General features: G+C 41.9%; 47 protein-coding genes and 2 tRNA genes (2 of these 49 cut by a window edge). 23 read left to right on the top strand and 26 right to left on the bottom strand.

What is annotated here, in order from left to right; all coding sequences use genetic code 11:
• Nucleotides 1–92, top strand: the 3' portion of a protein-coding gene (locus tag AC1DO4_RS16150) for a menaquinone biosynthesis family protein (protein WP_477417592.1). Its footprint begins 757 nt before the window's first position; the window shows 92 of its 849 coding nt (coding positions 758–849); its start codon lies off the left edge, out of view; its stop codon occupies nt 90–92.
• Between the two features lie 64 nt (nt 93–156).
• Here the strand turns inward: AC1DO4_RS16150 and AC1DO4_RS16145 are convergent, their stop codons facing one another.
• The 5 genes from AC1DO4_RS16145 to AC1DO4_RS16125 form a co-directional block, all read right to left on the bottom strand.
• Nucleotides 157–855 carry a fatty acid desaturase gene (locus tag AC1DO4_RS16145; RefSeq protein ID WP_477417590.1) on the bottom strand — a complete coding sequence of 233 codons (699 nt, stop codon included), beginning with the start codon at nt 853–855 and terminating at the stop codon, nt 157–159.
• Between the two features lie 30 nt (nt 856–885).
• On the bottom strand, nt 886–1,737 hold the full coding sequence (locus AC1DO4_RS16140; RefSeq protein WP_477417588.1) for a 4-hydroxy-3-methylbut-2-enyl diphosphate reductase: 852 nt from the start codon (nt 1,735–1,737) through the stop codon (nt 886–888).
• A gap of 106 nt (nt 1,738–1,843) precedes the next feature.
• On the bottom strand, nt 1,844–2,515 hold the full coding sequence (locus AC1DO4_RS16135) for a carotenoid biosynthesis protein (RefSeq protein ID WP_477417586.1): 672 nt from the start codon (nt 2,513–2,515) through the stop codon (nt 1,844–1,846).
• Complete coding sequence (locus AC1DO4_RS16130; RefSeq protein ID WP_477417584.1) at nt 2,494–3,582, bottom strand: glycosyltransferase family 2 protein; 1,089 nt, start codon at nt 3,580–3,582, stop codon at nt 2,494–2,496. The genes AC1DO4_RS16135 and AC1DO4_RS16130 overlap by 22 nt, the downstream gene beginning before the upstream one ends.
• A 1-nt stretch (nt 3,583) precedes the next feature.
• Nucleotides 3,584–4,204: a 1-acyl-sn-glycerol-3-phosphate acyltransferase gene (locus AC1DO4_RS16125; RefSeq protein ID WP_477417582.1), complete on the bottom strand. Its 621-nt coding sequence runs from the start codon at nt 4,202–4,204 to the stop codon at nt 3,584–3,586.
• A gap of 94 nt (nt 4,205–4,298) precedes the next feature.
• Here AC1DO4_RS16125 and AC1DO4_RS16120 point away from each other — a divergent pair, with 94 nt between their 5' ends.
• The 4 genes from AC1DO4_RS16120 (at nt 4,299) to AC1DO4_RS16105 (ending at nt 7,298) form a co-directional block, all read left to right on the top strand.
• Nucleotides 4,299–4,937 carry an O-methyltransferase gene (locus tag AC1DO4_RS16120; RefSeq protein ID WP_477417580.1) on the top strand — a complete coding sequence of 213 codons (639 nt, stop codon included), beginning with the start codon at nt 4,299–4,301 and terminating at the stop codon, nt 4,935–4,937.
• A gap of 3 nt (nt 4,938–4,940) precedes the next feature.
• Nucleotides 4,941–5,477 carry a glycoside hydrolase family 73 protein gene (locus AC1DO4_RS16115; protein WP_477417578.1) on the top strand — a complete coding sequence of 179 codons (537 nt, stop codon included), beginning with the start codon at nt 4,941–4,943 and terminating at the stop codon, nt 5,475–5,477.
• Between the two features lie 48 nt (nt 5,478–5,525).
• Nucleotides 5,526–6,362, top strand: coding sequence for a glucosaminidase domain-containing protein (locus AC1DO4_RS16110; RefSeq protein WP_477417575.1), 837 nt, complete (start codon nt 5,526–5,528; stop codon nt 6,360–6,362).
• Nucleotides 6,363–6,503: 141 nt separating this feature from the next.
• Nucleotides 6,504–7,298 carry a hypothetical protein gene (locus AC1DO4_RS16105; RefSeq protein ID WP_477417573.1) on the top strand — a complete coding sequence of 265 codons (795 nt, stop codon included), beginning with the start codon at nt 6,504–6,506 and terminating at the stop codon, nt 7,296–7,298.
• A gap of 72 nt (nt 7,299–7,370) precedes the next feature.
• Here the strand turns inward: AC1DO4_RS16105 and AC1DO4_RS16100 are convergent, their stop codons facing one another.
• The 4 genes from AC1DO4_RS16100 to AC1DO4_RS16085 all read right to left on the bottom strand — a co-directional run bounded on the left by AC1DO4_RS16100 (nt 7,371) and on the right by AC1DO4_RS16085 (nt 9,658).
• Nucleotides 7,371–7,793, bottom strand: a complete 423-nt coding sequence (locus AC1DO4_RS16100; RefSeq protein ID WP_477408260.1) for a helix-turn-helix domain-containing protein — start codon at nt 7,791–7,793, stop codon at nt 7,371–7,373.
• A gap of 424 nt (nt 7,794–8,217) precedes the next feature.
• Nucleotides 8,218–8,290: transfer RNA gene (locus tag AC1DO4_RS16095), tRNA-Met, on the bottom strand.
• A gap of 544 nt (nt 8,291–8,834) precedes the next feature.
• Nucleotides 8,835–9,494 (bottom strand): C40 family peptidase, encoded by a 660-nt coding sequence (locus AC1DO4_RS16090; RefSeq protein WP_477417571.1) that lies wholly within the window; start codon nt 9,492–9,494, stop codon nt 8,835–8,837.
• A 91-nt stretch (nt 9,495–9,585) separates the two neighbouring features.
• Nucleotides 9,586–9,658, bottom strand: a tRNA-Met gene (locus AC1DO4_RS16085).
• 143 nt (nt 9,659–9,801) lie between these two features.
• On the opposite strand from AC1DO4_RS16085, the gene era reads away from it, so the two are divergent.
• Entirely contained in the window at nt 9,802–10,677 is an 876-nt protein-coding gene (gene era, locus AC1DO4_RS16080; protein ID WP_477417569.1) for a GTPase Era, read from the top strand.
• Nucleotides 10,678–10,826: 149 nt separating this feature from the next.
• Complete coding sequence (der, locus tag AC1DO4_RS16075; protein ID WP_477417567.1) at nt 10,827–12,128, top strand: ribosome biogenesis GTPase Der; 1,302 nt, start codon at nt 10,827–10,829, stop codon at nt 12,126–12,128.
• A gap of 179 nt (nt 12,129–12,307) precedes the next feature.
• On the opposite strand, the gene AC1DO4_RS16070 is transcribed toward der, so the two are convergent.
• Complete coding sequence (locus AC1DO4_RS16070) at nt 12,308–13,891, bottom strand: S41 family peptidase (protein WP_477417565.1); 1,584 nt, start codon at nt 13,889–13,891, stop codon at nt 12,308–12,310.
• 101 nt (nt 13,892–13,992) lie between these two features.
• Here AC1DO4_RS16070 and murQ point away from each other — a divergent pair, with 101 nt between their 5' ends.
• Both murQ and AC1DO4_RS16060 read left to right on the top strand, forming a co-directional pair.
• Nucleotides 13,993–14,802 (top strand): N-acetylmuramic acid 6-phosphate etherase, encoded by an 810-nt coding sequence (gene murQ / locus AC1DO4_RS16065; RefSeq protein ID WP_477417563.1) that lies wholly within the window; start codon nt 13,993–13,995, stop codon nt 14,800–14,802.
• A gap of 98 nt (nt 14,803–14,900) precedes the next feature.
• Nucleotides 14,901–15,467, top strand: a complete 567-nt coding sequence (locus AC1DO4_RS16060; RefSeq protein WP_477402190.1) for a hypothetical protein — start codon at nt 14,901–14,903, stop codon at nt 15,465–15,467.
• A gap of 103 nt (nt 15,468–15,570) precedes the next feature.
• Here AC1DO4_RS16060 and AC1DO4_RS16055 read toward each other — a convergent pair whose 3' ends face one another.
• Entirely contained in the window at nt 15,571–16,866 is a 1,296-nt protein-coding gene (locus tag AC1DO4_RS16055; protein ID WP_477417561.1) for a D-alanyl-D-alanine carboxypeptidase/D-alanyl-D-alanine-endopeptidase, read from the bottom strand.
• A 140-nt stretch (nt 16,867–17,006) separates the two neighbouring features.
• Here AC1DO4_RS16055 and AC1DO4_RS16050 point away from each other — a divergent pair, with 140 nt between their 5' ends.
• Together AC1DO4_RS16050 and AC1DO4_RS16045 are read left to right on the top strand one after the other, a co-directional pair.
• Nucleotides 17,007–18,203: an aspartyl protease family protein gene (locus AC1DO4_RS16050; protein WP_477417559.1), complete on the top strand. Its 1,197-nt coding sequence runs from the start codon at nt 17,007–17,009 to the stop codon at nt 18,201–18,203.
• Between the two features lie 85 nt (nt 18,204–18,288).
• On the top strand, nt 18,289–20,934 hold the full coding sequence (locus AC1DO4_RS16045) for a zinc-dependent metalloprotease (RefSeq protein WP_477417557.1): 2,646 nt from the start codon (nt 18,289–18,291) through the stop codon (nt 20,932–20,934).
• Between the two features lie 138 nt (nt 20,935–21,072).
• Here the strand turns inward: AC1DO4_RS16045 and AC1DO4_RS16040 are convergent, their stop codons facing one another.
• The gene (locus AC1DO4_RS16040) at nt 21,073–21,345 is read right to left on the bottom strand and encodes a hypothetical protein (RefSeq protein ID WP_477417555.1); all 273 of its coding nucleotides are present in this window, start codon (nt 21,343–21,345) and stop codon (nt 21,073–21,075) included.
• Between the two features lie 204 nt (nt 21,346–21,549).
• On the opposite strand from AC1DO4_RS16040, the gene AC1DO4_RS16035 reads away from it, so the two are divergent.
• Both AC1DO4_RS16035 and AC1DO4_RS16030 read left to right on the top strand, forming a co-directional pair.
• On the top strand, nt 21,550–22,401 hold the full coding sequence (locus AC1DO4_RS16035) for a hypothetical protein (protein WP_477417553.1): 852 nt from the start codon (nt 21,550–21,552) through the stop codon (nt 22,399–22,401).
• Nucleotides 22,402–22,613: 212 nt separating this feature from the next.
• The gene (locus AC1DO4_RS16030) at nt 22,614–25,562 is read left to right on the top strand and encodes an outer membrane beta-barrel protein (protein WP_477417551.1); all 2,949 of its coding nucleotides are present in this window, start codon (nt 22,614–22,616) and stop codon (nt 25,560–25,562) included.
• 64 nt (nt 25,563–25,626) lie between these two features.
• On the opposite strand, the gene AC1DO4_RS16025 is transcribed toward AC1DO4_RS16030, so the two are convergent.
• Complete coding sequence (locus AC1DO4_RS16025) at nt 25,627–26,001, bottom strand: response regulator (RefSeq protein ID WP_477417549.1); 375 nt, start codon at nt 25,999–26,001, stop codon at nt 25,627–25,629.
• Between the two features lie 240 nt (nt 26,002–26,241).
• On the opposite strand from AC1DO4_RS16025, the gene AC1DO4_RS16020 reads away from it, so the two are divergent.
• Nucleotides 26,242–27,651, top strand: coding sequence for a glycoside hydrolase family 30 protein (locus tag AC1DO4_RS16020; protein ID WP_477417547.1), 1,410 nt, complete (start codon nt 26,242–26,244; stop codon nt 27,649–27,651).
• A 36-nt stretch (nt 27,652–27,687) separates the two neighbouring features.
• Complete coding sequence (locus tag AC1DO4_RS16015) at nt 27,688–29,463, top strand: cellulase family glycosylhydrolase (protein ID WP_477417545.1); 1,776 nt, start codon at nt 27,688–27,690, stop codon at nt 29,461–29,463.
• A 1,142-nt stretch (nt 29,464–30,605) separates the two neighbouring features.
• Here the strand turns inward: AC1DO4_RS16015 and AC1DO4_RS16010 are convergent.
• The 5 genes from AC1DO4_RS16010 to AC1DO4_RS15990 form a co-directional block, all read right to left on the bottom strand.
• Entirely contained in the window at nt 30,606–32,144 is a 1,539-nt protein-coding gene (locus tag AC1DO4_RS16010; protein ID WP_477417543.1) for a YifB family Mg chelatase-like AAA ATPase, read from the bottom strand.
• A gap of 122 nt (nt 32,145–32,266) precedes the next feature.
• Nucleotides 32,267–32,917 (bottom strand): hypothetical protein, encoded by a 651-nt coding sequence (locus tag AC1DO4_RS16005; protein ID WP_477417541.1) that lies wholly within the window; start codon nt 32,915–32,917, stop codon nt 32,267–32,269.
• A 166-nt stretch (nt 32,918–33,083) separates the two neighbouring features.
• On the bottom strand, nt 33,084–33,476 hold the full coding sequence (locus AC1DO4_RS16000) for a hypothetical protein (RefSeq protein WP_477417539.1): 393 nt from the start codon (nt 33,474–33,476) through the stop codon (nt 33,084–33,086).
• A 250-nt stretch (nt 33,477–33,726) separates the two neighbouring features.
• Nucleotides 33,727–35,352, bottom strand: coding sequence for a carboxylesterase/lipase family protein (locus tag AC1DO4_RS15995; RefSeq protein WP_477417536.1), 1,626 nt, complete (start codon nt 35,350–35,352; stop codon nt 33,727–33,729).
• A 189-nt stretch (nt 35,353–35,541) separates the two neighbouring features.
• Nucleotides 35,542–37,122: a M1 family metallopeptidase gene (locus AC1DO4_RS15990; RefSeq protein WP_477417534.1), complete on the bottom strand. Its 1,581-nt coding sequence runs from the start codon at nt 37,120–37,122 to the stop codon at nt 35,542–35,544.
• A 141-nt stretch (nt 37,123–37,263) separates the two neighbouring features.
• Between AC1DO4_RS15990 and AC1DO4_RS15985 the strand changes: the two genes are divergently transcribed.
• A complete protein-coding gene (locus tag AC1DO4_RS15985) occupies nt 37,264–37,431 on the top strand; it encodes a hypothetical protein (protein ID WP_477417532.1) in 168 nt (55 codons plus the stop codon).
• Nucleotides 37,418–37,735: a type II toxin-antitoxin system VapC family toxin gene (locus tag AC1DO4_RS15980; protein ID WP_477417530.1), complete on the top strand. Its 318-nt coding sequence runs from the start codon at nt 37,418–37,420 to the stop codon at nt 37,733–37,735. Before AC1DO4_RS15985 ends, AC1DO4_RS15980 begins: the two co-directional genes overlap by 14 nt.
• 39 nt (nt 37,736–37,774) lie before the next feature.
• Here the strand turns inward: AC1DO4_RS15980 and AC1DO4_RS15975 are convergent, their stop codons facing one another.
• The 4 genes from AC1DO4_RS15975 to AC1DO4_RS15960 form a co-directional block, all read right to left on the bottom strand.
• Entirely contained in the window at nt 37,775–38,674 is a 900-nt protein-coding gene (locus AC1DO4_RS15975; RefSeq protein ID WP_477417528.1) for a hypothetical protein, read from the bottom strand.
• 111 nt (nt 38,675–38,785) lie between these two features.
• Nucleotides 38,786–39,559 carry a hypothetical protein gene (locus tag AC1DO4_RS15970; RefSeq protein WP_477417526.1) on the bottom strand — a complete coding sequence of 258 codons (774 nt, stop codon included), beginning with the start codon at nt 39,557–39,559 and terminating at the stop codon, nt 38,786–38,788.
• Nucleotides 39,560–39,867: 308 nt separating this feature from the next.
• Complete coding sequence (gene ffh, locus AC1DO4_RS15965; protein ID WP_477417524.1) at nt 39,868–41,196, bottom strand: signal recognition particle protein; 1,329 nt, start codon at nt 41,194–41,196, stop codon at nt 39,868–39,870.
• A gap of 280 nt (nt 41,197–41,476) precedes the next feature.
• The gene (locus AC1DO4_RS15960; protein ID WP_477417522.1) at nt 41,477–42,499 is read right to left on the bottom strand and encodes a DUF3078 domain-containing protein; all 1,023 of its coding nucleotides are present in this window, start codon (nt 42,497–42,499) and stop codon (nt 41,477–41,479) included.
• Between the two features lie 374 nt (nt 42,500–42,873).
• Between AC1DO4_RS15960 and AC1DO4_RS15955 the strand changes: the two genes are divergently transcribed.
• From AC1DO4_RS15955 to AC1DO4_RS15945, 3 genes are all read left to right on the top strand, one after another.
• Nucleotides 42,874–43,110 (top strand): hypothetical protein, encoded by a 237-nt coding sequence (locus AC1DO4_RS15955; protein ID WP_477417520.1) that lies wholly within the window; start codon nt 42,874–42,876, stop codon nt 43,108–43,110.
• A gap of 113 nt (nt 43,111–43,223) precedes the next feature.
• Nucleotides 43,224–44,114, top strand: coding sequence for a helix-turn-helix domain-containing protein (locus AC1DO4_RS15950; RefSeq protein WP_477417518.1), 891 nt, complete (start codon nt 43,224–43,226; stop codon nt 44,112–44,114).
• Nucleotides 44,115–44,410: 296 nt separating this feature from the next.
• Complete coding sequence (locus AC1DO4_RS15945) at nt 44,411–45,736, top strand: sensor histidine kinase (RefSeq protein WP_477417515.1); 1,326 nt, start codon at nt 44,411–44,413, stop codon at nt 45,734–45,736.
• A gap of 15 nt (nt 45,737–45,751) precedes the next feature.
• Here the strand turns inward: AC1DO4_RS15945 and AC1DO4_RS15940 are convergent, their stop codons facing one another.
• Genes AC1DO4_RS15940 through AC1DO4_RS15925 form a run of 4 tightly spaced genes read right to left on the bottom strand, consistent with a single transcriptional unit; the run spans nt 45,752 to nt 53,997 of the window.
• Nucleotides 45,752–47,428, bottom strand: coding sequence for a C45 family autoproteolytic acyltransferase/hydolase (locus tag AC1DO4_RS15940; protein ID WP_477417513.1), 1,677 nt, complete (start codon nt 47,426–47,428; stop codon nt 45,752–45,754).
• On the bottom strand, nt 47,421–48,929 hold the full coding sequence (locus AC1DO4_RS15935; RefSeq protein WP_477417511.1) for a phytoene desaturase family protein: 1,509 nt from the start codon (nt 48,927–48,929) through the stop codon (nt 47,421–47,423). Before AC1DO4_RS15935 ends, AC1DO4_RS15940 begins: the two co-directional genes overlap by 8 nt.
• 4 nt (nt 48,930–48,933) lie before the next feature.
• Nucleotides 48,934–52,794 carry a 1-acyl-sn-glycerol-3-phosphate acyltransferase gene (locus AC1DO4_RS15930; RefSeq protein ID WP_477417509.1) on the bottom strand — a complete coding sequence of 1,287 codons (3,861 nt, stop codon included), beginning with the start codon at nt 52,792–52,794 and terminating at the stop codon, nt 48,934–48,936.
• 12 nt (nt 52,795–52,806) lie between these two features.
• The gene (locus tag AC1DO4_RS15925; protein WP_477417507.1) at nt 52,807–53,997 is read right to left on the bottom strand and encodes a DUF2062 domain-containing protein; all 1,191 of its coding nucleotides are present in this window, start codon (nt 53,995–53,997) and stop codon (nt 52,807–52,809) included.
• Nucleotides 53,998–54,340: 343 nt separating this feature from the next.
• Between AC1DO4_RS15925 and flxA the strand changes: the two genes are divergently transcribed.
• The 3 genes from flxA to AC1DO4_RS15910 all read left to right on the top strand — a co-directional run.
• Complete coding sequence (gene flxA, locus AC1DO4_RS15920; protein WP_477417505.1) at nt 54,341–55,909, top strand: flexirubin biosynthesis tyrosine ammonia-lyase FlxA; 1,569 nt, start codon at nt 54,341–54,343, stop codon at nt 55,907–55,909.
• Nucleotides 55,910–55,954: 45 nt separating this feature from the next.
• Nucleotides 55,955–56,683, top strand: coding sequence for a flexirubin biosynthesis SDR family reductase FlxB (flxB, locus tag AC1DO4_RS15915; protein WP_477417503.1), 729 nt, complete (start codon nt 55,955–55,957; stop codon nt 56,681–56,683).
• 102 nt (nt 56,684–56,785) lie between these two features.
• On the top strand, nt 56,786–57,671 hold the 5' portion of the coding sequence (locus tag AC1DO4_RS15910) for a beta-ketoacyl-[acyl-carrier-protein] synthase family protein (RefSeq protein ID WP_477417501.1). Its footprint extends 332 nt past the window's final position; 886 of the gene's 1,218 nt are visible here — the first part of the coding sequence; the start codon lies at nt 56,786–56,788; its stop codon lies off the right edge, out of view.

The following is a 57,671-nucleotide window of genomic DNA, read 5'->3' as shown; positions in this document are numbered from 1 at the left end:
AAGATGGAAGAAAAGCAATTAAGCTGCTTTTTGATACTGCCCTTAAAAACAACTTTATACCGGCAATAAAGGAAAATTTGTTTCTAAGTTAAGCTAAGGGAATACTCTCAAGCCTGCAATGGGTAAGGTCAAAACAAAGTGGGCATCTGCAAAACACTATAATTGACCGTTCTTTGTTTTTTGAATACGATTTTTCCATAACATCCACCATGGGGTAGCGGGCGAATCGTGGTGTTCATAGTGATATCCAAAAAAGTAGCAGCTAAAAAAAGCCAATACATGATTCTTAGCCTGGCTGCGGGCAAAATATTTATTATCATGTTCACCTTTGTGTGGCTGGTAAGTGCCAAAGTAAAACAACTGTAAGGTGCTCAACAGCGAGGGAACTACCCAAAAAAGCAACAGGTTGGCCTGCGGAATCCACATTTTTAAAATATTGAACAATACAGCCATCACCACAATTTGCCATATAGATAAGTAATTGCGGATGAATGTTACATACCAGCTCCAGAAACCGCCGTTATGATAATCCGGATCCTGCGCTGTATGGACGTGGCTATGGTGTAGATGATGTTTTGCGTAAAGCTGCGGATACCAGAAAGATGCATATAGAAAAGTGCATAGGTAACCAGTAAAGTTATTAATACCGCGATAGGGCGATATAGTGCCATGCATAGCATCGTGCGCGGTAATGAATAGCCCGGTATACAAATGCATTTGTACCAAAATAAATAGGTAAACCAGCGGATTTGTAAAGCTGAAATGCCACTGCATTAACAGGATGATGGATGCGGCCCAACAACCTATAACGACTATGGCAATCAGTAAACCAATATGTGAGGGGCTTTTTTGCATGTGATTGATGTAACAGCAAAAAGCGTGCTGTTAAAAATTTTCAATGGCGGCTTTTACCTGCTGCATCAGCCACATAGGAGTTGATGTGGCGCCGGCTATACCAACCGTGTCATTTGGCGAAAACATGGATAGTTCCAGTTCACCGGTTGACGAAATGAAATAGGTGTTGGGGTTATGTTTGCGACAAACCTCAAACAATACTTTTCCGTTTGATGATTTTTTGCCTGATACAAAAACGATCTTGTCAAAGCGTGTAGCAAATTTTGGCAAATCCTTATCCCTGTTTGATACCTGGCGACAGATGGTATCATTAGCCTTCAAATCATATCCCCTTGAAATCAACTCATCTTTTACGCTATAGAACTTTTCCATACTCTTGGTGGTTTGGCTGTAAAGCGTAATGTTGTGGGGCAGCTCCATATTATCCAGCTCGGCAATATCCTGGAAAACCAGGGCTTCGTTATTGGTTTGCCCTTCAAGGCCTATTACCTCGGCGTGGCCGTGCTTACCAAATATGAGGATTTTTTCATTTGAGTCGTAGGATGTTTTTATACGGTTTTGCAGCTTTAAAACTACAGGGCATGAGGCATCAATGAGGGTAATATTGTTTTCTAAAGCGGTACGGTAAGTATCGGGGGCTTCGCCATGGGCGCGAATAAGCACCTTTTCGTTATGCAAATCCTTTAGCTCAGCATGATCAATTATCCGTAGCCCCTGAGCTTTTAAGCGGTCAACTTCCTCATCATTATGTACAATATCGCCCAGGCAATACAGGTAGCCATCTTCGGCCAGTATTTCCTCGGCCATATCAATGGCGTAAACTACCCCAAAGCAAAAGCCCGAATCCTGATCGATAGTAACCTGTAAGTTGTACGCTCCCATTATGTTGCAAATATAACCTTGATTTAATGATTTTGTTGTATTTGTTGATTTTTTGACAGGATTTAAGGAATTAACAAAGTCTGTAACTGGTCTTTGAATAATACATTTAAATCAATCCTAATATCATGAAAAACACAAACTGAATTATAAGCAATACCATAGCGGCTTTGTTTTGCGGTTTAAACCGGAACCTTTCAAAGATGAACAGCATTCCAGTACTTAATAAAAACCAACAGAAATAATTTTTTAGCGGAATACTATTTCCAGTCCAATGCCAGTAGTCAAAGTGAATGGCGACAGGCTCTATAACCAGATCAAGGAGAACGAGTACCAGGGCTCCGGTTATAATCCGGAAGAAAACATTCCTGATACGGCTTCTTTGCATGAGCACACCCGCAGCGTAAATAAGTAGAAACCAATTTATCCCAATCATCAGGGGAATATTAAATAGTTTAATTCCAAGAGTTTCACCATAGCTATAATTGCCAAATAACAGACCGGTGTGTACACCAATAAGCTCGGCCGAAAAACTTATTGTAAAAACAAGCAACACAAATAATAAGAATTTTGCGCTTGGTTGATTATGGCTGTAAACAATTACAACAGCCATCAGCATTAAATGCCAGGGGACCAATTTTAAGAAAAGTATTGTTAAAGACGGGATGATAAAACCGATCAATCCCACTACATGAAACAACACAATAATAATAACGGCAACACGCTCTGTTTTTGTGCTGCCTGTTGATAACTGATTGTTCAAATCCTGCGCCCCTTCCATACGGTTGTTTTGGTGAGGTGCTTCTGGATAGATAGCACTGCAATAAGCAGCATATTAAATATTTGCAGCGGATGCAGTACTACATTGTATAGCGCATTTTGCCCCGACTCCAATGAGATCATAATGCGGGTTAGGATAATAAGACCACACATAAATAGTATCAATGGAAAATTCAGCGTCATGATAAGTATCATCGGGAAAATGATAACCAGCATTAAATAAATTAAAAAACCGATAACACTGTAATTAAACGCCGCCAAAAAATTCTTGCTGAAACCATTAATTGCTTCATTATAGTTTTTGTACATGCGGCAGCTTATCATACCGTTGGCCAGCAAAGCTTCGCCATTGTACGCTTTGGTTTTTATTAACCTCATAATTTCCACGTCCTCAACCACTTTGTCTTTTACTACTCTATGCCATTGTTCCTCATGGTAAATCATCGCATCAAACAACATAAATTGCCCGCTGGCCGCCGCTATTGATGGGTTTTTCACCAGGGAAATCAATCGAACTGGCAGCAGGTTTAACAATACAAAATGCATCAGGGGTACTACCAGCTTTTCGCCCATGGTCACCATTTCCTGGTTGGTAAAAAGACTTAACAGGCCCAGCTTGTTCAGGTGCATCCGGTGTATGGCGCTATTGATGAGGCCTGGTTTTATCTGCTCGTCGGCATCTAAAAAAAGCAAATAGTTACCGCCTGCCTGTTGGGCCAGTTGGTGACAGGCGTAATTTTTACCTATCCAGCCTGCGGGCAGCCCGCCGCCCTTAATTACATTAAACTTTGGGTGTGTTTTATTGAACACAGAGCAAACCGCAAAAGTATCATCAGTTGATCCATCATCCAGTATGATAACCTCATAATTTTGATAGTCTTGTTGATGGATGGATTTGAGCAGGGTTAAAATATTATCAGCTTCATTTCGTACGGGGATCAGAATAGAAACCATATCGCTGTATTGCTTGCCTACGCGGCGCAATTTAGGATCGGATATAAAATTGAACAGCGTTACCGAGAAACGCAGAACGATAAAAAAAAGGGTGATTAATATAATTACGGTCACTTTATATATCAAATTCGGTTTGAAGCAGTTTTGTGCTGCTGTAATGTTGCTGGTAAGCCACTTTTAGCTCGGTTATGTTTGTATACTTTTCGATGTTGCTTTTTAAGTAAACGGTTGCAGTGGGCTTTTTATGCTTAAAATACTGAATAAATGTTGAAGCAAACACCAACTGGAAGTTTATCTGCGCTTTTTGCATTATTCTGAACACCCCTTTATCAAAACGAACATCATCAACATAATTTGAAAATAACTTACCCTGTGGAAAAATCAACACCAAATTTTGTGGATCGTTCAATAATTCTGCCGCATAGTTAAGTGACTCGATGACGTCCCTGGATCTTTTGGTAATAGAAAAAGCCCCGACAAATTTCAAATAATGGAGCATATGTACGGTTTCCTTTTCTACCATTACATGATATTTTTTTTTCAGAAGTTTATCATTTATGCAGTACAAGATCAAACCATCCCAAAAACTAAAATGGTTTGCTACAAGCAATATCGCCCGTTTATTATCTGTTTCGATGATATCACAAAGTACTTCATGAAAATGTTTGCCAACAACCCACTTTATATAATAATGGATAAGCCGGTTAAAAAAAACATTTTTTTTATTGTAGATCATGAAGTGGAAAGGTAATAAATGTAGATAACAACATCAATTAATGTGGCATATTGGTCCCTTTTTTCATTAAAAACAAAATTCCTATCTTTGCGGCATGGATATTCTCCCTATTGCTTTACAGGCATATTTAGATGACCATTGCGACCCGGAGCCGGAAGCTTTGCAGCAACTGAACCGCGAAACGCATTTAAAAGTGCTAAGGCCGCACATGTTATCGGGTCATTACCAGGGCAGGTTGCTTAGTTTCTTGAGCAAAATGGTAGCACCAAAATGCATCCTTGAGGTAGGTACCTATACCGGTTACTCGGCAATTTGCCTGGCCGAAGGATTGGTTGAGGGCGGCATTCTGCATACCATTGAGGTGAACCGCGAAATGGAGGATATCATCAATTCACACTTTAAACTAACAAATGTTGAAAATAAAATAAAGCTGCATTTTGGGGAGGCAGAGGCCATTATTTCTGATTTGTATGCAGATGTTTTCGATTTGGTGTTTATTGATGCTGATAAAAAGAATAATTTTACCTACTTTCAATTGGTTTTTGACAAAGTCAGATCCGGAGGATTAATAATAATTGATAATGTTTTGTGGAAAGGAAAAGTATACGGGCCTGAAAAAGATACCGATACCGAAAATATTCGCAAACTAAATGACCACATAGCTGTTGACACCAGGATAGAAAAACTGATCCTGCCTGTACGCGATGGACTATTGGTTATCAGAAAAAAATAAATTATGAAGAAAATCTTACTGATTACAACCCTGTTGATCTCAACACTTGCCGCTTCAGCGCAAAAGAACACTTCACAATCTTACATCCAGAAGTTTAAAGACGATGCCATTCGCATCATGCATGAAACGGGGATTCCAGCAAGTATAGTTTTAGGTGTGGCCATGCATGAATCGGGCTGTGGCAACAGTACAATTGCGCAAAACCTTAATAACCAGTTTGGAGTAAAAGGCGGAGGCAGTGTAGTTTTTATTAAACACAACAAAAAAATCCGGTCGGCATATAAAAAATACGATTCGGTTTTAGATTCCTTCCAGGATTTTGCACGAATCATGACCGAGCGTAAGCAGTTTAGCCACCTGGCTGATGCACTTAGCCATTATGACTATGCGGGCTGGGCACATGGTATTCAGCGCAGCGGTTACGCCAGCAGCCGCAAATGGGCTTCCCAGGTTTTAGGCATCATCAAAAAATATGATCTTCATGATCTGGACGAAAACCCGAGTGATCAGCCTAAAGAATTAGCAGAAACTAAACAATAAAATCTTATTTTGGCGAATTAATAATTGCCTCAAATAAGGTTTAACTGTATGCAAAGAATAAGTTTTGTGCTCCTGATAGCTATTGTATGTTTTAGCTCCTGTTCCGCGCGTAAAAAAACAACCATATCAAACCGGGATGTTCGCCGGAACAACAGCAATATCCAAAAGGCAAACAGCGCATCTATTGCCAATTACAAATCACTCTCTTCGTTAGATTATATTGACAGGTTTAAAGCAATTGCTATACAGGAAATGAACCAGTATGGCATACCTGCGAGTATAACTTTGGCACAGGGCCTGTTTGAATCCGGTGCTGGTAACAGCGAACTGGCCCGTTTTGCCAACAACCATTTCGGCATTAAGTGTACAAGCGATTGGAGGGGCAAAAGCTATTACAAAGATGATGATAATGCCAACGACTGTTTCAGGGTATATGATAACCCCGAGGATTCCTTTCGTGATCATTCTACTTTTTTAAAACGGAAGAATTATGCTAAACTTTTCGAGTTAGATAAAAACGATTATGAAGGCTGGGCCAGGGGATTAAAGGCGGCTGGGTATGCTACCAACCCCAAATACCCGCAATTACTTATCAACCTGATAATAAAATACAATCTTGATCAGTATGATCGTGCGGAAGGTGAAGTAGCCAAGATAAAACGCGAAGACCGGGTGTTATCCCAAATCAATGATAGCATTGGCAGGTCCAATGCTGATACGCTCACCAAAACCAGGCCCGACGATAAGATCTATACCGTAAAACAGGGCGATACACTATATAATATTTCTAAACGTTTTGGAATAACTGTTGATGATCTAAAAGAGCTGAACAGTATCCCCGATAATAATATTCATATCGGACAAAAACTGGTAGTTGTGAAATAGAGTCAGGAGGAAGAGTCGGGAAAATCAGAAAAAGCACGTCATTGCTTCGAGCCTTATAATGAAACAATAGAAAGTAGAAGATCCTTACTCATTGCTCCAAAATCTTTACTCTTCCAAAAAAGTTAATTGTTGTTAAATAAGATGGCTAAACACAGCCGAACGTTTATTTTTGGCGCCACAATGAAAGTATGGTTGTTTTTGATTTTAAGCACATTATGCATGCCGGTTTTTGCACAGCAAAAGCAGGTGGAAGGTATTGTGTTTGATAAAGAAAGTAAAGACCGTATTGCCAAAGTAAACGTACAAAACGCCACAACAGGCAAATCGGTTTATAATACGCTTAAAGGCGAATTTGCAATTGATGCCCAGCCGGGTGATGTCCTGATATTTACTAAGGCCGATCACTATAGCGACACTATAAAAGTGCAGAGTAGTAACGCACTTGCCGTTTATATGAAACGATCGGCCATTATGCTGAAAGAGGTGTACATCCGCGACTCGGTACTTACACCTGAAAAACAGTTTGAGGTCACCAAACGGGATTACACCAAAATTTATGGATCAGAATACAGCCAGAGTTTACTCTCGATATCACCCGGTCTGGGGGCAGGCATAGGCATAGACGCACTGTACAATGCTTTTAGCCGCAGCGGGCGCAATGCCGAAAAGCTACGCGAAACAATTGAAAAAGATTTCCATCAAAGAGAGATAGATTTTAGGTTTAACCGTGTATTTGTTGCCAGTGTAACCCACCTTAAAGACCAACAGCTTACCGACTTTATGCAGCGCTACCGCCCTGGCTACTTCCTGGTAAAAACAGCTACCGATTACGAATTTATTACCACTATTAAATCCAACCTGCGACGGTTTTTACGCTCCTCGAAAACATCGTATACTTTAGCACCATTGGTTACACCAAAGGTGGGGGCGAATTAGAAAGTCTATTAATTTATTTAATCAAGAACCATTGTGAGTGTTATCTATTCAGGTTTGGTTTTTCTGAAGAAATTACCGCATTTCTTTATCATTCAGTTTTCCATAATCTTTAAGTATAATGTTATTATACTTTTCGAGCAAACTGATATATTTTTCCATCCAATAGTGTACCGCGTTTGAATCCTCTTCATCCAAAATTAAACTTTGTTTGATAGCTTTTTCCTCAAACGCTTGTTTCATTTTATCAAATCCCGGAATATCCTTAGAAAAATCATACCCGGTAACGTTCCCGATTTTGTATATAATTTCAAGGTCAAGATTTTTCATTCCGAACCAGTTGTAAACTGTACGGCGGCTGACGTTTAAATTTTTGGCAATTTCTGAAATACACATGCATTCCCGATGAAGCACTTTTTCCAAAATAAGTCCAAGGTCAGGTTGGCCCAGGGTTAAATTTTCGTTACCAATATCATTATCAATTGAAGAAATATTCATGGCATTAATTCCCTTTAGTACAACACAAATAGTTATATAATTATAGGAAGTTAATTATTTAAGCGAAGGTGGCTTGCTTTACCGGGATTGAAACCATTTTGCCCGGGTAATGCAAATTTCACCTTGGTAATACAAATTTAATTTATCTAATATAATAAAACTTTACCTAACATAACAAATTATGCAATAATTGAGCCAATTGTAAATGGGCGGATAAACGCTAAAAAGATGCTGATTAAAAATGAGGCAAATTTGCGGCATATCCTGGATTGGCAGATCTCCGGAACCCTTGTGCTTAACTGGTGTTTTTTATTCCTTATATATCAGTCAACAAAGGAGAGGTTTATAGGGGGATTTATTGCCTGATGGAAAATAAAAAACCCTTGCAATTATCTGAATCTCAGAAAATACAAGGGCTAACGTGTAGCGGGAGCAGGACTCGAACCTACGACCTTCGGGTTATGAGCCCGACGAGCTACCAACTGCTCCATCCCGCACTGTTTGTTGGGCTGCAAATGTATGATAAGTTTTGGCATTACAGTGTAAAATAATCGAAAATCTACTTTCCACGGGGATCTTATTTAATCAGTGGCAATATACCTTACCTGGAACTCCCCAGCACAGCTAAAGATGATTATACCTATGGCAAATATGGTTCCAAAGGATTCTTTCCGGGGTTGAATGGGGCTTTTTAGCTCGCAAATTTTTGATGCTTTTTCATGCACCGTTGATGCACCTTTGATATCCTTACGGGACATCTTCCGGCACCCCGCCTCACACTTTCAAATACCTTTCCGGATATCTTCTTTCAAATTGCAATTCATTGATAACTTGGTCAAAAAACATCAGATCCTGCGGGTTGCATATAATGCCCCAACATTAAGCACGCCACGCTGCCGGAATTCAGTGATTTGAGAAATTAATATTCTGCAAAGTCCGGCGTGTATGAACATTTGTATGTTCTGAAATAAGAAAGGCATTTGCTTTTTATCGTAAATGCTTATTATCAAGCAGCGGAGGAGCGGGATCGAACTGCCGACCTCAGGGTTTTGAACCCGACGAGCGATCAATCGCTCCATCTATACCCTGCGAATCATCTTTCGAATCAATAAAACTACCGTTATTGCCTGTAAATAATCGGATCGTTTTCATATATCTGCCCATATAATAATCATCTAACGGTGTTTCTGTAACCCCATTTGCCTTGCCCGATGTAGAATGTATAAACATTATTGGTTCTCCGGGTAATGATACAATTATACCAATATGCCCGGCCCTTCTTCTGCTTTTTGTCCCGGTAAACAATATCAGGTCTCCCGGCTTCGCTTCGTTCAGGCCTACCAGGCTGTTAACACCCGCAAAATCCGAAGAACTCCTGGGGATGGTTATTCCAAAATGACGAAATACGTAATTAACAAACCCCGAGCAATCAAACCCTTTTTCGGGATTTGTGGAGCCAAACCGATATCTTATACCTTTGAGCGATTTAGCAAAAGTTATTAATTCATCTGGTGTTGTGCATTCTGTAGAAATCGCCGTATCTATGTTTACTGATCTGTAATGTACACGGGAGTGCTTATGCGTTTTAAGAACTTTACCCGTTTTATGATGCTTAGCGGCGATCATTAAATCGGCTTTCTCCGGTTTAAAAAATGATAGCAAAGCCAAAAAAAGGATCTGAAAGCCAACATGAAGATGCATGTGGTAATAATAGGAAGAAAATTTCGGCTCTTGTTATTCAAAAGCAAAAAAGCCTCAAATCTTTCGACTTAAGGCTTTTTATTTACTCAGGTAGCGGGAGCAGGACTCGAACCTACGACCTTCGGGTTATGAGCCCGACGAGCTACCAACTGCTCCATCCCGCACTATTTTGTTGTTTGTTGCTTTTCGGCATAACCTCGAAAAGCTCTTTCCAATTGTCAAAATGCAATTTGCASTCCGTTTTAATTGGACTGCAAAGATATAATTCGTTTCTTTGCAGTCCAAATATATTTTTAATTATTTTTATATGAGTCACCAGGCAGGTTTTGTAAGTATAATTGGTAAGCCCAATGCAGGGAAATCAACCCTTATGAACGCCCTCGTTGGCGAAAAAATGTCAATCATCACCCCCAAAGCGCAAACCACAAGGCACCGTATTTTGGGAATTGTTAATGATGAGAACTACCAGATTGTGTTTTCTGATACACCCGGAGTAATCAAACCGCATTATGCGCTGCACGAAAGTATGATGCACCAGGTAGATGGCTCCATTGTTGATGCCGACCTGATTTTGCTGGTTACCGATATTTACGAGGAGTACGACGAAACCGATGTGTTAAAAAAACTGGAAGGGTCACTGGCCCCCGTTGCCGTACTGATCAACAAGATTGACCAAAGCGACGAGGAAACCGTAAAAAAGAAAGTGGAGTTTTGGCAGGAGAAATTAAACCCTAAAGCCATTTTCGCCATATCGGCATTATTGGGCCACAATATTAAAGCCATTATGGATTTTGTGATAGGTAACTTGCCCGAGCACCCGGCCTATTATGAAAAAGATCAGCTGACGGACAGGAACGACCGCTTCTTTGCATCAGAAATGATTCGCGCCCAGTTACTTAAACAATATAAAAAGGAAATTCCTTACAGCGCCGAGGTAATTGTAACCGCTTTTGTTGAAGGCGAAAAGCTGCACCGCATCAGTGCCGAAATTATTGTGGAGCGCGATTCGCAAAAAAACATCATCATTGGCCAGGGTGGCAGCATGCTTAAAATAGTAGGCACCTACGCCCGCCGCGATATGGAAGAATTTTTCCAGAAGAAAGTTTTCCTGGAGATGTTTGTAAAAGTGATCCCGGATTGGCGCAGCAAAAAAAATTACCTTAAAAAATTCGGATACGAATAAATAGATATGAGAATTGAGATGTGAGATTTGAGAAAAATCTGGCATCCGGTTAGCAAAAGAATTAATTTTGATGTAATTTTTAAGATTAGGCAGTAAGAAAAGCTTCTGTCTCATATCTCAAATCTCACATCTCAAATCTAAACAAAAGCATGAGTAACATAGTAGCCATAGTTGGCCGCCCTAACGTAGGCAAATCAACTTTATATAACCGCTTAACCGAAACACGTAAAGCCATTGTCGACGATTTTAGCGGCGTAACCCGCGACAGGCACTACGGTGTATCTGAGTGGACCAATCACCAGTTTACCGTAATTGATACCGGGGGCTATGTAGCCAACTCTGTTGATGTTTTTGAGGCCGCCATTCGCGAGCAGGTTGAAATTGCCATTGAAGAAGCCTCTGTTATCCTGTTTATGGTTGATGTTACCACCGGCATTACCGATCTTGATGATGAAATTGCCACACTGCTGCGCCGCAGTAAGAAGCCCGTTTTTGTGGTAGTTAATAAATTAGATAACAACGCGCTGTTGGCTGATGCCACCGAATTTTATAGCTTAGGCCTGGGCGAGATCTATAGCATCTCATCCATGACCGGCTCTGGCACGGGCGAATTGCTTGACGAAGTTGTTAAGGAATTTGATGATGAAGTACTGGAAGAAAACACCCGCCCAAAATACGCCATTGTAGGCAGGCCGAATGTGGGTAAATCATCTATCATCAACTCGCTTATTGGTAAAGAACGTAACATTGTTACCCCAATAGCCGGTACCACCCGCGATTCTATCCATATCCACTATAACCAGTACGGTCATGATTTTATGCTGATTGACACGGCCGGGATGCGTAAAAAAACCAAGGTTAAAGAAAATATCGAGTTTTACTCGGTAATGCGCACCATTAAGGCCCTTGAAGAGGCCGACGTTATTATCCTGATGATAGATGCAGTTGAAGGTATCGAATCGCAGGATATCAACATCTTCCACCTGGCCGAAAAGAATAAGAAAGGCATCATGGTGGTAGTTAACAAATGGGATTTGATTGAAAAGAACAACAAAACTGTTAAGGTTTTTGAAGAGATGATCCGCGAGAAGATTGCACCGTTTACCGATGTACCTATCGTATTTACTTCTGTTACCGAAAAACAACGTGTGCTAAAAGTAATCGACGTGGCCAACCAGGTTTACCAGAACCGCGCCCGTAAAATAGCTACTTCAAAACTAAACGAGGTGATGCTCCCTATTATCGAAAACTATCCGCCGCCATCCATCAAAGGCAAATACGTAAAAATAAAATACATCACCCAAATTGCAGGCACATCGCCCATGTTTGCGTTCTTCTGTAATTTACCGCAATATGTAAAGGAACCTTACTATCGCTTTATTGAGAATAAGCTTAGAGAAAATTTTGATTTCAGCGGCGCGCCTATACAAGTTTGGTTCAGGCAGAAATAAAACTGCAGATGTGCAGATTTTAAATGTGCAGATATGCAGATGGTTTTTTGATTGGTTCTGAAGCGTTTTCTGAAATGGAATCCATTAACATGTCATATAGATTGGAAAGGAAGGTTTTGTACGCTTTATACATTGCTTTTTCATCTGCACACTTGCACATCTGAAATCTGCACATTTAACTATTGCTCCAGCGCTTTTTTAAACGCCACATCGTTATTGTTCATCACTTCCTGGAAAGCGTTATCGCCCCATTTAAACCTTACCGCGCTGGCTTTTAAAATGCTTTTGATGTAATTTTTTGATAGCAGCAACTCGCGCGAATCCATTTCCTTTAAGGTTTGAGAAGCGTATAGGATAAAGTTATGGAACTCATCATCGCTTACCAGGTAACGTTTAATAAAGTCGTCGCCGGTTGTGTATTTATCCAGTGTTGGCAGCATCCTGTCTATCACGTAGGCCGAAAACAACTGCTGTTCGCTTAGGTTTTGCAATACCTGGGTGTTTTGTGTTGTATCGGCAGATACAAAAATATCGGGCATAATGCCGCCGCCGCTGTAAACTTTACGGCCACCTGTGGTATGGTATGATGATCCTTTAAAAACGGTATCGTTCCGGTTACTTTGTTCAGAAAACAACTCGCCTTTTCGCATACGCTGAGCAAGCTCGTTGCGGTAACTAGCTAACCCCCCTTTGTATGATTTTTGTATTGACCGGCCGGATGGAGTATAGTAACGCGCTACGGTTAAGTTAACAGCCGAGCCATCGCCGAACGGGAATTGCTGTTGTACCAGCCCCTTACCAAACGATCTGCGACCAACAATAGTTGCCCTGTCCAGGTCCTGCAATGCGCCGGCCAGTATCTCACTTGCCGATGCCGAGTATTCATCTATCAATACAGTAACCTTACCCTGCTGAAAAGCACCCGAATCTGTAGCAAAATAATCTGTGCGCGGTTCATGGATGCCTTTGGTGTATACTATCAGTTTGCCTTTGCCCAAAAATTCGTCGGCCAATGATGTGGCCGCACTTAAATAGCCTCCACCATTACCGCGCAGGTCAAGCACCAGTTTGCTCATGCCATCAGCCTTGAGCTTTTTAAGCGCAGAGCGGAAATCAATATCGGTAGTGGCGGCAAACTTGCTGATTTTGATATAGCCTGTATTTGCGTTGGCCATATAAGCGGCGTTTATACTGCTGATATCAACCCGGCCACGCTTCATAATATAGGGCCTGGTACCTTTGCCGTTTGTATTGGCTACATCCATAACTAGGGTAGCATTCTTTTCGCCCCTGAAAGCGTCATTAACCCTATCGGCAGTAAGTTTAGTGCCCGAGAATTTTTTATGGTCAACATTAATAACTTTGCTGCCCACTAATAAGCCTGCTTTGGCCGCAGGGCCGCCGGCATAAACCTGCGTAATTATCAGCGTATCGCGCAGCAGCTGGTATTCAATACCAATACCGTTAAAACCTCCTTCTAAACGCTCGTTGATACTTTGCGCCTGCTGCGGTGGCAGGTAAAGCGAATGAGGATCCAGGTTTTGCAGCAGCTCATTAATAGATGCTCCTTCAATGCTGTCAACGTTTACGCTATCAACATAGTTCTGGCCAACCAGGTTTAAAACCTGCGAAAGCTTATCACTCCCGGAAAATGAAAAACCAAGGCCACGGTCGACATTATTCCTACTGATCCACAATCCAATAGTAACACCCATCAACAACAGAATCAGCGTCCTGAAAATTATCCCCGCAGTCTTTTTCATATTCAACAAACAAAGTTAATCAATGCTTAACCAATAATTTTTATCAGCAGCCTTTCATTTGATGTTTTTTACCGAATTTTGTTATAAATTATTTGATATTAATGGAAACCATCACCGAAAGGGAGTCGAATTATAACAACCTGGAGCTGCAATCAGTAAGGGAAATCCTTGAAAACATCAATAAGGAAGATCAAACTGTACCGCAGGCGGTTGCCAAATCATTGCCGCAAATTGAGAAACTGGCAACTGTAACAGCAGCGCGAATGAAAGAAGGTGGCCGTTTATTTTACATAGGTGCAGGCACCAGCGGCCGCTTAGGTGTGGTTGATGCTTCGGAGTGCCCACCTACGTTTGGCGTTCCGTTTGATATGGTAGTGGGGATTATTGCTGGCGGGGACTATGCCATACGTAAAGCGGTTGAATTTGCCGAAGATAATACGGAACAGGCATGGAAAGACCTTTTGGAATTTAATATAAACGATAAGGATGTTTTAGTTGGTATAGCGGCATCGGGCACTACGCCTTATGTAATTGGCGGGCTAAAAATGGCCCGGCAACATCATATTGTTACCGGTTGTATAGTTTGCAATAGCGGCAGCCCGGTGGCAGCAGCTGCTCAATATCCGGTTGAGGTAGTTACGGGTCCGGAGTTTTTAACAGGATCAACCAGGATGAAAGCTGGCACCGCTCAAAAGCTGGTTTTAAATATGCTGAGTACCAGTGTAATGATACAGCTGGGCCGCGTGAAGGGAAATAAAATGGTTGATATGCAGTTAAGCAACGATAAGCTTATTAACAGGGGCACACACATGGTTATGGACGAAACAGGGCTTAATGAAGAAGAGGCTGCTGTTTTACTAAAAAAATACGGAAGCGTGAGAAGTGCGGTTGAGCACTATAACAATGATTAATTACTTTGCCGATGCGCAGATTTCAGATATGCAAATGATTTTGACTTGCATATTCCGCAATCTGCACATCTGCATATTTGAAATCTGAAATTGGAAAAATGCACGAGATAGAACCATATTATCGCTGGAGAGATGATTACATCGCATCAGAAGATGAGTATTCGCCTTTTTATGCTACAGAATATAGCGAGTTTGAATTTGATAAACAGGTGTACAATTACCTGCTCCATCCGCAATGGGATTCCTTTGGCTCCAACACGCTTTATATGAAAGTGCTTTTTGCCGACTATGAAAAGGGTTATACCATTATAGAATTTATTGGCGAATGGAACGATGCCATCAATAACGACATCATGATGCTTAAGCGCGAGATACTGGAGCTGATGATAGACAATGGCATCAATCGTTTTATCCTGATAGGCGAAAATATATTGAACTTCCATTCCTCTGATGATTGTTATTACGAAGAGTGGTTCCAGGATGTTGAAGATGGCTGGATAGCCGGCATCAATTTCCGTGAACATGTTATTGACGAGTTTAAACGGAACAATATCGATTACTACATCAACTTTGGCGGTCAGCTTGATGACCTCGGCTGGCGCAGCTTAAAACCTATACAGGTATTTAAAAAGGTGGAAGAACAGATGGTGAAGAGACTGAATTAGAACAGCCCCACGCAACCCTCCCCGGTACACGGCAGCCCGGTAGAACGGGCTAAAATAAACCAAAAAAGTTTCCCGTACCGGGGGATATTTAGAGGGGCTCTCTTCAATACGCATCATGTATCCATGTCATCATCCTTACCATTTCATTTCTGACCTCTTTTGTTGGCCGGGTAAAATTGTTGTTCATGAAGGAGAAAGCCAGCCGCTTTCCTCCCCGGGTTACCAGGTAACCACTTTGGTTATGATTATTGGATAGCGAACCTGTTTTAGCCCAAACAAATGCCTTTCCGTTATCTGTTTTATAGGCGTTTTTGATTGTCCCGGTTAATCCTCCTGCGGGCATCAGGCTATGCAAAAGCGAATCGTTTTTTACTTCATCATCAATTTTACAAAGCAGCTTTACAATGCTTCGTGGAGTAAACAGGTTATAACGCGAAAGACCCGATCCATCAACCCATTGCGGTACGTCAGGCAGATCTTTTAAGAAATTGGCCTTAGCATAATTAATAACAGAGTCTTTATTCAGTGTATTAAATTTTACCGATGAGCAAACCAGCAGCAATTGTTCGGCAATAAAATTATCGCTGGGCTGCAGCATGCGGCGGTATACCGAATCGGCATTGGTATTATAAATAGTTTTTGCATTATTACTTATGGGCAACCGCGCCAAGTAAACCGGCTTTTTCAAAGTATCCTCCAATAAAGCTTTAGTCAGCATATCACTTGTTTTCCACGGAACCTGTTGCTCAAATTTTGCAGGGACAGCCGTCTCGGGATAAACAAAATTATTACTTAAAAAGTCTCTCTTTACTTTAAAACCTGCTGGGTGGTAATCCGCATCGCGGTTCAGATACCTTTTAAAATAGTTGGGTTTCACCTGCATATTTCCGTCAGTATCGGTATACAACAGGGCTTCATTATCTTCAATTGGCAATGCCGTAATTTCTGCCTGGTTCTCATCATTATAATCATCCCACGCCCATCCCGGGCCCCAAAAATCACCGGTGTAGCCGATTGTTGAAAAGTATAGTTTTTTATTGCTGTTTTGTAAAAACTTCAGCCCGTTAATTCCTTTCAGGGCGCTGTGCAGGAATGACGGATCTCCAGTTCCCCAAAACACCAGCGAATCATTGCGCACTTCGTATTTAAGTGCCGGGATCGAATCGCCCAGCATTTTAAGGCAGGTATAAAAAGTAAACAATTTAGCATTTGATGCCGGGGTAAAATATTTGTCGGAATTTAGCTCAAACACCATCTTTTTTTTGTCCAGGTCGTATAAAGCAAAACCTGTAAAATGATCATTGGAGATCTGCGAATGCGCAAACTGCTTTTTAATGCTCTGTTTATTTATTGAACGGCTTTGAATACTGCAACTCCCCAATAATAAAACGGAAATCATTAGCAGAAATGTAAATGTTGTGCTCCGCATAAATATTTATCTATTTAACCAATTAATGTTGTAAATTTAATATTACCAATTATACCAAATTGTTACTTAAGCTATTTCATAAATTAAAGCATTTTCGGGCACTGTGGCTAATGTGTTTATTTACATTTTGTTTCACATCAGTCTGTGCACAATACTTTGATCTTGAAACGCGTAAAAAAAAGGTGACCATCCCCTTTAAACTTGTGCGTAACCTTTTGGTAATAAAATTAAGTATTAATAATAAAGGCCCCTTTAATTTTATATTAGATACCGGCGTGGGGCTTATGATTATAACCGACCCCAAATTAGTTGATTCTATTAGTATCCCCAATAAACGTACCTTGAAAATTCCGGGCCTTGGCGAAGGCGCTGATGCCGAAGCTTACGTTACCTCGGCTTTAAATATTCAAATACCTGGTTTGGTAAGCTATGATGTAGCCGCAGCTATATTAAAAAAAGATCTTTTTAGCTTATCGGGCTATGCCGGGATGCCTATACATGGCCTTATCGGGTACGAGTTTTTTAATAACCTGGCCGTCAAGATCGATTTCCAGGATAGTACCGTTACTGTTTGCAGGCCCAAAGATCTCAAAGTTTTCAGGAAAGGCACACAGATACCTATTACTGTTGAAGACAGGAAACCTTACGTAACCGGGAAGGTTATAGTACATGGAGGGAAAGAAATTAATAGTAAGCTGGTTATTGACCTTGGTGCCGGACACCCGGTATCGTTAGAAAAGTTTATTCCGTTATATGGCCTGCCGCAGAAATTTATTTCGTCGGCCAACCTGGGCATAGGTTTAAACGGGCCTATAACCGGCTTTATCGCGCGTTTAGACGCACTTGAAATAGGCAAGTTTAAAATAAAGGGAATCATATCATCTTTCCCCGATACTGACAATAACCAGGCCCGTCTTTCGGTGCCCAGAGATGGCAACCTGGGGATTGGTGTGCTTAAACGCTTCTCGGTTATATTGGATTATACCGGCAATGCAATGTATTTAAAGCCCAACAGCAATTTTAAAGAGCCCTTTGAACATGATATGAGCGGTATTGAGTATTATGCGGCAGGTAAAAACCTGGAACGGATAATTATAAACCGCATTGAGCCTGGTTCTGCAGGTGACGAGATTGGGCTTGAAAGAGATGACGAGATAGTGGCCATAAATTTTAAGCCGGTATCAAAAATGAGCCTTGAAGAAATTGATGAGTTATTTAAATCAAGAAATGACAGGAGCCTGTTGCTCGATATTTATCATGATAAAAAGCTCGACAAAGTGGTGCTCACACTAAAACGCCGTATTTGATTTTTTCTTTTTGTGTAATTAAACAATTACGGTTACTAAAAAGGGCAAACTTTTGTATAAGTTTACGTTTAAACTATAGTATTAAATGAAGAAAAAACCATTGGCAGGTCAATATATACGTGGCGCTGCATTTATGTTAGCTGTTTTAGCTGCTTCCTGCGTCACTAAAAAACAAGCGGCAAACCAAACCTTAACTCTTAAAACCACTGCCGGTCCTGGTGGAACCACAACTACTGCCACCGTTAGCGGTGCTCCCAAAAAAGAAGGTATTAAGAAATTTAGCGACCTGATTACCGGTAAAATAAAAGCAGATAGCGGTCTTTTCAATACTTACAAGGTTGATGGCAAGTACTACTACGAAATTCCGGATTCATTATTAAACCGCGAAATGCTGGTGGTAACCCGTTATATACAAACGCCAACCGGCCTAAAAACATTTGGTCAGCAATATGGCGGAGAGGAGCTAAACAATCAGGTATGGAAATGGGAGCGTCACGATAAGCAGGTATTTATTCGTGTTCCCAGTTTTTCTGTAAGGGCAGATAGTACGTCGGATATGTACCAATCGGTTAAAAACTCAAACCTTGACGCCGTTTTGGCCTCTTTTGATATCAAAGCCTTTAATAAAGATACCACCGGTGTTTTGATTGATGTATCTGATTTTTACAATGGCGATATTGCGGCAATCGGTTTATCTGATGATGTAAAAAAAGCATATAAAATTTCGGGGGTTGATGCAACGCGGTCATATATTGATACAATTAAAAGCTTCCCGATAAATTTAGAAGCCCGCACCTTAAAAACGTACCGTTCTGGCGAGTCGCCTACCGATAACAGTAACGGAGCTGTAACTTTTGAGTTAAATACATCTATGTTATTATTGCCCAAAGTGCCTATGAAAGCCCGTATCAGCGATATAAGAGTTGGTTTTTTTGGGCAGCGCCAAACCGATTATGGTACCGATAAGCAAAAATCAGAGGTAACTGCCTATATACACCGCTGGAAGCTGGAACCTAAAGACCCCGCGGCTTATGAACGTGGCGAACTTGTTGAACCTAAAAAACAAATTGTATTTTATATTGATCCGGCTACGCCAAAAAAATGGGTACCATACCTTATAGCAGGTATAAACGATTGGAACAAAGCTTTTGAAGCCGCCGGTTTTAAAAATGCAATTACAGGCAAAGAGGCCCCGACAAAAAAACAGGATCCCGAATTTAGCACAGAAGATGCGCGCTACAGCGTTATCCGTTATTTTGCTTCTGACGTTGAAAATGCCTACGGTCCTCACGTATCCGATCCGCGCAGCGGCGAGATATTGGAGAGCCACGTAGGATGGTATCATAACGTAATGAGTTTACTGCGCGATTGGTACCTGGTACAAACCGCGGCTGTTAACCCGGCAGCACGCAAACCCCAGTTTACCGATGCACAAATGGGGGAGCTCATTCGGTTTGTATCATCGCATGAAATTGGTCATACGCTTGGTTTGCCACATAACTTTGGCTCAAGCTATGCTTACCCGGTTGATTCATTGCGTTCAAAATCGTTTACAGATAAACATGGCACAGCTCCATCTATTATGGACTATGCACGTTTTAACTATATAGCGCAACCTGGCGATGGTGTAACACATCTTTATCCTCAAATTGGCGAATATGATCTGTGGTCGATAAAATGGGGCTATAGCTGGTTCCCCGGCAGTAAAACTGCAAACCAGGAAAAAGAGATCTTAGCCGACTGGACCACTAAAAAAGCGGGCGACCCTATTTATTATTTTGGCAGACAAGGAACCTCTATCGATCCGCGTTTACAAAACGAAGACCTGGGCGATAACGCGATGAAGGCAGGCAGCTATGGTATTGCCAACTTAAAACGTATTTTGCCTAACCTTGAAAAATGGACCTACCAAAAAGGCGAGGGATTTGATGACGTGAGCGAATTGTATAATGAGGTTTTAGGTCAGTATTACCGGTATATGGGTCATGTGACTACCAACATTGGCGGTATGAATGAAAATTTTAAAACTTATGAGCAAAAAGGCCCCGTTTATGATTTTGTGAGCCAAAATCTGCAACATGATGCGGTTGATTTCTTAAATAAGCAACTATTTTCCACTCCATACTGGCTTATTAATAAAGCCGAACTAAGCAAGTTTGATAATGGTATTATGTACAACCGCATTAAAGGTCTGCAAATTGGCATGCTGGCAAACGTTCTTAATCCTTCAAGACTTGCCCGGATGTATGATAACGAGGCGAAAAATGGTACTGCAGCCTATACTGTAACCCAGCTACTGAATGATCTCCGCCCCGGGATTTTTACGGCAGGCAGGCCCGATGCCTTTAAACGTAACCTGCAACGGGGTTATGTTGAAAACCTTAGAAGTTTATTAACCGATGATTTCAGGGGATTCCCTGGCTTTTCGCCKCAGGTACTGGCTTCTTTTGGGTTAACGCCTATTAATATGGCATTATCAGATATCAGACCTATGGTACGTGCAGAGTTAAAGAAAATTGATGCTGGTTTGCCAAAAGGTGGCGATGCTTTAACAGCTGCTCATTACGCCGATCTTAAACTCAGGATAAAAGAAGCATTAAATCCTACCAGGCCAATTGTTAACTTACCTGGCGTTGGCACTATCCGAACTATAAATGCTGATGAAATTATGAAGGAAATTAACGGTAACGACTACATGAACTGCTGGCCAAAAACAAATGTGGATAACTAATTTGTTCTGATTAGTTAAAATTCTTCGCAAAAAAAAGACCTGCTTAAAAGCTAAGCAGGTCTTTTTTTTATATGGCGTACGATAACGCCTTATAAGGAATGTTTTATTTCCTCAATAACATCCGTAATTAAGTCAGTACTATTTAAGCTGGCTAATGTTCTCAAAAAAAGCAACCTGCAGATCAAGCAGCGACTTTACATTCATTTTTTCGCCATAAGCATCAAAACAAAGAAATTTTGTGCTCTCAGGATGGTTTCTTTTGGCTTTTTCAAAAAAATTGAAGGTTTCAAAAAAGTAATGGTTAGTTGTAATATTATTTTTACCATTCGTTTGCGAGGCATTTAGCCTGAACCCTATTGCATCCATCCAATGGTGCACTTTCGCGTGTAAATTGTTGCTGATATTATTCATGAGGTAAATGATTTTAAAGTATAACGAAAGTTTTTGGTTTTTTGTTGTTGCAATATTCAAAAATTTTGTTTATTAAAATATTAGGCAACCCGGATATGAAAATACGGGCTGATAACAAAAAAACTATTGGTGTCAATATTTTGTGAAACTAATTATCCACATATCCGTAAAACGTATTTATATACTACTTAAAATCATATTTTTATGAGAAGACTTCGACTTTTATTTACTGTTTTATTGGTTTGCACTATAAGTATGAATTCGTGCAAGAAAGATAAAACACCCGGACCAACCGGGGCTACCGGTGCTGATGGGGCACAGGGGCCAAAAGGAGACACTGGTGATACAGGAGCCCAGGGACCACAGGGAGCAACAACAGGCATACCCGGTCCCACAGGTGCTACCGGAGCAACCGGTGCCACAGGCGCAACCGGAGCCGCAGGGCCGCAAGGGGCTACCGGTGCAATCGGAGCAACTGGTGCCACAGGCCCGCAAGGAGCAACCGGTGCTACCGGACTACCAGGTGCCATCGGCGCAACAGGTCCCGCAGGCGCTACTGGAGCCACGGGCGCAACAGGACCGGCTGGTCCGCAAGGCCCCAGGGGAGCAACCGGCGCTACAGGAGCAGCTGGCGCTAGCGGGGCAACTGGTGCGACAGGAGCTACCGGACCACAGGGGCCCGCAGGAGCTGATGGGTCAACAAATATTAAAAGTTACATAATAACTAATCAAAACGTTAGTGCGGCAAGTGCTACCAGACTTAACGTGCCGGCTATAACCCAGGAAATTGTTAACAGCGGGCTTGTTTTGGTATATTTAAGAGTAACAGGCACTACCAGTTTTTATTCTTTGCCGTTCGTCAGAATTACAAATAGCATATACCAATCTGATATAGGCGTAGGATTTGTTAATGTTATAGCTAATTTCAATTCACCGGGCTACGACTTTAAGGTAGTAGTGATACCTGGCGGATCGGTAACTACTTTACAGGTTACACATCCGGGCCTTAACTTTAAAAACTATAATGACGTAGCATCAATACTGCATTTAAATTAACCTTATACACTGATCTTATAATTTACCAAGCTGGGCATCGCCCGGCTTTTTTTATTTAATATATGTAACAATAATATGATTGATAGGTCTTTAGCTGCTCAATATGTAACAATTATATGTTTATTAAACAATTAACACTTTATAAGTTGAACATTTGCATCTTAATTGTGTCTATTTAATTACAAAAAACACTTGCAAGCTAAACATACGTCATGAAACCCCTATTACTTTTTTTTAGCGTTATCCTTTTAAACATCACTGGCGCATATGCACAAACTACCCGCGATGTAAGCGGCGCCATTGCCGATACAACAAAGCAAACATTGCCCGGCAGCAGTGTTAAACTGGTAAGCAATACCGGCGATAGCACCCTCACCATTGCCGATGCAAATGGTAAATTTAACTTCCCGGGTGTTAAAGGCAGTAAAATAACACTCACCATATCATCAATAGGCTTTACTGCTATTAAAAAACATTTTGCCCTTGATGATAATGATAAACCCATTGATCTGGGAACGATTATTTTAAAGGCCGAAACCAATGTGCTTAACCAGGTAAACATAGTTGGCGCAGCTAATCCTATTACGCTTAAAGAAGACACCGTTGTATACAACGCGGCTGCCTATAAAGTGCGCGAAAATGCCCCGACAGAGGATTTGATAAAAAAACTGCCCGGCGTGGATGTTGATGTAAATGGAAATATTACTACACAGGGCAAGCAGGTTACCAAAGTGCGCATAAACGGCAAAGATTATATGGGGGGCGATGTGCAGAGCGCTACCAAAAACCTGCCCGCGGATATTATTGAGAATATCCAGATGATTGATGATTACGGCGACCAAGCAAATTTAACCGGCATTAAAACCGGCGACCCCACCAAAGTAATGAACATTACCATACGGAAGGATAAAAATTACGGGTATACCGCCCAGGCTACCGCAGGAGATGGCCAGGACGCGTTACCTCAAGACCAGGGCGTGCCCAATAAAAACCGGTATATAGGCTCATTAAACGTTTTTAATTTTCATGGCGATCAGCAAATTGCTGTTCAGGGAAGCATCAATAATACCAATGTTAATACCTTTTCTTTCGGCACAACCGGCAGCGGTGGCGGCGGTGGTTTTGGCGGTGGCGGAGGCCGGGGTAATGCCGGGCGCGGCGGGGGCAACTCCGGTAGCCTGATTACAGCACAGAATGGTATCACCGATGCCAAATCAATCGGCGTAAACTTTCGCGATCAATGGGGCAAAAACCTTGGCGTGTATGGAAGCTATAGTTTTGCCGATAATACCACAACAACCAGCAACAATATCTTCCAGCAAAATACTTCGTCAGCCAATCCAAGTCAGCAGCAACAAAAAAGCCTCGAAAAGGATGAAAACATAAATCATCGTTTTAACTGGAACATGGAGTACAAGCCCGATACCGTGAACTACTTAAAAGTTACGCCAACATTCTCCTACGGCGGTACAAACACCAATGAATCTGATGCCGTAAGCCTTACCCGGCAATCGGCAGTAACATCGGCATACACTTCTACTACAAATGGCGATTCACAGGCCCCTAATTATGGTATTACAGCGTTGTTTAACCATAGGTTTAAGCATCGCCGCAACTTAAGCATTTTTGCATCAGCAAGTTCGGCCCCAAGCTGGTCGTACCAAAACCCTGTTTATAACTACACGGTTTATACTGCTGATGAAGCAAGGGTTCCGGATAACCAAACAATTAACACCTATAGCCGAACCAATAGCTATGGTATAAACTTATCTTATCTTGAGCCCTTAGGCAAGCGCTCTTACCTCGAGCTTAATTATGCGTTTAACCATGCTGTTACTATAAATAATAAAGAAACCGATACGCTAAGTAATACCGGCACATGGAATCAGTACGATTTATTGAGCAACAAGTTTAACTACACCTTTACTACAAACAAGGTTGGTTTAAATTACCGCTTTATTGAAAAGAAATACAATTATACTTTTGGCCTGGGCGTGCAGCCTTCAACATTAGATGGAAATTCATTAACGGCGGGCATTCCACCAACACATAAAAATACCTTTAACATTATTCCTACAGCCCGTTTTATATACAACTACTCGCGAAGCAAAGCATTCAGCATCAATTATAATGGTTCAAATGCGGCGCCAACATTTAGTCAATTGCAGCCGGTAGTAGATTTTTCAAACGCAACTTACCCGGTTAAAGGTAACCCCGAACTTAAACCCGCTTTTACAAACAACATATCCATCAGGTATAATAATTTTAGTTTTGCCACCGGTAATGTATTCTTTGCAAACTTCACATTCCAGAAAATCCAAAACCAGGTAGTAACCAATACCATTACCTCGAGCACATCAAACAGAATTTTTACACAATACTTAAACGCCGATGGCTTTTATAACTTAACAGGCCGTGTAACCTATGCCAAACCATGGGCCGAGCGTAAATACTCGCTTATTTTAAATGGTACTGCACAGTATAATAACAACGTGGGTTATTTAACCAATGTTAATATAGATCCGCTTTTGGCAACGCCCGCAGAAATTACCGCGGCGCAGCAAAAAAACATTGCTAAAAACCTTGTCTTTACTCCCGAGGTACGATTTAGAGTTGATTTGACTAATAAAATTGACGCGCAAATTTTAACCAATTACACGGTTAACAATAGCAGCAATTCTGTAAAAAATAGCTTTAATGATGGCATTGCAAATGTAAGAACCTGGAATATAGGGCTTAATGGGAAAAATTATTTTGGCGATTGGGTATTTAGTTACGATTTTACAAAAGCAACCAATTATGGTTACGCATCAACTATCCAGGTAACCAACCCCAATATTTTAAATTTATATGTTGAACGGCGCTTCCTTAAAAACAAGGTAGCTACAATCCGTCTTTCAGGATTTGATCTCTTCAATCAAAACACAGGCTTTACATCAACAACAACGGCCAGTTCTATTACACAATCAAGCGTTAACAGGCTTGCCCGTTATTACCTGCTAACCTTTACCCTGCGCCTGCAAAAATTTGCTGGCAAAGCGCCTACACAAGATATACGTGGCGAGAGGCAGCGTGGAGAACGCGGTGGTCCTGGTGGTGGAGGCCCTGGCGGTGGTGGTCCCGGCGGCCCGGGCGGTGGCGGACCGGGTATACCTCAATAATTTTTAAACTAAAAGGCCCTATCGTTAACGGATAAGGCCTTTTTTTTGCTTGTTGAATTGAATGTCAATGTGTTACCAATACCTTGTTTATAACACGCTCCAGTTCTTCCAGGTCAAAAGGTTTGGCAAGATATGTTTGGGCGCCTGCATGGTCAGCCAGGATCTGGATATCGCTATTGGCCGAAAAATAGACTACCGGAATGTTTTTTAAAGCGTCGGATTTTTTCAGGGTTTGCGTTGCAATAATGCCGCCGGCATCAGGAATCCAGTTATCCATCAGGATTACGTCTGGCAAAATGCTCAATACTTTTTCGGTTATATTATTGCAATCGGTATAGGTATGTACCTCCCAGCCCTGTTCTTCTAAAATGTAACTACAGATAGAAAGGATGTCTTCGTCATCATCAAAAATGATGATTTTCTTATTGGGTTTTTTCATTGGATAGCACAAGTGAAACTAAAAATTATTTTTAATAAAAGCAAATAATTTAGCTTCTAATAAAAATGGCCAAACTGCGGCTTCTATGCCATAGCTTTGTGTACCAAACACACGTAATTTATTGGTTACTTAATAATTTACCGGTTTTTAATACAAAAACTATAATAAATTTACCAAACCAATTATTCGCCAGCCGTTTAATCCTTTTTTGCATAACGTACACTGCTTAATACTAAATCTATGAATAAATATATTAGGTCGGGTTTATTAATAACTGCACTTTTTAGCGCAACAACCATAGCATCAGCCCAAAAAACTTCAACCGCCAGTCTTTGGCTTACTAAAGGCGACAGATCTGTTTTGTTCGAAAAGCAGAATGAAACCTTGAATTTTGAAGCGGCGGGGAGTAATAATTTTACCATTACCATTGATGATAAACAAACCTACCAGCCTATTGATGGTTTCGGTTTTGCGCTTACCGGAGGGAGTGCCATGCACATCATCCGTATGAGTGCCGATAGCCGCGCCGCATTATTAAAAAACCTTTTTGCCACCACCGAAAACAACATCGGGGTAAGTTATATCAGGTTGAGTATTGGTGCTTCCGACCTGAATGAAAAAGTGTTTTCATACGATGATATGCCCAATGGCCAAACCGATCCATTGTTAAAACATTTTAACCTTGGCCCTGATAAGCAGGATGTGATCCCGGTGATGAAACAGATATTGGCTATCAATCCCCAAATAAAAATATTGGGCTCTCCGTGGTCGCCTCCGGCATGGATGAAAACCAATAATGATACGCGCGGTGGCCGCTTAAAGCCCGAATATTGGAGTACTTACGCCAAATACCTGGTTAAGTACATACAAGGCATGAAGGCACAGGGCATTAACATTGATGCGATAACTGTGCAGAACGAGCCATTGCACCCCGGCAATAACCCCAGTTTATTAATGGTTGCCCCGGATGAAGGCGCATTTATTAAAAACAATTTGGGCCCGGCATTTAAAGCAGCCGGCATCAAAACAAAAATTATTTTGTATGATCATAATGCCGACAGGCCCGATTACCCTATCTCTATTTTAAACGACGCGGCTGCCCGTAAATATATTGATGGCTCTGGCTTTCATTTATATGGAGGCAATATTGAAGCCTTAACTACCGTGCACAATGCCCACCCCGATAAGAATATTTATTTTACCGAGCAGATGGTGGTTGAACCCGAAAACCAATCAACTATTGATATTGTATGGCCGGTTAAACACCTTATTATTGGCGCTACCCGCAACTGGAGCCGCAATGTGCTGGAGTGGAACTTAGCTGCCGACCAGGATTACAAACCCTATACGGATAGGGGTGGCTGCCCATCGTGCCAGGGTGCCGTAACCATCAAGAAAAATGAGGTAAAGAAAAATATTGCTTATTACGCTATCGCACATGCTTCAAAATTTGTGCGGCCGGGATCGGTACGTATTGCATCCAACAATTCGGATAAACTATCAAACGTAGCCTTTAAAACGCCCGACGGCAAAAAGGTTTTAATTGTAATCAATGCCGGCAGTGCATCCCAGGATTTTAATATTCAATACAAGGGGAAAAACCTTGCTGCTCATTTAGATAAAGGAGCGGTAGGTACTTACATCTGGTAATTTTTAAATATAAACCTCCGTTATAATTTTAATGCCATGCAACTCAAATCTGTTAAAAATATATTTTCTGCAAAGGGGCTTTTGATCTTTGCTGTTACTTCTTTTATTTCAATCCACATCCAGGCGCAGCAAGGCTTTTTAAAAGCCGACGGCAAAAAAATAGTAGACGAAAAAGGCAAAAACGTACTGCTGCGCGGTATGGGCCTGGGGGGCTGGATGCTGCAGGAAGGGTACATGCTGCACGTGAACAAGGATAGCCGCCAGTACCGCATTCGTGAGCGATTAGAGGAACTGATGGGCCCGGCAGAGACCAAAGAGTTTTATGATACCTGGCTTGCCAACAATACCCGCAAAATTGATGTGGATTCGATGCATCGCTGGGGTTTTAATTCGGTGCGCCTGCCTATGCATTATAATTTGTACACGCTGCCAATTGAAAAGGAGCCTGTTGCCGGGCAAAATACATGGATAGATAAGGGTTTTAAAATGACAGATGCCCTGCTGGCCTGGTGCAAAGCCAACCACATGTACCTCATCCTGGATCTGCACGCTGCGCCCGGCGGACAGGGTAACGACCTGAATATTGCTGACCGGAATACGGATAACCCATCCCTGTGGGACAGTGAAGCTAACAAACAAAAAATGATTGCTCTTTGGCGTAAACTGGCCGAGCGATATAAAAACGAACCTAATATTGCCGGTTACGATATCATCAATGAACCCAACTGGGGTTTCGACGATCCGGCAAATGATAAAAACGGGCTGCAGGAAAAAAACAACGCACCTTTAAGGAAATTGATGGTTGATATTACAACTGCCATCCGCGCGGTTGATAAAAAGCATATTATTATTATAGAGGGCAACGGATGGGGCAATAACTACAATGGTATATTACCTGCATGGGATAAGAATATGGTGCTGAGTTTCCATAAGTACTGGAATTATAACGATCAGAAATCAATTGAACGCATCATTAAAACCCGCGATCAATATAATATACCCGTATGGCTTGGCGAAACCGGCGAGAACTCAAACGTGTGGCTAACCGAAGCGATTGGCCTGTTGGAAAAAAACAATATTGGCTGGGCATTGTGGCCGCTTAAAAAGATGGGCAATAATAACCCTATCGAAATACCATCGAACTTAAATTACGATGATGTAACCCGCTACCTCAACACCGGTAAATTTAAGCCCAAAGAGAGCAACGTATACAGCGGAACATTAGAAATGGCAACCTATGCTAAACTGGAAAATGCCATTATTCACCATGATGTGATCGATGCCATTTTCAGGCAGCCTTTTACTACCGCAACAAAACCCTATAAGGCCAATAAGGTAAGCAACGGTACTGTTATCAATGCGGTTGATTATGACCTGGGGCGTAATGGTTACGCTTATTTTGATACCGATACTGCCGACTATCACGTATCAACCGGTAAGTACGGTAAAGGAAATAATGGACATATTTACCGGAACGATGGTGTGGATATCAGTAAAGATTCCACTGGATATAACAGCTACTACGTGGATGATATTGAAAAAGGTGAATGGTTACAATACACGCTGAAAGTTATAACACCAGGTATATACTCAGTTAAGCTCAAGGTTACATCTGCGGCCGATGATGGTAAATTATCGCTGAAAGTTAATGGAATAACTCAAACAATTGCAGTACCCCGCAGCGGCGGATTTAAAAAATGGCAGGTTATTGCCTTAAAAAATATCCGCTTAAAAGCAGGGAGCAATAAGTTAAGGGTTTATGCAGATATGGGGGGCTTTAATTTCCATAACATGGAATTTATAAACAGATAAAAAAGATTTCGGCAAAAGCATCATTCCCTATTTGGTAAAGAGAATAAAACACCCCGATCAATAAATTAAAAAGCAAAAATTTAATTAAAAATATTCCTGTAGGCTGTGCAAATACTTTAGTTACTTTATAGTAGCTTTGTTCTTAATCAATCGTTGCGGAGCGCAAAATAGATCTATTTTGTATTCCACGGCGATTGGCGACCTAAATCTTATACAGGATTCCTATGATTGCGAGTGCTTTACGCCTTATCTCTGAATATCTAAGTGTTGGAAACATTTGGCAAAATATTGCCTTTTATTCAATCTGTACATTTTTATTAAAAGTTTTAATGGTGGTACAGGTAGGATTAAAAAAAAGATACAAGCAGAGTTAACCATATCATTCTTAGATGCTGTTTAAAAATAGATAAAAAGGTCGTCATTGCGAGTATCCACCAGCCGAGCTGGAAAAAATAGTAATGACATGTATGGGTACCACAATCACCTCGTGATCGTCATTGCGAGGAGGTACGACGAAGCAATCCCCAAAATACAGAGCGGATTTGCACAGCTACTCTGTAAATCGGGGATTGCTTCGTTCCTCTCAATGACGGGTTTATGTGTAGAAAATACATATTGATAATCAATAACTTACAATCATGTCATTATAAGGTACGAAGCAATCCCAAACTGTGCAGATCGGATTTGTAAAGCTACTCTGTAAGGCCTACCGAGTGTACACATCTTTTAGATTCTATCGATACTTAAAAACCGATAGTCATTTCGAGCGAACCAGGGAGGGAATTGAGCACTGGAGTGAGGAGAAATCTTCTGCACCCTGCTCTAAAGCATGCATGGCTGACTGTCTGTCGCATAAGATTTCTCTTTCGCGCCCCCCATCTTTTCCCCTTTCGCTCAATCGAAATGACATTTTCTTTAATTAAAGAGATGCGTACACACGGTAGCTGTAAGGCGGGGATTGCTTCGTACCTCGCAATGACGGGTTGTTATGTGCTTCATTAGAGCATAAAAACATTAGTAAATCAAATTTAGACAGCCTCTAAGATTTATGTGAACTATAATTAATAGATGCTATATAAATCCTGCTGTCCGAAGTCTCCGACTACGGACCACTATGCCTTGAGACTCTGTCTCAACTATAATTATCCTGCCCACCCCTCTCTGTCTAAACTTCTGAAATGTATGGCCTCTGCTAAATGCTCCAGCTTTATTTCTTCGCTGCCGGCAAGGTCGGCTATGGTGCGGGCTACCTTCAGGATGCGGTCGTAGGCCCGGGCAGACAGGCCAAGCTTTTCCATGGCTTTTTTGAGCAGGGTTTGACCGGCGGCATCTATTTTACACAGGTCGCGCACCATTTGGGGGCTCATCTGGGCGTTGGCATGCAGGTCGGGGCGGTTGCCAAAGCGTTCTATTTGGATCTCGCGGGCTTTTATTACCCGTTCGCGGATCTCCTCACTTTTTTCGGCCAGTCTGTCTGATGATAGTTCGGTAAAATTAACCGGTGTAACCTCCACATGCAGATCAATCCTATCCAACAACGGACCAGAGATCTTGCTCAGATACTTTTGCACCATCCCTGGTGGGCAAATACACTCCTTCTCCGGGTGGTTATAGTACCCACATGGGCATGGATTCATACTTGCCACCAACATAAAACTCGAAGGATAGTCAACCGTAAACTTAGCTCTTGATATAGTTACCTTGCGTTCTTCCAGTGGCTGGCGCATTACTTCCAGTGCGCTGCGCTTAAACTCCGGTAATTCGTCTAAAAACAAAACGCCATTGTGGGCCAACGAAATCTCGCCGGGTGCCGGGTTGCTTCCTCCGCCTACTAAAGCCACATCCGAAATGGTATGGTGCGGACTCCTAAAGGGCCGTATGGTAACCAAAGCATCGGCGGCGGCGAGTTTTCCTGCTACAGAATGGATCTTGGTGGTTTCTAATGCCTCGTACAGGCTCAGCGGCGGCAAAATGGAAGGCAGCCTGCGGGCCAGCATGGTTTTGCCTGCCCCCGGCGGACCGATCAATATTACATTATGGCCTCCCGCAGCGGCAATTTCCAATGCGCGTTTAATGTTTTCCTGTCCCCGCACCTCGCTAAAATCGCTGTCGTAATTACAAAGGCTATCATAAAACTCCTCACGGGTATTCACTACCACTTGTTCCAGTTTTAGGTCGCCATTAAAAAAACCGGCTACCTCTTTGATGCTTTCCACACCATAAACTTCCAAATCGTTTACTATGGCAGCTTCGCGCGCATTTTGTTTGGGGAGGATGAAACCTTTAAAACCATCCTTGCGGGCCTGTATGGCAATGGGCAACGCGCCTTTAATGGGCTGCAGGCTACCATCAAGAGACAGTTCGCCCATGATGATATACTTATCCAGATTCTCGGCATCTAACTGGCTGGAGGCGGCTAAAACGGCGGTGGCAATGGTAAGATCGTAAGACGAGCCTTCTTTTTTAATATCTGCAGGAGCCATGTTCACTACCACCTGCTGCCTGGGCATCCGGAAACCGCAGTTTTTTAAAGCCGAATCGATACGGAAATAGCTTTCTTTTATGGCCACGTCGGGCAGGCCAACTATAAAGTACTTAGTACCCGCCGCAATATTTACCTCAACCGTTATGGTGATAGCCTGAATACCATAAACCGCACTGCCAAAAGTTTTAACCAACACTATGATAAAGTTTAATCAAAGCGAAAGATAAAAATTTTTAATTATTGTATAAGCACAATATATAAATGACTTTAAAGGAAAATAATCAAACCAAAAAAACGCCTGCACGGCGCCTTTTTGGTTTATCTTTTCTTGTAGGTATCAAAATCATCTCTGAAATCCTTCAGAATATTGTACCAGGAGTGCGCCCAGTAATTACGAAAGCCAAAACCACGGCTTCGGCCTTCTTTGTAAACAGTAAGCAATACGGCTTTATCATCCATATTTACAAACGTTACCCAGGCCCCGGCCTGGTGTATTCCTTTGTTCATGCCCTCAACAATAAGCATCATACCTAATCCCTTCTGCCCCTGGAAGTCGTAGTTTTTAACCAGTTCTACAATGTCTTTTTCTCTCAGGGTGCTATAATCGCGTGGGTTATCGGTAAAAAAGTTTTTAGTGATTGCGCTGTTGGCCTTTTCGGTCACCTTAAAAGCAAAGTGTATTGTATCGCGATGAGCAGCCCTCGCCACATCATAGGTTTTAGGTTCGGTTAAAAAAAGATTGGCCCATGCGGGGATATGTTTATTTACAAATTCGGTGTTTATGAGTTCGCCAGATGCTTTATAGGCAGCTTCGGAACCAATAAACCGCATTTGCGAAAAATCCATCCCCAACCAGGTTACAGGTACTTTGGGGTTAAAAATGTCTGCTTTGGTTTGTGCAGTTAGGGTTTGTGTTGAAGAGCCGATAATTAAGGCAATAAGTAAGCTAAATTTTGTGATAGTGTTCATGGTTGTATAGTACTATTAAACGGTATACAAATGTATATCTATACACCCGCAAAATAACATACTATTCTTTAAAATAATAAGCCCTTAAAGTAAACTGAGGGTTAACTTTAAGGGCATAAGGCAACAATATTTTATAAGGCGGAACTTTAAATTCGGATTTTGATCATTAGATACTGTTTACAAAAAGAAAAAAAATGCAGGAGATTACTGCATAAGCCATCAGCATAACCGACCATACTTTTTGGTGATTTTTGCTCAGTTTTTCAAACGCAATGTTCCATCTTTTGAACCGGCCATTGTTAAGCAGGATAAAATAATTTAGCAGTAAAACCCCGGTGGTTGCCAAAAGCATAACGGTAGCAGTTACATCGGTTATATTAAACCACTGCTGGCTTAAGCAAAGCTGGGTGAGCACCAACAAATTGGTTAATAAAAGGATCATCAGGAAACTTACACCAAAAAGTGAATTAAACTTAGGTAAGCCACCTTGTCCGAAATTTTTTGCACTCCACCTGTAAGCTGTTACATAAATGGATTTTGAGATTCCTGATGCGTTCATAATGTTAGGGTTTTAGGGTTAAATATTCAAAATAATCAACCTGTTCTTGGTTGTTATTTGGTTATTAACGCAATCTGCAAAATTTTGTTGCGTAAAAGCGTTATTATTAACAAAATTTAACTGTTGGTAAGTAATGTTTAAGTAACGGCATAATGCAATTATAAAACGCACACTCACGTATGCTTGTAATGCAACAAAAAACGGCCGGAAAAGCGGCCGTTTTTATATGATGTGAAAGTTTAATGTTCATTTATTTTGCTGATGCCATTTGAAGTAAAGTGGCATCATGGTGAAACTTTACCTCCGGCTTATTATCAAACAACATAGCTGCCCCGTTTTGAGCGGTGTATGCAGGCCAGTTGGGCAGGCCTTTGGCATTAGGATTACCTGTACGTGCAAAATTGATCCATGCCTGGCTCATTTTAGCGGCTAAGGCATATGCTTCCTTGCCACCGCCGGTCATTTCCTCACATCGCCTGATGTTATCAAACTCAAAACAGATATCAATGCAGTGGATAGATTTAAACATACCATCGGCCACGGGAGATTGCCAGGTAAACATATACATATAAACAGGTGCTGCACCGGCAATAGCCTTTGCATTTGCCTGGCGAATAACACCCGGCCTGAAAGTAGCAAGGTCGATATCCAGGTAATCGGATGGTTTTACTGTGCCCGGATAGGCTTTTAAAACTTCGGCCATGTAAGTGTCTGTTTTATCGCCATATTTCTTTTCCAGGTTGGTTTTAACTTCATCAAGCGTATAATTTCTTATTGCCGGGTTGATAAGTGAAGCCATAAACTCGGTTTTGGTTGATCCTACCAATAGCGGAATATTCTTTGAAATTTCAATAGCTGCCGGGTCACTTATGTTATACGGTAAAAAAGTCCCATCAACCGATGGCTCCCACATCAGGCCAAAAGCGCCTACCGGCTTTCCTTCCGCTTTTAACTGTGCCTGTACTTTCGCCATTGCCTTTTTGGTGGCAGCGCTCAGGCGCTCATATGACATGGCCTGGAGAGAATCAACCTGCGCCGGTTGCAGGCTTAATGCCTCAAGTACAGCCGCACCAATTCGTTTAGAAAGATCAGCAGTCATAAAATCGCTGCGATAACTACCGCTTTGAACAATGGCTTTTTGAAACAGCCCTTTAGCAGATGGTGCATTCAAAAGCGTGGAGACCTTTGCACCACCGCCCGATTGACCAAAAATGGTCACATTGTCCGGATCGCCGCCAAAGCTGGCTATGTTTTGCTTAACCCATTGCAGCGCGGCAACTATATCCATCATCCCGGCATTTGCCGATGATTTGTATTTATCGCCATAGGCGGATAGATTTAAGAACCCAAGCAGGTTTAACCGGTGATTGATGGATACCACTACCACATCACCTTTTTTGCTCAGGTTTTCACCATCATAGGAGGGCAATTCAATAGCCGAACCGGCAGAAAAGCCACCACCATGCAGCCACACCATAACCGGTCGCTTCTTTTGGTCGTTAATGCCGGTTGTCCAAACGTTAAGTTTCAGGCAATCCTCGTTCATATAACCCCAGTTATGCTGAAAGCCAAATTCAATGGGGTCATTAGCTGTGGTGGTAGGGTCAATAGGGCATACCGCGCCATAAACTAATGATGCACGTACACCTTGCCAGTGTGCTGGCTTTTCGGGAGCCATAAAGCGTTTGGCCTGTGCGTAGGGAACGCCTTTGTAGTTATAGGTGCCGTTGTGAATATAGCCGCGCACCTGCCCGTTATCGGTACTGGTTACGGCTACGTTTTCGCCGGCAACAACGGCATCGCCACTTTGGCAATAACCAAATACAGGCATCAGGCATAACGCCAGCAAAGTCCAAAATGTGGAATTTTTTTTCATGGTTTATTATAATTGGTTTATGGATTATCCGGGGGCTGAATAATTTATACCACGACTATGAAATTGTGTAAATGAAAAAGATCATCAAACCACAATTATCATTGTGTAGGTATTACACAATGATAATTATAAATTTCTATTTTACAACAGTTTGAAATAACTTTATTACAAATATTTATTGCCAATCAGCTATTTAGCCATTACATCAAACGAGGCTAATAAATTAATATCAGGGTCGATGTTTATAACTTGCGGCTTGGCTTTCGAAGGGATCTGTACAGTAGTTGTTATATTTTTTACAACCATACTGTGAACATGGCCATCAACAGCAATTTCAAGAGGGAACTCATATAAATAGCTCTGTTTTTGCCTGATGTTGATATTGATCATTTGTTTAGCTGTATCATATTGCCAGGTTATCCCCAAATCAGGATGTCCTGCGGTTCTTAACCATTGTTTAAAAAATGGTTTCAGGTTTTGGCCGCTTGCTTGCTCTATCACCTGGCATAAGTCTGCAGTATTGGCATTGCGTCCGTTATATTTTGTGTAATAATTGCTTACTCCTTTCCAAAAAACGGCATCGCCCAGCTTTCGCCTTAGCATGTGCAAAACCCAGCCGCCTTTTTGGTAGCTGTTGGCGTTCAGTAACTGCATGTATTGGGTTTTGACTGCGGTATCAACCACGGGTGTGATGCGCTTTTTTTCAAAATCAAAAACGGTTTTTCTATCCTGGGTTAAGCGTTTTTTTAAGGTATCAATACCGTATTTCTTTTCAAGATACAGGTTGGTCATGTAGGTAGCAAATCCCTCGCTTAGCCATAAGTGAGCAAAGCTTTTTTCGCTTGCGCCATCGCCAAACCATTGGTGCGCTATCTCATGCGCCATCAACTCCTCTATGCCTTTACTGTTAACCGATTCCTCGAAATAAAATATTGCACTTGCATTTTCCATGCCGCCAAATATGGTTTTTGATTGCACATTGGCCAGTTTTTCATAACTGTAAGGACCAACATTTTTTATAAAAAACGGAAGGATCTCTTTGGCTGCCGCGTAGCTTTTAAATCCAACCTCTTTATTCTCGGGGAATACATAAGTATAAATAGGGATGCCACTTACATCGCCGGTATGGTCAATGGCAAAGTCGGCAACGCCTATTACCATTACTTTGGTGGGCAATACTATATTTTCCTGCCAGTGGGTAAGTTTTAACTGGTTGGGTAATGGTTTCTCCTCCAATTTCAGCCCGTTGGATACCACCTGGTAATGATTGGGAGCGGTTACTATAAAATCAACGGTGGCTTTGTCTGCAGGGGTATCAACGCAGGGCAGCCAGTTATGTGCCCTGTTTGGCCAGTTATCGCCAAAAAAAGTACGGTGGCCAAAATTATTGGTTGATATGATGAGTCCATCGGCCGGTATACCTTCGTAACTAATCACAAAGCTATGCCTGCTTGGGGCTTTTACAAGGGTGTATATTTTAACCGCATCACTATCCTGCTCAAATTTCAGGCTTTTGCCATTTTCGGTTATGGATGATACCGTCATCCCTTTACCTGCGCTGTTTTTCTTAACCAGGTCAAGGCTGAAGGAGCTTACATCTTTTATAAATTTAATTGCAACCGTTGCCTCGCCCTTGATGTTATTATCGGCATCATTTAGCTGTAAGGCAAATGTGTAGTGCTGTACATCAATTGGTAAGCCGGGTACCTGGGCTTTTGATGATATTGAAAATACTAATAATACAAAAATAAAAGCAAAGTATTTATACATATTAACAGGTAGTGTAAAATATCGGATTAATACAAAGCTAATAAAAAGTAGACGCTGAATTGCCTTATCTTTTTATTAGAACAATTACAATTATGTTTAATTCCTTGCATTGCAAGAGGCTTTTTATTATTATATTTGATTATGACTATCGAAATAAAAACACCTGTTACTAAGGAGAAAGTTCAGCAAGCAATTGAACTACTTTCTAAAGAAACAGGAAAGAAAAGCTTAAGAAAGCATTTCGGAAAACTTAAGAGAAACATAGACGAACTTGATTACCAAAAACAGGTTAGGGATGAATGGGCTTAGCTTTTTAGCCGATACAAACTTCCTGATTTCGGTACATGAATCTGCCATTTCAGAGATTGAATTACTTGGTTGGCACAAAATAAGCCATAAAGAAAAACAGCTTCTTCGCGCATTATTGGATGATTGCGTTATTTTTGAGCTCACATCAGAAATCCGTAAAATCGCGATTGAAATAAGGCAGAAAACGAAAGTCAAGACACCTGATGCTATTATTGCTGCAACATCCAAATATCTTCAAATACCTCTCGTAACTTCAGACAAAGGGTTTAAATCTATCCCTGACCTTGAATTGATCCTGATTTAAGGCAAAATAGAGCTAATTGTCAGCCTGTTTATCCCTCTCTTAAAACGTAATACTCGCCCCTGCTGTAAACAAAAAGTAAAGCCCGTTTTTTGATGTATTATTCACATAATCAACCTGGTTAAATGGTTTGATAAGGTAAGGAGTAAAAATTATCTGCCATTTGTTAATTGCATACGTAATGGGTACCGATCCGCTGAAGGCCAGCAATTTGTATTGCTTTACCTCCCTTTGGTTTTCCTGGGTTACGGTTTGGGTAATGATGGTTTGTTTAGGCTGATTAGGAAACAATATATTGATGGGTGTTTGTTTCTGCGGCGTTTCTACAGAGCGGGTTACCTGCGATTCGGTATAATAGGTTTGGTAAAACGACTGTGTACCGGCATACAGTGTGGCTGTAGGGGTAAACTTTAAACCATTTAATTTGGTTGCACCGGTCTTTACAGCGAAGATTTCTTTAGATAGCTCAGCAGTATTGATAATATCATGACTGTTGTTTTTTCCAAAGCGATAACTCCCTCCAACTGTCAGTTTCACAATATTATCCGGGTTTGCATACAATTGCCCGTCAATAGTGGCATCAAAAGACGAAAGGATAATCGGGCTGCTCTTGGTGATAAAAAACTTGGTTGCCGAAATTGTACCACCATAATATTTTTTACTATCAAACCCAAAAACGTACCCCGGTGTAACGCTTAAACCTTCGGCCCCTGATTTTGAGCCGTTAAGGTCGAAATAGCCGATTGCGCTCAGGAAAAGGCCATGTTTGCTTACCAGCGTAAGTGTGGGTAATAGCAAAGGCACGCTACTTTCGTCGCGGCGGCCTGCATAGGTTAGGTTCGAGATATATTGAAGGCCGGCGTTTACAAAAAGCTCTTTTACCTGTGTTTTTTTAGCTATGGTATCTTTTTTCTGGGCAAATAAAGATATGCTGCTACTCATAATTATGAGTAACATAATAAGTTTATATTTTTTCATAGGGGATGCTCAGGTTTCAAATTAACAAAAGGGCCATTAGTGGCCCTTTTGTTAATGATATTACTATAATTTATGTTATTGTTTAACAGCGCTAACTTTAGCCGAACCACTTCCCGAAGCGCCTACAGCTGCGCTCTTTTTACCGGCTTTTACAGTTGTTGCAGATGAACCACTGTTTGATAAACCTACTTTAGCACTTTTTGAGGTTGTTGCGGCACTTCCAGAACCTTTTAAGCTTTCTTTGTTACTTACGCTAACGCTTTTTCTTGCGGCTATTACTTTTCTGCTTGTAGCTGTAGCAGTTTTAACAGTAGCGGCTTTTGTTGCGGCTGCCGTTGCGGCTGCTTCATTTGCTTTAGCATTAACATTAGCTGAAGCGTCGGCGGCAGCATTTTTTGATAAAGCTGCGGCAGTACCTGCTGCATTGGCCGCCTTATCTGCCGATGCAGAGCCATTTAAACTTCCTGAACCAGAAGCGTCGGCTGCTACGTTTGCTTTGTTAACTGCAGCAGCGGCATTTGTACTTACTGCTGTATTAACATTGCCGCTAACGCTTGCTGCCTGGCTTGCTGCTACTTCCTGTGCCTCACCTGCTGCGGCATTAGTAGCAACCTGTGTTTGGGTGGCTGTACGCACAGCCGCGTTTTGAGCCTGGGCTACAGCCTGGTTGCTGACATTGGTTGCCTGGGTTGCTGCTTTTTGAGCTACTGCCGCTGCGTTAACTGATGGTAAAGCTGCCTGGGTAACAATTTTTGTTGCTGTTGCTGCACCTACGTTTACTTGCGCAATGCTGGCTTTTGTCGCAAATAACGCAGCCGTAAACAATACTGATTTTAATAAATTTTTCATTGTGTTTTTCTATTTAGTTTATGGTATGGTATGCCAAATCAATAAACCGGCACCATGGCGACATGTAAACAAAGGTTATGCCGTTGGGGTAATTTGCACAGAATAACACAAGTACATACCTGCATCTGTATATAATAGTAGACAAACAGGAGACAATAAGCCAATAATATTATAAAAAAGAGAACAATCCAGGTATTTGTTTTGGCGGGGAAGAGATGTGCTTAAGCAACAAAACCCATAGCATATTGCCACAGGTTTTGTTTTCAAATATTATGTCCTGATACCTCATCAAGGTATTGGGGTACTGTTTACATTTTCGGCATCCGGCGCATCATGCTGGCCATGGCGGCGGGGTTGCTCATTTGCTTCATCACCTTTTTCATGTCGTCAAACTGTTTCATGAGGCGGTTTACTTCGGTAAGATCGGTACCCGAGCCTTTGGCAATACGATTGCGGCGGCTTTGGTTAATGGTCTCGGGGTTTGATTTTTCGAATGGCGTCATAGATTGGATGATGGCTTCAATGGCTTTAAAGGCGTTGTCATCAATCTCCACATCCTTCATCATTTTGCCCACACCAGGTATCATGCCCATCAGATCCTTCATGTTACCCATTTTCTTGATCTGCTGTATCTGGCTGTAAAAGTCGTTAAAGTCGAACTTGTTTTTGCGGATCTTCTTTTGCAGCTCAGCAGCTTCCTTTTCGTCAAATTGCTGCTGGGCGCGTTCAACAAGGGATACCACATCACCCATACCCAAAATCCTGGATGCCATACGATCGGGGTGGAAAACGTCAAGCGCTTCCATCTTCTCGCCTGTACCAATAAATTTGATAGGTTTGTTAACAACAGATTTTATTGATAACGCGGCACCACCACGGGTATCACCATCAAGCTTGGTTAAAACCACACCGGTAAAGTCAAGGCGATCATTAAACACCTTGGCGGTATTCACTGCATCCTGGCCTGTCATAGCATCTACCACAAACAGGATCTCATGCGGTTTTACGGCATCTTTTACCTGCTCAATCTCCACCATCATGGCCTCATCAATAGCTAAACGACCGGCGGTATCAATAATCACCACGTTATGGCCGTTTTGCTTTGCCAGGGCAATCCCCTCGCGGGCTATAGCCACCGGATCTTTCGACTCGAGGTTGGCATAAACCGGCACACCTATCTGTTGACCCAGTACCTGCAGCTGGTCTATAGCCGCGGGGCGGTAAATATCATCGGCAACTAATAATGGCTTTTTGCCCTTTTGTGTTTTTAAGTAATTGGCCAGCTTGCCCGTAAAGGTGGTTTTACCTGCACCGTTTAAACCGGCAATTAATATAATGGTTGGCGATGCTTTAAGCTCCAGTTCGGCAGTTGAGCCACCCATTAGTTCGGTAAGCTCATCGCTCATGAGTTTGGTGAGCAGCTGGCCCGGCGATATGGCTGTTAATACATTGTTACCCAGAGCCTTTTGCCTTACGTCATCAGTAAATGCTTTGGCGGTTTTATAGTTTACGTCGGCATCCAGAAGGGCTTTGCGAATTTCCTTCATGGTCTCGGCCACGTTTATCTCAGTAATAGTTCCTTGTCCCTTCAGTACCTTAAAGGCCCTGTCGAGTTTATCCGAAAGATTTTCAAACATTATTATTATCCCAGTTTTGAGGTTACAAAGGTATGATTTTGAAAATTAATTTGAAGCAGGATGTGTACGATGATTTAAGACGCGCGAAGACGATGTGATTTTTGGGATAAAAGATAATGGATTTTCGGACAAAGGACTTTTGGACAAAGGATAAAGGACTTTTGCATGGTTGCTTTGTATAGCACAGAGGTGCTTCGCACTTGCTTATGGCATGTTTGGTTCAGGCCAGGCAACCCACGAATGACCAATGACGCGAAGCAAATGACCAATGACTAAAACCTTACGGGAACCTGTATAAAATTCCCAAAGCCAATCCTTCGGTTCCTTGCACGTCCCGTGCTGTTTGTTTGTCATACAGCATGGTGCCGTTTATGGTAACGTTTATTAACCGGTTTACCCGGGCCGACAAAACCGCATCAATACGGTGGGTTATAAATTTCGGCGATTCGCCATAAGGAATAAACAGCGCGTAACGTGCGTTTAAATGAACATTTTTTGCCAGGTCTTTATCAAAAAGAGCCACCATCTGGAAAGCCAGGTCGTTTTTTACGGTATGACCTATGGGGACGCCGTAATTTGACGGCTGGTTATGATATATAGTGGTATCGGTAACAAATGTTTGGCGGGCGGTACCGGTACCTAAACGCAGATCGAAATAACCGGTGGGCTTGAACTCAAAACCTATTGATTCGGTTAAATAGCCCGGCGACATGAAGTTCGAGATCAGTTGCGAATCGAATTTGCCGTTTCCCTGGTCAATATAGTTAAACCCCTTATCAAATTGCGACTCAAACGTGAGCGCTCCAAAAAAATACCAGTGTTTGGATAATTGGGAGGCCAGTTTATTATCAAAATAGATCCTGTCGTTGGTTTTACGCTTGCCCTGCCCTTTGTTTTTGGCAACACCATAGGTTAGGTTAAGCTCGGATACATAGCTAAACGGTGCTTTGTTATATTCGGTATGGTAAACAAAGTTTGACCCTAATGCCACCGAATTTACACCACCCGCGCTGTAATTGTTACTAAAGGCCGACTGGCTGAAATTGAGCCCGAAGATGACAGCCTTTTTCCAGTAGATTACCTTATAATCGATCAGGGTAACCGGGATTTGTTCGCGCTGAATCTGGATTGGCCTTACCCTTGTAGGAATAGAATTTTTACGCGGATCGATCCTGAGTTTGTTAATCTGCGCGGTATCAATTTTAACGGTGTCCTTTTTCAGCGTATCGGTTTGCTGAGCGCTTACCGAAATACTGCAGGCTATTAGTGCCGATGAAAGCAGGGCAAGTCTGGTTTTTAACATAGTCAACAAATTAAAGCAAAAATCTCCTTTTATAACATCATTAATCGAAAATGTTGCATAAAGGTTTTAATTTTTTGAAGTTGGTGTATAAATACATTGTCTTCAAAAGTTTCTTTTGTTCATTCAGCAACCGATTTAGTGCAAGTCTTGTAAGGCCACTGGTAAATATAGACTTTTAGCGAAAAAACAGCTTGCTAAGTATTGAATATGCAAATCCCGGATGCACGTTTCATACGGGATTTTGTATTTTTAAGCTTATGAATATACAGCCACAAAGTACAGACAACGTAGTTGAATCAACTTTTGAGCAATAATATTTTATCCCGTTTAAAACATAGCTTTCACGCCATTTGTTATCATATAAATTTAAAATTATGAACGCAAAAGCTGTAGTTAGTATACTAACTATTTACCTGGTCTGTTACGTAATTGTATTTGCAAGCGGATATTCCCTCACCCTGCTTGCCGTCATGTTCCTGGCATCCCCACTTTTAATATGCTGGATGGTTTACAGGGTTTTAAAAGATGATAGCTTTAAATATCCGTCATTAGGCGGGGACCAAGAATGGGGTTATCTTGACAGATCAAAAGGTGATCTGGGTTTATTTTAATTAACTATAAAAATGACTTTATACAGAAGTAGCATTATTGATTTTTGCATGCCTTAACTTATTAAAGTTCATACATTTACTCCGCATTGGGATTTTACAACAATGGGCAACTTATGGACGTAATTACCTTAGATGAATTTTATAAGCAAACCGCAACTCTTGTTCCGGAGGGGATTAATAAAGAAATAGGCCATTTTAATGTATTCAACATTGATGAGCTTGACAAAAAGGGCGCAATGCCTTATAACAGGCGGGCTTATTATAAGATCAGTTTAATAAACGGCCACAACAAGGCGGAGTATGCCGATAAAGTGATCGACATTGAAAAAAATGCCCTGTTGTTTGCTACCCCAAAGATTCCCTATAACTGGGAACCGCTGGACGACGACCAGCATGGCTACTTCTGCATCTTTACAGATGATTTCCTTGTTCAGACTAAAAGCGGGGTTGTGCTGGATGATTTGCCCATCTTTAAACCCGGCGGCTATCCTATCTTCCAGCTTAGCGATGATGAAGCTTCGGGAATCACTGCCATCTTCCGCAAAATGCACCAGGAACTATCATCAAACTATGCGTACAAGTATGATCTGCTGCGCAACTACATTTTAGAACTTATCCACCAGGGCCAAAAGCTTCAGCCCGCTGTGGCACTTTATCCAGGCCATACAGCCGTGGCAAGGGTGTCATCCCTGTTTCACGAGCTGCTTGAGCGGCAGTTCCCTATCGAATCGCCAGATCAAAAATTAAAGCTGCGTACAGCCAAAGATTATGCCGATCAGCTGGCGGTACATGTAAACCATCTTAACAAGGTACTTAAAGAAAATACAGGCAAAACCACCACCCATATTATTAGCGGCCGTATCCTCCAGGAGGCCAAGATCCTGCTTAAACAAACCCACTGGAATATATCCGAGATCTCGTACTCGCTGGGCTTTGAGCAGGTGGCCCATTTCTCCAATTTCTTTAAAAAACAAACCTCGCTGGCGCCAATGGCGTTCAGGTAGTATGTTTGTGTTTTCTAAGCATACTTATCATTCCAGGGGGCCTTGTTGTGGCTCTTTTTCTTTAGCACATAAAAACCGTATGGGCGGTGTAATGGCTTGGGCTATTTGCTAAAACGCGCAACAAATAAAGGTTATATAATGCTAAGTATCTATTTATTAGCAGATAACTAAAATCAGCGAACTGCGTAAAAAGGGAGACAGTTATTTTGACAGACGGGTTCGCAACTGATTTTATTGAATTGTGATACAAATGATCTGTCTAATCGTAAACCGGTTTTAATATAGATATTGGCATTTTGAAGAATTATGCAGCTATTGAGTTTTGGAATAAATTAGTTGGCCACAAATCCAGGGTAACGCTCGAAGGCCGTATTTTCCATTCAGTTTGTATAGTTGTACTACTATTCATTGGCATCAACATCCCTTTTAATTATTTAATTGGCCTTCCGGAGCTGGCTATATTGATGGCGATAATTTTCGTGGACGTTTCTTTAATTTACTATTTTTCCAGGTTCCGGAATAAGCTCAACATCGGTATTACGGTTTTCCTGATATCCAATAACCTGTTATTAATTGCCAATTACTATTACAATTCGGGCATTAATGGCCCAGGGTATGTGGTTTTTATTCTATCGTTTTTTGTTACGGTAGCAATAATCCCACAAAAACAATACTGGATATGGCTTCCCCTTAATGTAGGCATAATCTTAGGCTTATTGTTTATAGAAAACATGAATCCAGGCTGGATCCAAAATACCTATAACAGCAGAACAAGCCGGTTTATTGACTTTAGTTACAGTTATATTGCAACTGTAATACTTATGCTGCTGGTTATTGTTTATATCCGTAACGCCTATAACCAGGAGCGAAGGATTGTAGAGCAGAAGGCAAGAGCACTTGAAGTAAGCAATAATACCAAAAACAAATTGCTCTCCATTTTGGCGCACGACTTAAAAGAGCCACTATCATCACTGCAAGGTTTCCTGGAGCTGCTTACCGAATATAAACTTGATGAATCTGAAAGAATTGGTATCGAAAAAGAACTGTTAAAACGCACACAAGATACCTCTTACCTGTTAACCAATGTACTTTCATGGACTAAAAGCCAAATGGAATCAGTGCAGGTTAAACTGATGCCTTTAAACTTGTTTCTGGCATTAGATAATACACTCCAGATTTTAACAAACATCGCCAAAGAAAAATCAATAGAACTTCGTCATGATTTAACTAATTATATTTGCGTAATAGGCGATAGGGATATGCTGCAGCTGGTTATAAGGAATTTGGTTATAAACGCTATTAAATTTACCTATCCCGGAGGGAAAATAACAGTAAGCGCCGAAGTTATAGACGGTAATTGCATCATTAAGGTGGCAGATACAGGGGCCGGCATTCCGCTGCCTCAACAAGCCGGTTTATTTTCGCTTTCCGCTAAGTCAACATTCGGAACCGGCAAGGAAAAAGGAGCAGGTTTGGGCCTGGTGCTTTGCCAGGAGTTTGCAGCATTACAGGGTGGGAAAATATGGTTCACCAGTGAACAAAATGTAGGCAGCACGTTTTTTGTGCGTTTAGAGTTTTGTTCATTAGCTAAGCAACAGGAGCTGCTAAAAGTGTTATCCTAAACATTTTTACTAAAGTTACTTCAACTTTTCCCCGCATTTGCTGATCTGTATCCGGATATGGTCCGCTTCCTTCCTGGTAGCGATAACCCTGGTTAAGGCCCTTTGGTAATATTGCAACGCTTTTTTATATTCTTCATGCTTAAACGAATAATCGCCGGCTATAACGTAGGCGTGGTAATATTGCGGATTGGTTGCTACCAGGCTATCGGTGTTTATGGTTTCGCCATCAAGTACCTGTTGCCTCATTTTGCGGAAGTTCACAAAATTCCGGTATTGGATGGTTGAAAGAAATGCATCCGCCGGTACAGTGAGGTTCTGCTCGTTAATTTCCTGGTCTTTTTTCATGCCCCGCAGGCCGAACACTTTTTTCAGATCATAGGCCACGTATTCGCCCAATTGCCATGGCGAAGTGCTTACCCAAACCAACAGTTTTTTAGGTTCAAATACAATGCTGTGATGCGCAATTAGCTGGTTGATGGCTTTCTCGTTACCCATGCCAATATCTGCACCATGCATGCCTTTCTGGTCGCGCAGGATGGCGATGGTTTTTTGTACGGTGTTTTTGCCGTTGGCATTCAGCAGTTCCATAAGGCGGTTATAGCGGTAAGGCGAAGCACTTTCTGCCATCTGTACCTTATTCTCTTTTGATTTGCCCAGGCTCTTGCTCTGGAAATGGTTGGCGCAAACAATGTAATCCTGGTGCGGGTCGTACATATCCAGCGTATCGGGGGTTTTCTCAATCACTACAGCCTTGTTGTCGGCAGCAGAGGCAACCAGGAAAGCTTCGGATACAAACATCTTGCGCTTTGCAGCTATGGCGTAAGCTTCTCTTGTGTTTTTAGCATACTGTAAGATCTCGCGGGCCACTAATGATACGGGTGTTGCTGCGGCGGTAGGGATATTGGTTTTATCGGCATTGATGGTTACGCTTACACCCTTTTCGTTCATCCCGGAAACGGCGCCAATGAAGCCCCCCCAGGTAACGGTCATGAATTTATAACCTTCTGTCGGGTTAAAAAATGCCACTATTTTGTCCTGCGCGAATTTATCGCCCACATAAAAGTCGAAATTACGGCCGATTATCATCGTGCTGTCTTCACTTTTTATACCCCAGGTACCAAACGAGGTACAGCCTACCAAAGCCATGCTTTGCAGCGCGTGACCAATATCATGCGCGGCGTGGTAGTTCAGGATGCGCTGGTAGTTTGAGCCGATATACTGGTACTTGCCTGATGCCGATTTAGATATACCATAGATCTCCTCTTTGTATTCCTCCGCAACGTTCTTATCCAAATTGCGGTTAAACCAGGCTATAAAGTATTTTAAAAAATGCTGATAAAATTTAGATGGAACTATCTTGCCAATCTGATCTACAAAATGATCTTCCTGGGCTACTACCAGTTCCTTGCTTAGCTTGCCATTGATGACGCCACGTTCAAAGGGTTTACCTTCCACATACATTTCAAACAAACCGCTCTTGCTTTTGCGGAACCAGTCGTTTTTAATGGTATAGAAACCTTTGGAGGGCTCGGCGCGCTTTAGTTGCAGGCTGCTCAAATCCCTGGGCTCTGGCGGATAATCGATAGCTACTGCGTACAGGTAAGCCATACCGATAATGAGCAGCAGCACAAAAACCAGGAAAGCATAAAGCAATCTTTTCCCAAATTTTCGCCAGCTAAATTTTTTATGCATTTCGTATTTTCCCTATGATGGCATCGTTGCCAAGTACAGTTGTGCAGGTAACTATTGCGCTCATGGCGGTGCCTAAAACACCGTGCAGGTTAAGGTTTTGGCCGGTAAAGTACAGGTTTGGTATTTTTGTTCGCGGTGATATAAATGTTTTTAACGTGTGCTTGTAATCTTTTACAATGCCGTATAATGAACCATCGCCGTTGCCGATATAATCGCGGTACGAGAGTGGCGTGGCCGAATAGTAGGATTGGATATGGCTCCGGATGTCCGGAAACTTTTTCTCCACCATATCCAGCAGTTTTTCACTTTTACGAATCTTGAACTCCTCGTAAGTTTCGCCCCGTTCATTAACGTTTGATACTGTGTTAAAAGTGCCCTCCCAGGGTTTCATCTCCTCAAATCGCATATAAGTAAGTATCGACATTCCATCGGCGTACCCGTTTGATTTTGAAGTAGCTGCTACAAAAAGGGCATAGCCAAGCGGCCAGTTTTCCTCGTTGTAATCTGCTATATCCCAAACGTGACCGTCCTTTCCGATATAGTAGTTGTGTTTAAAATATTTAAAGCTGTTTTTTTTGAACACCACATTCAGGGTAAAGGATGATACCGAGTTTTCCAGCCCTTTTAAGCGGTTGCGATAAGCGGGCTTAATTACATCTGAATCTGTGATCTCCAGCGTTTGCACGGGGTGCACGTTGCTGATAAATTGCCTGCCGTGGATATTTACCCCATTGGCAGTTTCCACGTGCGATACCTTTCCATCTTCAACAACAATCCGCTTCACCTCGCAATGGCGTTTGATAACCCCTCCCCGTGAACGGATATTTTTGGCAATGTACTTTGCTATCTGCGATCCGCCGTCTACACATTTATATGAACTTTCGATATAGCTGTTCAGTATCAACGCGTGTACGTAAAACGGAGTTTTATCCGCCTGGCCGGCATACAGGGCATTATTACCCGCCAGTACCGCCTGCAGCCGCGGATTATCAGTTATTGATTCAATAAAGCCTTTGGTATCAATTTCCAGCACACCCAATTTCTCATTAAAATCGTCGCTGCTTCTTAAGTTATATAAGGAAAATTTACTGCAAACGTCTTTAATCTTATCGCAATAGGCATTAAGGGCCGCTTCCTCACCTGGAAAATGTTTTAATATATGGCTGATGAAGTTATCATAACCCTGGGCATATTCGTATTCTGTTTCTTCGCCATAGATGCCTATCTTATCAAAAACAACATCCTGTTTTTGCAGTTTCAGCTTATCCATCAGGTCGAGGTATTTGAAGATCTGGTATAGATTCTGACCTTTGTCAAGGCCGCCAAGGTAGTGCACGCCCGAGTCGAAGATCACTTTATCACGTACATAGGTCTGCAGTGAACCGCCGATCTGCGTGTTTTTTTCGATCACGCAAACCTTAAACCCTTCCCTGCTCAGTAAATCGGCACTCACCAATCCCCCCATACCGCTGCCGATAATTACAGCATCATAAATCTCCATTTATCTAATTCCCAGTTTTATGTTTGATTACAAAAATAACATTTGATGTGTATTTTGTTTCATCAATTACCCGGCACTCCATATTATTCGCTGCCGCTATATCCTCAACCAGTTGTGCTGATAAAAACGACAGCCTCCTGCTTGTTTTATTAAATTTTACAACCTTAGTCGAAAAAAACTCGCTAAGTTCAGTACCTCTGTGCTTTTCCTTCAGGTCCTTATTCCCATCACGGATTATGATGCTCCCGCCCGGATTTAGGCTATTGATGCAGCGTTCCATGATCAGCTTTTGTTCGTGGGGCTGCAAGTAATGCAGTACATCGGCAATAATGACGGCATCGTATTTTGCAAATTCAAAGTTTAGCGCATCCGCATGTTCAAAATTGATAAGTGCGTTTTTGTTAAAGTTATTATTGGCTACTTCTATTTTATCCTCATCATAATCTATCCCGGTAAACGCGCGCAGTGGTGCGGCAAAATGCAGCATATAAGGCATAAAGCCATAGCCGCAGCCAATATCAAGTATTTTTCCTTTCAAGGGCAGCAGCTCATGAAATTGCTGATAGTTTTTCTCCAGGCTAACTTTAACCCTCATGTACCACTCCAGTATAGGGCCTTTATAAAGGTAGTTATAGATCAACTGCTCGCGGTAATAGCGGGGTTGCTGTATCTCTGCGCACAGTTGTTTGTGCTCTTGCTTAAAATATTTGCTGATGGCTTTGGTCCGTTCAGAATAGCCAGTTCCAAAACTGGTATCTCCGGGCTTTATCCGGGGCAGGTATTTTAGGGTGATCTTACCGTTCTTGAGCAGGAAATCGCCTTTGGTCATGCAATAGCCGGTGCCGTGGATCAGGATAGGTTGAATGTCCATATGCAGCTGTTCGGCCAAATAGAACGCTCCTTTATGAAAACGCTTGATATCCCCATCAACAGAGCGTGTGCCTTCGGGGAAGATTACGATAGAATAGCCTTGCTTAGCCCTGCCGGCCAGCAGATCGATATTAGCTTCGGTGCCTTGCGCAACAGGGAAATAATCGGCCATGCGCACTACCGCGCCAAATACCGGCGAATTCCACACCCAGTTATTGGTGAACAGGATGAGCCTCGGACTTAGCATTACCAATATCAAAATATCCAAAAACGATTGATGGTTGGCAATGATCACACACGGTTTATCAAAATCGGCAAAATGTTTATTGATGATCTCCTTTTTTACATTGCCCATGATATAGATCATCGACCAGGAGAACCTCGCGAGGATGGCATGATAAACTAGCTTACCCTTCTCCCTATTGAATGGATTCAGCCTGAATAAAAACCCTAATGCTGATAGGATGAGGCAGCCCGTTACAAAATAAGTGAATGCGAAAATGCTGATCACAAAGCCACTGATGGTCCACGGAAATTGCTTTTTCCGCGTGCGTTTTTTAATGAGGATATTGAACAGGAAGGGGATCAGAATTTGCGACATGATCACTACGCAGATGATCCCGATGATGGAAATAAAAGCTATCGACCTTAAGGCAGGATGTTTGGCAAATATCAATACGCCCAAACCGGTGATGGTAGTTATGGCCGATAAAAAGATGGATGATTTATAGGATGATAATACCTTTTTGCCGGTTTTATATTCCTGCAGCAGGCCATCCATAATGTACAGGCTATAATCATCGCCCAAGCCAAATATCAGTGCAGATATAATAATATTCACAATATTAAAGCTGATATCAAAAACAGCCATCAATCCAAGGATCCAGACCCAGGATATAGCCATCGGTATAAAAGACACTAAGGCTAATTCCAGACGGCCATAAGTTAATAGCAGCACCACAAAAACCAATAGCGACGACATTACCGCGATTTTGGTAAAATCGGCATTGATGATCTCTACCAGTTTATTGGTGAGGTATTGTTTATCAATAACGGTAACATTTGGATCGTTCTCAAAGGCTTTGTAAACAGCCCGCTTTTTATCCGGCGATGTTTGTACCAGCGTTACCACGGTAGAGTGGCCCGGATATTCATTAATAAAATTATCCAAAAAACTTTTCCTGATCTCCGCCGCATCGCTGTTATTACCAGCATGCGAAAAATCTTTATTCACCAGCGTTTTAAATTTATCAAATGCCGATGCACTAAAACCTTGCACATTTCCCTCCTTTTCAAGGGTGGTAAATAACTGCTGTTTTTTTTCGGATGTCCAATAGGTATTCCAGCGGGCTATCCTTGCTTTTTGCAGGGAATCTGAGATGATGAATGAGGATACATCCGAGGATCTTTTGACAATCCCCTGCTCCTTCAGCTTTTCAATTTTGGCGGCCAGCTTCTCATTGTTCGCCAGTGCCCTGTCTAAAGTTTTTCCTTCGGATACCAGGTACACCGATTGCAGGGCGTATTGGTTAATATTGTTGAGCTTATTTTGCGATTGCTGCAATTGCGGGGACATGTAGTTCATTTTGGCTACATCAAACTCAAAGGTTACCTCATTGGCCTTGTAAAAAAATACACCGGTAAGCAGGATGATGCCAATGACGATGAACTTGTTGTACTCCGGGTTAAAGGAAGCCAGTTTATCGATCCATGAAAGCTGGATCACTTTATGGTTTTCCTGCTCTTTTTTTGTCGATATAAACTGCGGCAAAAATACCAGCGAACAAATGGACGCGCCTATTAAACTAAAGGCAGCAAAAAGGCCCAGGTCTTTCAACATTTCCGATTCTACAAGCTCCAGGCACAGGAAGCCGCCTATGGTGGTAAAACTGCCTACGGTAAGGGGCATCACCAAATCCTTCAATACCTGCTCCACGCTTTTGGTGTGCCGGTAATGGTTAAATACGTGCAGCGAGTAATTGATGGCGATACCCAACACAACCGAACCTGTACCCAGGGCGATGACCGAAATACTGCCCTTTAAAAAGTAGATGGCACTAAGCGAAAACAGGGAACCAAACAGTACCGGGATTAAAATAATAACAGGCGCCCGCTTTTTGCGGAAGTACAAGCCTAAAAACACAATGAGTGCCAGCACCGTGATGCCTTGCGTAAGCGCGGTATCTTTCCTTAATTGTAAAGCGTTGCCATAGTATACCGCCGCCGAACCAAAATAAGTGGCGGTAACAATCCTTTTAGGTTTATTGCTTAGGCTATCTATCAGCTGATCTAACCCTTTTATTAAAACACCATTCTTCCCTGTGTTATTTGGCAGGTAGGCCGGGGTGATGAACATGAGCAGGTTTTGATGGTTTTTGGTAACTACGTAATTATCGAGAAGCTCAAAATTCTTATCATACTGCAGCTCTTGTAATTTTTTCAAGCCGATGAAAGAGATGCCCACCGGGTCGTTACTAATGATGCTTTTTAGGGCAATGCCTGCCGGGGACGTAAGCGTGCGGTAATCGTAGGCCAGTGTTTGGTTAACTTTTTCAGGTGTAATGAGGGTGTCAATGGTTTGATAATCCTTTTCTGCCAGGTAAATCGGCAACTTTTGGCTGATGGTGCCAAACAAGTTCATTACCACATCATCATCAACTTTAAAACTGGCTTTGCCAATATACGGCGTAAATTTGGACTGTACGGCAGCAGCAAATTCATCAGCAAAAGCTACCAGGCTGTCGGGATTTGCAATTGCTGTGCTGTCCTTTAGCGATACCATGATCACCAGCTTATCTAAAAACTTAGAGTTCTGGAAAACTTCGTTTAGCTTGGCTATTTTTTTATCCTTAGGGATAACTTTGCTGATATCCTCCTCAAACTTTACCTGCGACGCAAAATAACCCATCAACAAAAAGCAAGCAGCAAATGCCGTATAAAAAACACCCCTGTTCCTGGCAAAATAATGGTATATGAGGATAAGACCTTTTTCCATTTAATGGCTTACTTATATGGCAGCGGGTGCTTTTTTTAACAATTTTAGTAAAGCGTAAGTTATAAGGCCAACCGTAAGCGATGCAACCACAGCCAGTGTAAGGCTGCCGTAAATATATTGCTCCATATGTTCGCCAACAGTTTTGAAGGATATTTTTGAGCTGAAAGCCATATTGGTAACCCTGTCGCCCATCCAGTACTCGCCGGCTTTATAACTTAAAAATATAATAACAGGGATCATAGGCGGGAAACTGATATGTGCCGTAAATACTACAAGGGCCTTATTGAGTTTAAATATGATAGATAAAAATATGGCTACAGCTAACTGGAAACCCCAGATGGGCACTATTCCCATAAAAATACCAAAGCCTATGGATAAGGCTTTTACCTCGTCGGAATCATTGGGATTATATAGGGTGGCTATTATTTTTTTACGCCCTTTTTTTTTTGATAAATTCAGGAAAAGGTCGCGCGGTTTAATCCAGATAAAGGCAATTACTACCAAAAAGGCGTTTAGTACACCAACCCGCGAAAAATCGGTAATGGGACGGAAGTGCGAAACCCGCGTTTCCTTTGGTGCATAATACACGCTCACCGGCACCGAATCCATGTATACACCGCGCCAGGACGCCCGAACGATCACCTCGATCTCAAACTCGTATTTGCGGGTATAAAACTTCAGTCCTTCTAACAGGTATAATGGATATAACCTGAAGCCTGATTGCGTGTCGGGTGAATGGATTCCTGTTTCTACCCAAAACCAAAAATTGGAAAATTTATGCCCGAAACTGCTTTTACCTGGTACCGCGGCCTGGCTCATATTACGGGAGCCGATAATGATGGCGTCCTGAACCTGTTCAAGTTTATCTAAAAATACAGGAATATCTTTGGCAAAATGCTGCCCGTCGGAATCAATGGTGATGGCATATTTATAGCCTTTTTGCATGGCATAGGCAAATGCCTGGCGTAGCGCCCAGCCTTTTCCCACATTATCAGGATAGCTGATGAGCTGTACATGTGGGAATGTTTTTATGATAGCTTCGGTATCATCTGTTGAACCATCATTAACTACAATGATATGGTTGCTATAGGCAGATACATCTGTAATTACACCGGCCAAAGTAAGATGATTATTATAGGTGGGGATGATAACACATACGTGCAGTTCATCAAACCGCTTACTTACTAAACCCTCAAATTCCATTAATTGCCCTTGATACGTAATAAATTGAAAACAACATTTTTATACATAACAAAATTAGTGTTAATGATGACAAAGCGGTTAAATAGTTTAAAATTAATAAATGCGTATTGGTTTGCAGGCTTTTTTTGGATGCTGTAACGTTTCAATACTTATCTCGTCTGCATAATTACATTTATAATATGTGTCAAATTGCTTAACATTTATGCCGCTAATGAACGCCAGCCCTTTATCAACAAAGCAGCCAAATAGTATCATATCTGAAATATTTATCCTATTTTCGGACGTTTTTTATGTGAATTTTTAACACATTTTTACCTTTTATTTCAATAAATATATTTAGTTCATGATACATATCGGAGGGCGGTACCTTACAGCCGATGATTTTTCCAAGATCCTGTTTGATGATGAGAAGATTGGATTAGATGCATCGGTTGTAAAGAATGTAGAGGTTAATTACCAGTTTTTGCAGGGATTTTCATCAAATAAACTGATATACGGTATTAACACCGGCTTTGGGCCAATGGCGCAATATAAGGTTAGCGAAGAAAACCTGCTGCAATTGCAGTATAACCTTATCCGCAGCCATGCTTCGGGCGGTGGCAATCTCATGCCGCCAATATTAGTGAAAGCATTGATGATTGCCCGGTTGAACAGCTTTGTGCAGGCCCGCTCCGGCGTACATATTGACCTACCACAGCTACTTGTTGAATTAATAAATAAGGGCGTAGCGCCTAATGTTTACGAGCACGGAGGTGTTGGCGCATCCGGCGATCTTGTACAGTTAGCTCATTTAGCCCTGGTACTGATTGGCGAAGGCGAATCAGACTACAAAGGCGAACAGCATTCTACAGAAGAGCTTTTTAAAGAAATCGGAATCACTCCTCTTTCTATTAAGATCAGGGAGGGCTTAGCCATCATCAATGGCACATCGGCTATGACAGGCATTGGTATGGTGAACATTATCCAGGCAAAAAAACTGTTGGAATGGTCAATCGTATTATCGTCCATGATCAACGAAGTGGTGCAGGCTTTTGACGACCATTATTCGTACGAACTAAACGTGGTGAAACACCACAAAGGCCAAAACGAAGTTGCAGCCATTATGCGCGATGTGTTAACGGGCAGCAAAATGATCCGCGACCGCTCCGAGCACTTATACAACCCCGATAACCTTAACCAGGAAGTATTTTTAGATAAGGTACAGGAGTATTATTCCCTGCGTTGCGTAACGCAGGTATTAGGCCCTGTTTATGATACAATTTTTGAGGTTGAGCGTGTGGTAACTGACGAGCTGAACTCGGTGAATGACAACCCGGTTATTGATCATGATAACAAGAACATTTTCCACGGTGGTAATTTCCATGGCGACTATGTTTCCCTGGCGATGGATAAGCTGAAGATAGCCATTACCAAGCTTTGCATGTTATCAGAAAGGCAACTGAACTACCTGCTGAATGAAAAGCTGAACCAAAAGTTTCCGCCGTTTGTTAACCTGGGCGTATTGGGCTTTAATTTTGGAATGCAGGGCATGCAGTTCACCGCTACATCAACCACAGCCGAAAACCAAACATTATCATACCCGATGTACCTGCATAGCATCCCTAACAATAACGATAACCAGGATATTGTAAGCATGGGCTGTAATGCTGCATTAATGACCAAACGGGTTATCGATAACACATTTGAGGTACTGGCTATACAAATGATGGCTATTTTACAGGCGATTGATCACCTGGATTGCAGCGAAAAACTATCGCCAACAACCAATACCGTTTATACCGACCTGCGGGCTATATTCCCTAAGTTTGTGGAAGACAAGCCTAAATACAAAGATATGGTGAAGGTGAAGCAATACTTTGAAAAGGCCGAGCATGTACATCTTATAAAAAAAAGAAAGTCGCACATTTTATAGCAACGGGGCAAATTATTTCAGTAAAACCATTAAACAGATCAGCAAATGAAATGTGCATTAGTAACCGGCGGATCAAGAGGAATAGGCAGGGCCGTTTGTTATAAACTGGCTTTAATGGGCTATTACGTGCTGGTTAATTATAAAAGTAACGAAACAGAGGCGCTTCATACGCTGTCAACCATAAAAGAAAATGGCGGTGATGGTGAGATCATCAAATTTGATGTGGCCCGCAAAGAAGATATCAGGACCGTTTTAGGTAGCTGGATAGAAACCAATACCGAAAAATATATTGAGGTGCTGGTAAACAACGCCGGTATTAAGGATGATACCCTGATGATGTGGATGAAGGATGAGCAGTGGGACAGCGTTTTAAAAACCAGTCTCGATGGCTTCTTTTATGTTACCCAAATGGTTTTAAACGGCATGCTGGTAAAAAAGTACGGCCGTATCATCAACGTGGTATCACTGTCTGGTCTTAAAGGTTTGCCTGGCCAGGTAAATTACTCAGCTGCCAAGGCGGGTGTAATTGGTGCAACCAAGGCCCTTGCACAGGAAATAGCCCGTCGCGGGGTTACGGTTAATGCCGTGGCGCCCGGATTTATTAAAACGGATATGACCGAGGGGCTGGATGAAAAAGAATTAAAATCCATGATCCCGATAAAGCGTTTTGGCACTGCCGAGGAAGTTGCCCACGCGGTAGGCTTTTTAGCCTCGCCCGAGGCATCCTATATAACGGCCGAAGTGCTCTCGGTTAACGGAGGCCTTTATTCATAATTAATCATTTGTTTACAAAAGCATCATTTTAATATTTCAGGGGTTAAATATTTTTATTTAGTTTTAAAATATTTGCAAATTGAATAAGCCGGCATTAGTGTTATGAACAGAGTTGTGATCACAGGGATGGGTATTTACTCGTGCATAGGGAAAAACCTTAATGAAGTAAGGGATTCGCTATTTGAGGGTAAATCAGGAATAATGCTTGATCCCGTGCGTAAGGAATTTGGTTACCGCTCGGGCTTAACCGGCTTTGTAGACAGGCCAAATCTAAAAGAAAAGCTCGACCGGAGATCACGTATTATGCTGCCTGAACAGGGCGAATATGCCTACATGGCTACCAATGAGGCATTGGCACAGGCAGGTATTGATATGGATTATCTTGACCAAAATGAAATAGGTATTCTATACGGTAACGATAGCTCGGCAAAGCCGGTGATTGATTGTACCGATATTATCCGTTTAAAAAAAGATACCATGCTGGTTGGGTCGGGTTCGGTTTTCCAAACCATGAATTCTACCGTGAGCATGAACCTGGCTACCATTTTTAAGCTTAAAGGTATTAACCTTACGGTAAGTGCCGCCTGCGCAAGCGGATCGCACGCAATTGGCCTGGGCTACCACCTCATCAAAAGTGGTTTACAGGAAGGCGTTATATGCGGTGGCGCGCAGGAGCTTAACCATTTTTCGATGGGTAGTTTTGATGCGCTTTCGGCATTTTCAACTTTAGAAGCAACGCCAACAAAAGCTTCCCGCCCTTTTGACCGCAGCAGAGACGGCCTTGTTCCGAGCGGAGGTGCGGCAACTGTAATACTGGAAAGCCTTGAATCGGCACAACGCCGGGGCGCCCATATATTAGGCGAAGTTATTGGTTACGGCTTTTCATCAAATGGCGGTCATATCTCGAACCCTACGGTTGACGGTCCCGTACGCTCTTTGGCCATGGCTTTACGGGATGCTGGCATAGGTGCCGCAGATGTTGATTATA

The sequence above is a fragment of the Mucilaginibacter sp. P5_A6 genome (assembly GCF_056400585.1).
This window is presented reverse-complemented; position numbering and strand designations above follow the sequence as displayed.

Coding starts and splice junctions, on each gene's coding strand:
- AC1DO4_RS16145 (WP_477417590.1), bottom strand. CDS start 855: ATGCAAAAAAGCCCCTCACATATTGGTTTACTGATTGCCATAGTCGTT.
- AC1DO4_RS16140 (WP_477417588.1), bottom strand. CDS start 1,737: ATGGGAGCGTACAACTTACAGGTTACTATCGATCAGGATTCGGGCTTT.
- AC1DO4_RS16135 (WP_477417586.1), bottom strand. CDS start 2,515: ATGGAAGGGGCGCAGGATTTGAACAATCAGTTATCAACAGGCAGCACA.
- AC1DO4_RS16125 (WP_477417582.1), bottom strand. CDS start 4,204: ATGATCTACAATAAAAAAAATGTTTTTTTTAACCGGCTTATCCATTAT.
- AC1DO4_RS16120 (WP_477417580.1), top strand. CDS start 4,299: ATGGATATTCTCCCTATTGCTTTACAGGCATATTTAGATGACCATTGC.
- AC1DO4_RS16115 (WP_477417578.1), top strand. CDS start 4,941: ATGAAGAAAATCTTACTGATTACAACCCTGTTGATCTCAACACTTGCC.
- AC1DO4_RS16110 (WP_477417575.1), top strand. CDS start 5,526: ATGCAAAGAATAAGTTTTGTGCTCCTGATAGCTATTGTATGTTTTAGC.
- AC1DO4_RS16105 (WP_477417573.1), top strand. CDS start 6,504: ATGGCTAAACACAGCCGAACGTTTATTTTTGGCGCCACAATGAAAGTA.
- AC1DO4_RS16100 (WP_477408260.1), bottom strand. CDS start 7,793: ATGAATATTTCTTCAATTGATAATGATATTGGTAACGAAAATTTAACC.
- AC1DO4_RS16090 (WP_477417571.1), bottom strand. CDS start 9,494: ATGCATCTTCATGTTGGCTTTCAGATCCTTTTTTTGGCTTTGCTATCA.
- era (WP_477417569.1), top strand. CDS start 9,802: ATGAGTCACCAGGCAGGTTTTGTAAGTATAATTGGTAAGCCCAATGCA.
- der (WP_477417567.1), top strand. CDS start 10,827: ATGAGTAACATAGTAGCCATAGTTGGCCGCCCTAACGTAGGCAAATCA.
- AC1DO4_RS16070 (WP_477417565.1), bottom strand. CDS start 13,891: ATGAAAAAGACTGCGGGGATAATTTTCAGGACGCTGATTCTGTTGTTG.
- murQ (WP_477417563.1), top strand. CDS start 13,993: ATGGAAACCATCACCGAAAGGGAGTCGAATTATAACAACCTGGAGCTG.
- AC1DO4_RS16060 (WP_477402190.1), top strand. CDS start 14,901: ATGCACGAGATAGAACCATATTATCGCTGGAGAGATGATTACATCGCA.
- AC1DO4_RS16055 (WP_477417561.1), bottom strand. CDS start 16,866: ATGATTTCCGTTTTATTATTGGGGAGTTGCAGTATTCAAAGCCGTTCA.
- AC1DO4_RS16050 (WP_477417559.1), top strand. CDS start 17,007: ATGTGTTTATTTACATTTTGTTTCACATCAGTCTGTGCACAATACTTT.
- AC1DO4_RS16040 (WP_477417555.1), bottom strand. CDS start 21,345: ATGAATAATATCAGCAACAATTTACACGCGAAAGTGCACCATTGGATG.
- AC1DO4_RS16035 (WP_477417553.1), top strand. CDS start 21,550: ATGAGAAGACTTCGACTTTTATTTACTGTTTTATTGGTTTGCACTATA.
- AC1DO4_RS16030 (WP_477417551.1), top strand. CDS start 22,614: ATGAAACCCCTATTACTTTTTTTTAGCGTTATCCTTTTAAACATCACT.
- AC1DO4_RS16025 (WP_477417549.1), bottom strand. CDS start 26,001: ATGAAAAAACCCAATAAGAAAATCATCATTTTTGATGATGACGAAGAC.
- AC1DO4_RS16020 (WP_477417547.1), top strand. CDS start 26,242: ATGAATAAATATATTAGGTCGGGTTTATTAATAACTGCACTTTTTAGC.
- AC1DO4_RS16015 (WP_477417545.1), top strand. CDS start 27,688: ATGCAACTCAAATCTGTTAAAAATATATTTTCTGCAAAGGGGCTTTTG.
- AC1DO4_RS16005 (WP_477417541.1), bottom strand. CDS start 32,917: ATGAACACTATCACAAAATTTAGCTTACTTATTGCCTTAATTATCGGC.
- AC1DO4_RS16000 (WP_477417539.1), bottom strand. CDS start 33,476: ATGAACGCATCAGGAATCTCAAAATCCATTTATGTAACAGCTTACAGG.
- AC1DO4_RS15995 (WP_477417536.1), bottom strand. CDS start 35,352: ATGAAAAAAAATTCCACATTTTGGACTTTGCTGGCGTTATGCCTGATG.
- AC1DO4_RS15990 (WP_477417534.1), bottom strand. CDS start 37,122: ATGTATAAATACTTTGCTTTTATTTTTGTATTATTAGTATTTTCAATA.
- AC1DO4_RS15985 (WP_477417532.1), top strand. CDS start 37,264: ATGACTATCGAAATAAAAACACCTGTTACTAAGGAGAAAGTTCAGCAA.
- AC1DO4_RS15980 (WP_477417530.1), top strand. CDS start 37,418: ATGAATGGGCTTAGCTTTTTAGCCGATACAAACTTCCTGATTTCGGTA.
- AC1DO4_RS15975 (WP_477417528.1), bottom strand. CDS start 38,674: ATGAGTAGCAGCATATCTTTATTTGCCCAGAAAAAAGATACCATAGCT.
- AC1DO4_RS15970 (WP_477417526.1), bottom strand. CDS start 39,559: ATGAAAAATTTATTAAAATCAGTATTGTTTACGGCTGCGTTATTTGCG.
- ffh (WP_477417524.1), bottom strand. CDS start 41,196: ATGTTTGAAAATCTTTCGGATAAACTCGACAGGGCCTTTAAGGTACTG.
- AC1DO4_RS15960 (WP_477417522.1), bottom strand. CDS start 42,499: ATGTTAAAAACCAGACTTGCCCTGCTTTCATCGGCACTAATAGCCTGC.
- AC1DO4_RS15955 (WP_477417520.1), top strand. CDS start 42,874: ATGAACGCAAAAGCTGTAGTTAGTATACTAACTATTTACCTGGTCTGT.
- AC1DO4_RS15950 (WP_477417518.1), top strand. CDS start 43,224: ATGGACGTAATTACCTTAGATGAATTTTATAAGCAAACCGCAACTCTT.
- AC1DO4_RS15940 (WP_477417513.1), bottom strand. CDS start 47,428: ATGCATAAAAAATTTAGCTGGCGAAAATTTGGGAAAAGATTGCTTTAT.
- AC1DO4_RS15935 (WP_477417511.1), bottom strand. CDS start 48,929: ATGGAGATTTATGATGCTGTAATTATCGGCAGCGGTATGGGGGGATTG.
- AC1DO4_RS15930 (WP_477417509.1), bottom strand. CDS start 52,794: ATGGAAAAAGGTCTTATCCTCATATACCATTATTTTGCCAGGAACAGG.
- AC1DO4_RS15925 (WP_477417507.1), bottom strand. CDS start 53,997: ATGGAATTTGAGGGTTTAGTAAGTAAGCGGTTTGATGAACTGCACGTA.
- flxA (WP_477417505.1), top strand. CDS start 54,341: ATGATACATATCGGAGGGCGGTACCTTACAGCCGATGATTTTTCCAAG.
- flxB (WP_477417503.1), top strand. CDS start 55,955: ATGAAATGTGCATTAGTAACCGGCGGATCAAGAGGAATAGGCAGGGCC.